This is a genomic window from Nostoc paludosum FACHB-159 (assembly GCF_014698835.1).
Lineage (GTDB): Bacteria > Cyanobacteriota > Cyanobacteriia > Cyanobacteriales > Nostocaceae > Nostoc > Nostoc paludosum.
In genome coordinates this window covers 1-57671 of record NZ_JACJTU010000018.1, presented here as the reverse complement: position 1 = coordinate 57671, position 57671 = coordinate 1, and the positions used below count along the sequence as shown (strand labels likewise).

Annotated in this window: 56 protein-coding genes, 1 rRNA gene and 1 pseudogene (1 of these 58 running past the window's edge); 37 read left to right on the top strand and 21 right to left on the bottom strand. The window is 41.9% G+C overall.

Translation table 11 applies throughout. The features are described from left to right. The 6 genes from H6H03_RS19275 to H6H03_RS19250 all read right to left on the bottom strand — a co-directional run. Positions 1–110: the 5' end (the start) of an amidohydrolase family protein gene (locus tag H6H03_RS19275; RefSeq protein WP_190956702.1), read on the bottom strand. It extends 1369 nt beyond the left edge of the window; 110 of the gene's 1479 nt are visible here — the first part of the coding sequence; it begins with the start codon at positions 108–110; its stop codon lies beyond the left edge, outside the window. A gap of 163 nt (positions 111–273) precedes the next feature. Further along, a complete protein-coding gene (locus H6H03_RS19270; RefSeq protein ID WP_190956701.1) occupies positions 274–1755 on the bottom strand; it encodes an amidohydrolase family protein in 1482 nt (493 codons plus the stop codon). A 144-nt stretch (positions 1756–1899) separates the two neighbouring features. Further along, a complete protein-coding gene (locus tag H6H03_RS19265) occupies positions 1900–3009 on the bottom strand; it encodes an ABC transporter substrate-binding protein (protein WP_190956700.1) in 1110 nt (369 codons plus the stop codon). A 19-nt stretch (positions 3010–3028) separates the two neighbouring features. After that, entirely contained in the window at positions 3029–3403 is a 375-nt protein-coding gene (locus tag H6H03_RS19260; protein ID WP_390842678.1) for a 4Fe-4S binding protein, read from the bottom strand. Next, on the bottom strand, positions 3355–5016 hold the full coding sequence (locus tag H6H03_RS19255) for an FAD-dependent oxidoreductase (RefSeq protein WP_190956699.1): 1662 nt from the start codon (positions 5014–5016) through the stop codon (positions 3355–3357). The genes H6H03_RS19260 and H6H03_RS19255 overlap by 49 nt, the downstream gene beginning before the upstream one ends. Positions 5017–5523: 507 nt before the next feature. After that, the gene (locus H6H03_RS19250; protein ID WP_190956698.1) at positions 5524–7440 is read right to left on the bottom strand and encodes an iron uptake porin; all 1917 of its coding nucleotides are present in this window, start codon (positions 7438–7440) and stop codon (positions 5524–5526) included. 778 nt (positions 7441–8218) lie between these two features. On the opposite strand from H6H03_RS19250, the gene ssuD reads away from it, so the two are divergent. The 6 genes and pseudogenes from ssuD (at position 8219) to H6H03_RS19220 (ending at position 14448) form a co-directional block, all read left to right on the top strand. Further along, positions 8219–9367 carry an FMNH2-dependent alkanesulfonate monooxygenase gene (ssuD, locus tag H6H03_RS19245; protein WP_190956697.1) on the top strand — a complete coding sequence of 383 codons (1149 nt, stop codon included), beginning with the start codon at positions 8219–8221 and terminating at the stop codon, positions 9365–9367. Positions 9368–9745: 378 nt separating this feature from the next. Beyond that, positions 9746–10570 carry an aliphatic sulfonate ABC transporter permease SsuC gene (gene ssuC / locus H6H03_RS19240; protein ID WP_190956696.1) on the top strand — a complete coding sequence of 275 codons (825 nt, stop codon included), beginning with the start codon at positions 9746–9748 and terminating at the stop codon, positions 10568–10570. A gap of 128 nt (positions 10571–10698) precedes the next feature. Beyond that, entirely contained in the window at positions 10699–11469 is a 771-nt protein-coding gene (locus H6H03_RS19235) for an ATP-binding cassette domain-containing protein (protein WP_190956695.1), read from the top strand. Positions 11470–11733: 264 nt separating this feature from the next. Then, positions 11734–12237 (top strand): annotated as a pseudogene (locus H6H03_RS19230) (N-acetyltransferase family protein). Between the two features lie 119 nt (positions 12238–12356). Further along, positions 12357–13304, top strand: coding sequence for a D-2-hydroxyacid dehydrogenase (locus H6H03_RS19225; protein WP_190956694.1), 948 nt, complete (start codon positions 12357–12359; stop codon positions 13302–13304). Positions 13305–13497: 193 nt separating this feature from the next. After that, positions 13498–14448, top strand: a complete 951-nt coding sequence (locus H6H03_RS19220; RefSeq protein WP_190956693.1) for a D-2-hydroxyacid dehydrogenase — start codon at positions 13498–13500, stop codon at positions 14446–14448. Between the two features lie 162 nt (positions 14449–14610). Here H6H03_RS19220 and H6H03_RS19215 read toward each other — a convergent pair whose 3' ends face one another. Both H6H03_RS19215 and H6H03_RS19210 read right to left on the bottom strand, forming a co-directional pair. Next, positions 14611–15810 (bottom strand): acyl-CoA dehydrogenase family protein, encoded by a 1200-nt coding sequence (locus H6H03_RS19215; protein ID WP_190956692.1) that lies wholly within the window; start codon positions 15808–15810, stop codon positions 14611–14613. A 637-nt stretch (positions 15811–16447) separates the two neighbouring features. Continuing rightward, positions 16448–16927: a cupin domain-containing protein gene (locus H6H03_RS19210; RefSeq protein ID WP_190956765.1), complete on the bottom strand. Its 480-nt coding sequence runs from the start codon at positions 16925–16927 to the stop codon at positions 16448–16450. 67 nt (positions 16928–16994) lie between these two features. On the opposite strand from H6H03_RS19210, the gene H6H03_RS19205 reads away from it, so the two are divergent. Beyond that, the gene (locus H6H03_RS19205; protein WP_190956691.1) at positions 16995–17189 is read left to right on the top strand and encodes a hypothetical protein; all 195 of its coding nucleotides are present in this window, start codon (positions 16995–16997) and stop codon (positions 17187–17189) included. A gap of 63 nt (positions 17190–17252) precedes the next feature. Here the strand turns inward: H6H03_RS19205 and H6H03_RS19200 are convergent, their stop codons facing one another. Beyond that, positions 17253–17531 (bottom strand): hypothetical protein, encoded by a 279-nt coding sequence (locus tag H6H03_RS19200; RefSeq protein WP_190956690.1) that lies wholly within the window; start codon positions 17529–17531, stop codon positions 17253–17255. Between the two features lie 21 nt (positions 17532–17552). On the opposite strand from H6H03_RS19200, the gene H6H03_RS19195 reads away from it, so the two are divergent. The 8 genes from H6H03_RS19195 to H6H03_RS19160 all read left to right on the top strand — a co-directional run bounded on the left by H6H03_RS19195 (position 17553) and on the right by H6H03_RS19160 (position 26153). Next, positions 17553–18518 (top strand): sulfonate ABC transporter substrate-binding protein, encoded by a 966-nt coding sequence (locus H6H03_RS19195; RefSeq protein ID WP_190956689.1) that lies wholly within the window; start codon positions 17553–17555, stop codon positions 18516–18518. A 121-nt stretch (positions 18519–18639) separates the two neighbouring features. Further along, complete coding sequence (locus H6H03_RS19190) at positions 18640–20352, top strand: fumarate reductase/succinate dehydrogenase flavoprotein subunit (RefSeq protein ID WP_190956688.1); 1713 nt, start codon at positions 18640–18642, stop codon at positions 20350–20352. Between the two features lie 17 nt (positions 20353–20369). Beyond that, positions 20370–20828, top strand: a complete 459-nt coding sequence (locus tag H6H03_RS19185; RefSeq protein WP_190956687.1) for a GNAT family N-acetyltransferase — start codon at positions 20370–20372, stop codon at positions 20826–20828. Positions 20829–21036: 208 nt separating this feature from the next. After that, positions 21037–21264 carry a 4Fe-4S dicluster domain-containing protein gene (locus tag H6H03_RS19180; RefSeq protein WP_190956686.1) on the top strand — a complete coding sequence of 76 codons (228 nt, stop codon included), beginning with the start codon at positions 21037–21039 and terminating at the stop codon, positions 21262–21264. 9 nt (positions 21265–21273) lie between these two features. Then, entirely contained in the window at positions 21274–22230 is a 957-nt protein-coding gene (locus H6H03_RS19175) for a HEAT repeat domain-containing protein (protein ID WP_190956685.1), read from the top strand. 3 nt (positions 22231–22233) lie between these two features. Further along, the gene (locus H6H03_RS19170) at positions 22234–23346 is read left to right on the top strand and encodes an Mrp/NBP35 family ATP-binding protein (protein WP_190956684.1); all 1113 of its coding nucleotides are present in this window, start codon (positions 22234–22236) and stop codon (positions 23344–23346) included. Positions 23347–23567: 221 nt separating this feature from the next. Then, positions 23568–24668, top strand: coding sequence for an LLM class flavin-dependent oxidoreductase (locus tag H6H03_RS19165; RefSeq protein ID WP_190956683.1), 1101 nt, complete (start codon positions 23568–23570; stop codon positions 24666–24668). 516 nt (positions 24669–25184) lie between these two features. Next, entirely contained in the window at positions 25185–26153 is a 969-nt protein-coding gene (locus tag H6H03_RS19160) for a VOC family protein (RefSeq protein ID WP_190956682.1), read from the top strand. 59 nt (positions 26154–26212) lie between these two features. Here H6H03_RS19160 and budA read toward each other — a convergent pair whose 3' ends face one another. After that, positions 26213–26992, bottom strand: a complete 780-nt coding sequence (budA, locus tag H6H03_RS19155) for an acetolactate decarboxylase (protein WP_190956681.1) — start codon at positions 26990–26992, stop codon at positions 26213–26215. 671 nt (positions 26993–27663) lie between these two features. On the opposite strand from budA, the gene H6H03_RS19150 reads away from it, so the two are divergent. After that, entirely contained in the window at positions 27664–28968 is a 1305-nt protein-coding gene (locus H6H03_RS19150; protein WP_190956680.1) for an MFS transporter, read from the top strand. Positions 28969–29150: 182 nt separating this feature from the next. Here H6H03_RS19150 and H6H03_RS19145 read toward each other — a convergent pair whose 3' ends face one another. Beyond that, positions 29151–29318, bottom strand: a complete 168-nt coding sequence (locus tag H6H03_RS19145) for a hypothetical protein (RefSeq protein ID WP_190956679.1) — start codon at positions 29316–29318, stop codon at positions 29151–29153. A 277-nt stretch (positions 29319–29595) separates the two neighbouring features. Here H6H03_RS19145 and H6H03_RS19140 point away from each other — a divergent pair, with 277 nt between their 5' ends. From H6H03_RS19140 to H6H03_RS19090, 12 genes are all read left to right on the top strand, one after another. Beyond that, positions 29596–31419 (top strand): vanadium-dependent haloperoxidase, encoded by a 1824-nt coding sequence (locus H6H03_RS19140; protein ID WP_190956678.1) that lies wholly within the window; start codon positions 29596–29598, stop codon positions 31417–31419. A gap of 284 nt (positions 31420–31703) precedes the next feature. After that, positions 31704–32651 (top strand): zinc-binding dehydrogenase, encoded by a 948-nt coding sequence (locus H6H03_RS19135; protein WP_190956677.1) that lies wholly within the window; start codon positions 31704–31706, stop codon positions 32649–32651. 95 nt (positions 32652–32746) lie between these two features. Continuing rightward, entirely contained in the window at positions 32747–33121 is a 375-nt protein-coding gene (locus H6H03_RS19130; RefSeq protein WP_190956676.1) for an inorganic pyrophosphatase, read from the top strand. A gap of 142 nt (positions 33122–33263) precedes the next feature. Further along, positions 33264–34064: an SDR family oxidoreductase gene (locus tag H6H03_RS19125; protein WP_190956675.1), complete on the top strand. Its 801-nt coding sequence runs from the start codon at positions 33264–33266 to the stop codon at positions 34062–34064. Positions 34065–34207: 143 nt separating this feature from the next. After that, on the top strand, positions 34208–35122 hold the full coding sequence (locus H6H03_RS19120) for a TauD/TfdA dioxygenase family protein (protein WP_190956674.1): 915 nt from the start codon (positions 34208–34210) through the stop codon (positions 35120–35122). A gap of 145 nt (positions 35123–35267) precedes the next feature. Next, positions 35268–36641 (top strand): LLM class flavin-dependent oxidoreductase, encoded by a 1374-nt coding sequence (locus H6H03_RS19115; RefSeq protein WP_190956673.1) that lies wholly within the window; start codon positions 35268–35270, stop codon positions 36639–36641. Between the two features lie 46 nt (positions 36642–36687). Further along, positions 36688–36876 (top strand): glutathione S-transferase N-terminal domain-containing protein, encoded by a 189-nt coding sequence (locus H6H03_RS19110; protein ID WP_242057917.1) that lies wholly within the window; start codon positions 36688–36690, stop codon positions 36874–36876. Positions 36877–36928: 52 nt separating this feature from the next. After that, entirely contained in the window at positions 36929–37525 is a 597-nt protein-coding gene (locus H6H03_RS19105) for a glutathione S-transferase family protein (protein ID WP_190956672.1), read from the top strand. A 74-nt stretch (positions 37526–37599) separates the two neighbouring features. Beyond that, complete coding sequence (locus H6H03_RS19100; RefSeq protein WP_190956671.1) at positions 37600–38571, top strand: DMT family transporter; 972 nt, start codon at positions 37600–37602, stop codon at positions 38569–38571. A gap of 104 nt (positions 38572–38675) precedes the next feature. Beyond that, positions 38676–39197: an HAD hydrolase-like protein gene (locus tag H6H03_RS19095; protein ID WP_242057916.1), complete on the top strand. Its 522-nt coding sequence runs from the start codon at positions 38676–38678 to the stop codon at positions 39195–39197. 12 nt (positions 39198–39209) lie between these two features. Then, the gene (locus tag H6H03_RS40405; RefSeq protein ID WP_242057915.1) at positions 39210–39353 is read left to right on the top strand and encodes a hypothetical protein; all 144 of its coding nucleotides are present in this window, start codon (positions 39210–39212) and stop codon (positions 39351–39353) included. Between the two features lie 16 nt (positions 39354–39369). Continuing rightward, a complete protein-coding gene (locus tag H6H03_RS19090; RefSeq protein WP_190956670.1) occupies positions 39370–40146 on the top strand; it encodes a sulfite exporter TauE/SafE family protein in 777 nt (258 codons plus the stop codon). Here H6H03_RS19090 and H6H03_RS19085 read toward each other — a convergent pair. Further along, positions 40143–40283: a hypothetical protein gene (locus tag H6H03_RS19085; protein ID WP_190956669.1), complete on the bottom strand. Its 141-nt coding sequence runs from the start codon at positions 40281–40283 to the stop codon at positions 40143–40145. The genes H6H03_RS19090 and H6H03_RS19085 overlap by 4 nt on opposite strands. 5 nt (positions 40284–40288) lie before the next feature. Here H6H03_RS19085 and H6H03_RS19080 point away from each other — a divergent pair, with 5 nt between their 5' ends. The 6 genes from H6H03_RS19080 (at position 40289) to H6H03_RS19055 (ending at position 45179) form a co-directional block, all read left to right on the top strand. Beyond that, positions 40289–41506 carry an MFS transporter gene (locus H6H03_RS19080; RefSeq protein WP_190956668.1) on the top strand — a complete coding sequence of 406 codons (1218 nt, stop codon included), beginning with the start codon at positions 40289–40291 and terminating at the stop codon, positions 41504–41506. 27 nt (positions 41507–41533) lie between these two features. Continuing rightward, complete coding sequence (gene hpxZ, locus H6H03_RS19075) at positions 41534–41920, top strand: oxalurate catabolism protein HpxZ (protein WP_190956667.1); 387 nt, start codon at positions 41534–41536, stop codon at positions 41918–41920. An 11-nt stretch (positions 41921–41931) separates the two neighbouring features. Further along, positions 41932–42657, top strand: a complete 726-nt coding sequence (locus tag H6H03_RS19070) for an MBL fold metallo-hydrolase (RefSeq protein WP_190956666.1) — start codon at positions 41932–41934, stop codon at positions 42655–42657. Then, on the top strand, positions 42657–43238 hold the full coding sequence (locus tag H6H03_RS19065; RefSeq protein ID WP_190956665.1) for an O-methyltransferase: 582 nt from the start codon (positions 42657–42659) through the stop codon (positions 43236–43238). The genes H6H03_RS19070 and H6H03_RS19065 overlap by 1 nt, the downstream gene beginning before the upstream one ends. Before the next feature lie 164 nt (positions 43239–43402). After that, positions 43403–44218, top strand: coding sequence for a class I SAM-dependent methyltransferase (locus H6H03_RS19060; protein ID WP_190956664.1), 816 nt, complete (start codon positions 43403–43405; stop codon positions 44216–44218). 760 nt (positions 44219–44978) lie between these two features. After that, positions 44979–45179 carry a hypothetical protein gene (locus H6H03_RS19055; protein ID WP_190956663.1) on the top strand — a complete coding sequence of 67 codons (201 nt, stop codon included), beginning with the start codon at positions 44979–44981 and terminating at the stop codon, positions 45177–45179. Positions 45180–46061: 882 nt separating this feature from the next. Here the strand turns inward: H6H03_RS19055 and H6H03_RS41365 are convergent. The 3 genes from H6H03_RS41365 to H6H03_RS19045 all read right to left on the bottom strand — a co-directional run bounded on the left by H6H03_RS41365 (position 46062) and on the right by H6H03_RS19045 (position 48324). Next, positions 46062–46184: a hypothetical protein gene (locus H6H03_RS41365; protein ID WP_277926168.1), complete on the bottom strand. Its 123-nt coding sequence runs from the start codon at positions 46182–46184 to the stop codon at positions 46062–46064. A 7-nt stretch (positions 46185–46191) separates the two neighbouring features. Then, positions 46192–47259 carry a histidinol-phosphate transaminase gene (gene hisC, locus H6H03_RS19050; RefSeq protein WP_190956662.1) on the bottom strand — a complete coding sequence of 356 codons (1068 nt, stop codon included), beginning with the start codon at positions 47257–47259 and terminating at the stop codon, positions 46192–46194. A gap of 99 nt (positions 47260–47358) precedes the next feature. Further along, on the bottom strand, positions 47359–48324 hold the full coding sequence (locus H6H03_RS19045) for a fatty acid desaturase (protein WP_190956661.1): 966 nt from the start codon (positions 48322–48324) through the stop codon (positions 47359–47361). 634 nt (positions 48325–48958) lie between these two features. Between H6H03_RS19045 and H6H03_RS19040 the strand changes: the two genes are divergently transcribed. Beyond that, positions 48959–49228: a hypothetical protein gene (locus tag H6H03_RS19040; protein WP_313931880.1), complete on the top strand. Its 270-nt coding sequence runs from the start codon at positions 48959–48961 to the stop codon at positions 49226–49228. 460 nt (positions 49229–49688) lie between these two features. Further along, positions 49689–50027, top strand: coding sequence for a thioredoxin (gene trxA / locus H6H03_RS19035; protein ID WP_190956659.1), 339 nt, complete (start codon positions 49689–49691; stop codon positions 50025–50027). Positions 50028–50137: 110 nt separating this feature from the next. Here trxA and H6H03_RS19030 read toward each other — a convergent pair whose 3' ends face one another. From H6H03_RS19030 to nadC, 6 genes are all read right to left on the bottom strand, one after another. Continuing rightward, positions 50138–50659, bottom strand: coding sequence for a dihydrofolate reductase family protein (locus H6H03_RS19030; protein WP_199338990.1), 522 nt, complete (start codon positions 50657–50659; stop codon positions 50138–50140). Positions 50660–50753: 94 nt separating this feature from the next. After that, positions 50754–52556: an ABC transporter ATP-binding protein gene (locus H6H03_RS19025; protein ID WP_190956658.1), complete on the bottom strand. Its 1803-nt coding sequence runs from the start codon at positions 52554–52556 to the stop codon at positions 50754–50756. Further along, entirely contained in the window at positions 52553–54295 is a 1743-nt protein-coding gene (locus H6H03_RS19020; protein WP_190956657.1) for an ABC transporter ATP-binding protein, read from the bottom strand. Before H6H03_RS19020 ends, H6H03_RS19025 begins: the two co-directional genes overlap by 4 nt. A gap of 172 nt (positions 54296–54467) precedes the next feature. Beyond that, on the bottom strand, positions 54468–55163 hold the full coding sequence (locus H6H03_RS19015) for a Uma2 family endonuclease (protein ID WP_190956656.1): 696 nt from the start codon (positions 55161–55163) through the stop codon (positions 54468–54470). A 123-nt stretch (positions 55164–55286) separates the two neighbouring features. After that, a complete protein-coding gene (locus H6H03_RS19010) occupies positions 55287–56201 on the bottom strand; it encodes a hypothetical protein (RefSeq protein ID WP_190956655.1) in 915 nt (304 codons plus the stop codon). Between the two features lie 109 nt (positions 56202–56310). Further along, positions 56311–57177, bottom strand: coding sequence for a carboxylating nicotinate-nucleotide diphosphorylase (gene nadC, locus H6H03_RS19005; protein WP_190956654.1), 867 nt, complete (start codon positions 57175–57177; stop codon positions 56311–56313). Positions 57178–57482: 305 nt separating this feature from the next. On the opposite strand from nadC, the gene H6H03_RS19000 reads away from it, so the two are divergent. After that, positions 57483–57671, top strand: a 16S ribosomal RNA gene (locus H6H03_RS19000); the annotation flags it as partial.

Sequence of the window (57671 nt, the reverse complement as noted above, 5' to 3'; positions counted from 1 at the left end):
GCTGGCTCAAATTCTTGGGTATGCACATCAGTATCGATGATGGGATAACCCAACTGTTCGCAGATCTGAGCAGACCTAGTTTTTTTCGGACGTTCAAGAGCGATCGTCATGATAGTTTACCTCATATTGTGGATTGGGTACTGGGGATTGGGGGTTGGGTACTGGGTACTGGGGATTGGGGATTGGGGATTGGGAATTGGGTAGTGGGGATTGGGTATTAGGAAACTTCTTGCAATTCCTAGTCCCCAGTCCCCAGTCCCCAGTCCCTAGTCCCTAGCCTCTAGAAGTCAAAAATTCATCTGCGGTTTTCTCAACAGCCGTACCTTTGAAGAAGTCACGATTCAGGCTGGTGTACAACTCTAAGGGATGGATTGAGAGGAAATATTGCAAATCTTCTTCGGTGATAATTTTGCGTTCTACCATCGAATAAGTGTTAGCAGCGATCGCTGTAATATCGGGTACATCCCAATGGCCAGAATCAGAACCCAAGAAGGCTTTAATGCGTTCCCCATAAGGATTAGCTTTGCGGTTAAATGCTTGGGCTACACGGGTATCATCTGATTCTGTGCCGAAGTAGAAATGATTCAAGAAGCGATCGCGGATATCTTCTGGCTTACTAACTCCTGCTAGGGCGAATTCATCTAAATCGCCTGGTTCTAACGGGGCTACTAAGTCGGCGTGGAAACCTAAGCCACTACCTAACTGATCCAAACGACCATGTACTAATTCACCACCGTAACGAGTGTAGTACTCTAGCAGTTCTTCCCGATTAATATTGCCAGGATTGTTATTTTCTACCAAATGGTCTTTATTGCGAGTATACCAATGCCAAATCAAGTCAGTGTATAAACTAGCGCCCCAAGCTGCGCCTCCTTCTAAAAAGGCGAACTTAAGTGTGGGGAAGCGGTGAGTTACACCACCAAAGAACAGAGATTTACACAGCGCTTCTCCAGCCGCAGCAAAGTGACCGATATGGTTGTATTGGTAGTTGCTAATGGAACGTCGGTTTATCCATCCCATACCAGAAGAGTGGGTGGTGGGTACAACTTTGAGTTCTACACACTTCGCCCAGAATGGATCGTAGTCATACTTGCTATCCAAGCCAAAGGTATCAATCCAAATAGCTTCGTTTGCTACTTCTTCGCCATACTTCTCGAAGGCGGGAATCGGACGGCGGATATGGCCGGGGATTTGAATTGCTTTGAGTCCCAGCACATTGACTGCATATTCCAATTCTGCGATCGCTTCTTCGGGCGTATTCATGGGAATAGCAGCAATTGGCGTTAAGCGATCGCTATAAGGACGGAAAATATCAGCATGGTAAGTATTAACTGCGCGGCAAACAGCCAGCCGCATTTCTTCATTACCGATATGTGGCGCCATAGTCGCCAAGTTGGGGTACACAACTGCAAAGTCTGTACCTGCTTCTTGCAAGCGCTCGTGTAGCAACTTCGGTAAACTAATGGTGGCTAAATTTAAAGCATCCTTAGTGGGACGAGTCCAAAAGGGAGGACGTGCAGTCCGATAAGCGCGGCGTTCTTCCCAAGTTTGCTTAAACCATTTAGAGCGAGATGCACCAGGTAAATGTTCTTGGAAACGTTGAGCGATCGCACTTCCACCAACTTGCTCTAAATAGTCCAAGAATGCCGGCGGAAATTCTTGGGTATGCACATCAGTATCAATGATTGGATAACCCAATTTTTCCCGAATCTGAGCAGACTTGGTTTTCTTTGGACGTTCTAACGCAATAGTCATGATAATTTACCCTATTGTGGCTACTGGTGATTGGGTACTGGTGATTGGGTACTGGAGATTAGGGATTGGGTATAGGGCATTTGTGATTAACTTTTCTCTTCATTTTCCTCATGTCCCCAATCCCCAGTCCCTAGTCCCTAGTCACTAGTCCCCAGTCCCAACCCAATCTTTTAATTGAAAGTTGGACTTTGCTAAACCTTGGGAAACTAAAAAGTTTTTAGTACCTTCTAAAAGTTTTACTCCTTCAGTTGGTAAAGGTTCTTCTGATACTTGTTTAAGTGGATAGGATATTTTGATAATATCGACGGGATATTTAGTAATTTGAGCGTGGTACTGATAGTATTCTTCGGAATTAGCTTTTAAATCTTTGGCTGCTTCTGTCAAAATTGTATTAAATTTTTCTGGAAAATCAGGCTGTTTTGCCAGAAATTTTTCGGTTGCTACTATTAATGAAGTGCCTGATAAACCTTTATGATTGGCTGAAGAATCAATAACTGGAAATCCTTGAGATTTTAGGTAAGGGCCCATATCACTCGCAGTTGCATAAGCGGCAATATCACCACGTTCTAATGCTGATTTTGCTTCAGTAGTCATTAAGTGAACCACTTTTACATCTTTGGCAATTTTAGTTTCAGCTAATAGACCCAGTAGGTATCGATGCATATAAGAACCTTTTTGGGTAGCTATTTTTTGCCCTTTAAGTTCAGCAAGCGATCGCGGCCCATTCTTTTTCGCTACTAACCAAGCGGTTGTATTAAATTGGCTAATCCGCAGCAGTCGAGTTTCTTCACCCCTAGCTCTCAAAACTATCGCTGGTGTATCCCCTAAAGAGCCAACATCTAATTGACCTGCAACCAGGGCTTCATTTAGATCCGGCCCATTAGGAAATCGTGCAAAACTAATGTTTTGAAATCCAGCTTTTTTGAGTTCGCGCTCTAATATTCCCTTTTTCTTTGCCCAACCAAGTGGCCCTGTAGGTTCTGCACTACCTACATAACCTATACGCAAGGTAGATATGTCGTTAGATGCAGCAATAGAATTAGTACTCTTGGCATTAATAGCCTCAATGGATTGAGCAGATTCAGTTTTTCCCTGGCTACATGCTGTAGTCAGCAGCAGTAATAAACAAGCGACTGAAGTTGATAATCTTGCACTAGATACCTTATGTCTAGGCTCAAAATGCCTAACTTTTATTTTTATAAGGCTACCTTCTGCCTTCTGCCTTCTGCCTTCTGCCTTTTTTAACGACAGCATGACTATTTTCTCCGCTGTACTATTTCATCTGCTTGAGAATTTGGAATGTTTGATCGCTTTTTGCTGTTGATGTGCGTTTATATCCCCAACCAACGTTTTCACGGTAACTACCCAGTAAGCCGACTTCTACCAATTCTGCTTCGTTGACTGAAGTCTGCATGTCACTTTGGGGTGCTACATAAAGAGCGTCAACTGGACAATACAATTCGCACATATAACAGGTTTGACAGTCACTTTGTCGGGCAATAGTTGGCGGTGCATCTGCTACGCGGTCAAACACGTTGGTCGGACAAACGTTTACGCAGATATTACATTGTATGCACCGCGATTCGCTGACCAACTCAATCACACTACGGCTCCTACTATTTTGGATTTTAGATTTTGGATTTTGGATTGGAGAATTTCTGCTTTGGCTGTAGTGTTTAGCGGCTGAGTCTTTACCCAGACTCGATCTAATCCACCACTAATTAAATAATGTTGCTGGTTAGGATCTTGTTCGGGATAGTCTAAATGTTTGTGCATACCACGAGTTTCTTTACGTTCAATGGCACTGCCATACATCCATCGTGCTGTAGCGACCATTGCAGCGGCTTCTCTAGCGCGAATAAGTTCTTGATTTGATGTTACCTGGCTACTGCGAATTTCTTGCCAGAGGTGATTTAGTCTCGCTAAAGACTCTGTTAAGCCTTTTTCTGTACGGAATAAGTTCTTTTCGTAGGGGAATACTTCACTTTGGACTGCCTGAATCACTTCATCAGTTGCAAATTTATCAAAGCGATCGCTCTGACTATTTAATGCTACCTCTCCAACGCCCTTAAGCTGAGGTTGTGCTTTCTGTTCTTTTAAACTATGGACATATTCAGCAGCCGATTGACCCGACCAATAGCCAGAAGATATTGCCCAAGCTGCATTGTGACTACCACCGCCAGTAAATCCGCCACAAATCAGTTCCCGTGTGGCTGCATCTCCAGCGGCGTAAAGTCCCCGCACGGAAGTAGCACAGCTATCATCGACAATCCGAATTCCTCCTGTACCGCGTACAGTTCCCTCTAGGCGCAAAGTAACAGGAAAACGTTGGGTAAATGGATCGATACCTGCACGGTCAAAGGGTAAGAAGAAGTTAGGCTGCGCCAGACGCATGGATGGGCGCATGGATTCGGCTGCTTTATCTAAAATGGCGTAAACTGGCTGTTCCAGCAATGTCTGGGCAATTACCGAACGTCCCCTTTGAGAACCAGCACCAGGAATCACTGTGCCATCTTCATAGGTGAAGGTTGCCCAATTGTAGAAGAGGGTTTTGGTAACTGAGGAAAAAGCTGGGGAGATGCCATAGGCGTTGGAAAACTCCATACCCGACATCTCGGCACCTGCTTCAGCAGCCATTAAATAACCATCCCCTGTCAGGACGTTGCATCCTAACGCTTTACTCAGAAACGCACAGCCACCAGTAGCAATGATTGTGGCACGCGATCGCACCACCCATCTGGCATCAGTCTGACGGTTTGCGCCTGTAGCACCGCCAACAGCACTATCTTCATCTACTAATAGTTCCAAGGCGGGGCTGTGGTCTAGAATCTTAACTCCTGCCCTTTGAATTTGCCGCCGCATCAGCCGCATATATTCAGGGCCTTGTAGCGATCGCCGATAGGGTTTGCCTTCATCGTCGGTAGGAAACGGATAACCCCACTCTGCTAACTGATTGACGTTGACATAAGTCTGATTCAATACCCGATCCATCCAATTGCGATCGGATAAAAATCCACCCAAAGATTCCCGACTCGCCTTGGCTGTTTCCCGTGCATCTGGATCGGGTGGCACATACCACACACCATTACCAGAGGCAGCAGCACATCCAGTTGTCCCACAATATCCCTTGTCTACGAGGATCACTCTGGCTCCACTTGATGCAGCACTCCAAGCCGCCCAAGTGCCAGCAGGCCCACCCCCAATTACTAGGACATCTGCTTGCAGGTCGAGTTCAAAATCGGTTGTTAACGTCTTCAGCATCTAAAATATTTCCCCCATCGAGCAAGTCTTGAGCATCAAATCTTCACCCCATCGATGCCGCACGCTATCAGAAATCTCTTTGCCTAACTAGTTGAGGGTTTCCTACTACCCTCGATTTATGGCTTCTTTACTGTAAGTTGCCAGCAGAGCAAACTTTATTAAACTACTTTAACTTTACGGATTAACCGTAGTTTATAACATAACAAAGCTTTTCACAATTTCTGACAAAAAGCAAGTATTTTCACAGAAAAATTTCAACATAAAGTTCTGTAAAATAAACTTTCTATATCTCAATAGATACTTGCTTTTTGTATAGTTTTGTGTATAAGAAAAATTGAACCACAGAGAACGCAGAGGGCACAGAGGAATAAGAGCAAGAAAGAGTTTTTGCGTAAGTCCTATATATATAAGTACAGACAAGGATTAATCCCGTCTGTACGCCCAATTCCTCACGCCTTGCAACGTAAACGTTTCCAGCCCTGCTCAACAGTCAACACTCTTGAGAGGTTAGAACCTATAGACTGTACGAACCCAACCAAATACACTATCGGGATTATTGTTATCAGAGTCTGGTGCAGTAATCCAGATTAAACCTGGCGTAATCTCAATATTATTTCCGATTTTATATTGGTAAAAGGCCTCAACGTGTAGGGAGGTATCTTTATCTGCTTGTCCGAAACCTGCTCCCAAATTTACACTATCACTCAGACGGGTGAGTTTTGGCTCCATACCAACTAAAATTCCCCCTAGAGCGCCTTCGCTAAAAAGATCCGGGAATGCTAGTCCTACTGCCCAATCCATAGCGTTACCATCTCCACGTCCTATATAGCGATGGGATGCATAACTTACCCATCCATTAATTGCAAACTTAGGACTAACTTGATAGAACGCCTGTAGCCCATAAAGATTGCCTATGGTTCCCGCTCCAGCCACGGTACTGTTTACCAGATTGCTGCCAACTGCTGGGCCGAAGTTTGTTCCACTAAAACCTTGGGTATTTGGTGGGCTATAGGTATTGACATAAGTTGCAGCCACGCGAAAATTGCGATCGGCAGAGTAATATATTACCTGTCCTAAAGCTAAATACCTACCTGTAAATAAGCCATTATTTAGTAGCGGATTATTACCGTTTGGAGCGCTAAACGCTACCCCGACTTGAACCTGTTTACCTAATCGTTGGAGTATGGCAATTCCAGGGCCGCTATCTCCATAGTTATAGACCAAAGACCGTCGTGAAAATCTTGAAATCCCATTAGCGCCAGTTGCAGAAGACGATTCAAAATATGGGTTAATCGGGCCCGAAAGCCCTATCTCACTAGCTCCATCAGATAGAGCATAAATATTGACTTGGGTATCTGGAGTAGGTAAAAACCGATAGCGAACACCACCAAGAGTAATCTGATTGCGTGCAAAAGTAATACTGGAGTTATCAGCAGTTCTTCCTTCATAAGTTCCTAATAACCCAGCTCTTGTTTGTCCCAACGATTCAATATTTCCACCCGACAACGATAAGCTCAGTGAGTCTTTACCGTTAAAACTGGTGTTCAAGCGTAAGGAAGCTGAACCTTGAAGTGTAGGATTGCGAGGTGCCGGTGTCTTAGTCACGACATTATTACCTGCTAGAAGTGAACCAAAGACAATCTGCGCTCTACCTATAAGTTTGGTTGTGGTAGTAAACTGAGTTGCCTCTAACTGTGCAGTCCGCGCTTCCAAGCTATCTACACGTCCGCGAAATTCAGCAAGTTCGGGAGAAAATTGTTCTTGTAGTTTTTTGATGGTATCTAAGTCTTCTCGTCTAACTAAATCTGTCGTTGATGTCGCTATGAGTTCATTGAGACGATCTAAAGCTGCATTTAAGCCAGCTGCAAATTCATAGCGCGTTAGGCCACGATTCCCTTTAAATGTGCCATCTGTATATCCAGCAATTACACCATAGCGTTCCACCAAAGACTGTAGTGCTTGGAATGCCCAATCTGTGGGTTTCACATCTGACAGTTGCGAGACGGATGTCACTTGTCCGGCAGAATTATTGATAGGTTTTTTCGCAGGTGGTGGCGCATTTCCAGACAATTCCGAGACAGGTGTCACCCGTTCTGGCTTTTTAACTTTTTTTCTAGTTAGCCCTGGAATTGAAGTTTCAACTGTCTGATTAACAACTGCTTCTGGAGGTTTGTTTGCTTCCACTTCCGAGATCGAAGTTTCAACTGTCTGATTAACAACTGCTTCTGGAGGTTTATTTGCTTCCACTTCCGAGATCGAAGTTTCAACTGTCTGATTAACAACTGTTTCTAGAGGTTTGTTTGCTTCTAGTTCTTGAGGTATTTCAGCCTGACTTTTAGCCGGATTAAAAATCAGGATAGCTAGAATATCTAGCAATGAAAGTAGAAACAGTATGGATCTATAATTCCAGCGAAACTTGGACATGACTCTTTAACTCCTCAACCTGAAAAACGAGTAAACTAGCTCTAAATTGCACAAAAAAGCAGCATAAGTTCCTGATGCAATTTTTGTGCTAAACCATTAGATACTGGATTTAGTAAAGGTTTCATTGATGAGAAAATTACAAATCTCGGATATTGAAACCATCACTAAGCAGTTATTCAATGTACAATCCAAAAGTTGCAGTAAATTGTTAATTTTGCCGCTTGAAAGGATAGTAAGACGATGGAAAGAAAATTGGTGACTGGTAATCAGCTATATTTTGACAGCATCAATTAATTAAGTAAATCCAAGTAAATCCGGTAAAACGATAGACTTACCGGGTTTTGTTTAGAAATATATTTGCATAGAGGTTGCTACAATGCAAGACCTAGTACTTATCCACCATCGGAAAATATTATGAAGAGTGCGATTTAGGGCATGGGGCATTGGGCATTGGGCATTGGGCATTTGTCATTGGTTATTCTCCGCGTCCCCATCTCCCTAGTCCTTACTCCCTGTGCTTATTAATAATTATGCTTTTATGAGTAGAAAGTTGTGTTTTAGAATACAGTCATCCTGACCACGAAAGTGGCAAAATAATAAATGCTACCAAAGTTATGTACTCACAACTGCTGACTATAAAGTCAGGCGGCAAACAAATATTTTTTACCAATGGTTAAATTAGGGTTGATTTTTACGTAATATCGGGTAGAATTTCACCTATAAACTACGGTATTTCGATCGGAAAAACGTAAATTGCGAACCTGATACCCTGATAAACATGCAAATTCTTTGGTTTATTCCTACTGGATCTCGTGACGGACGCTATTTAGGCACAGATGTTGGCTCTCGTGTTGCTACGCCTGATTATTTGCAGCAAATTGCCCAAGCTGTAGATAGTTTAGGTTACACAGGGGCATTGCTACCTACAGGGCGTTCTTGTGAAGATGCTTGGATTACTGCTGCGGCTTTCATATCTGTTACCAAGCAAATGAAATTTCTTGTGGCAATTCGTCCAGGAATTACTTCTCCTGGTGCTGCGGCACGTATGGCAGCAACATTTGACCGAATTTCTCAAGGGAGATTGTTGATTAATGTGGTAACAGGTGGAGATCCCGTACACCTTGCTGGGGATGGTTTGCATCTGAATCATGACGATCGCTACGATCTAACCGATGAATTCTTGCATGTTTGGCGGGGTATCGTCAGTGGGGAAACAGTTGATTTTAAAGGAAACTACCTAGACATCAAAGGTGGTAAGCTCCTATTCCCACCAGTTCAAAAACCCTATCCACCTTTGTGGTTTGGTGGTTCATCTGCTGCTGCCAAACGCGTTGCTGCTAAACATATAGATGTGTATCTGACATGGGGAGAACCTCCAGAGCAAGTTGCACAAAAAATTTCTGAAGTTCGGCGGCTGGCGGCAGAACAAGGCAGAACAGTGCGTTTTGGCATTCGTTTGCACGTAATTGTGCGAGAAACCGAGTCTGCGGCTTGGGATGCAGCTAATGAGTTGATTAAGTATGTGGATGAAGAAGCGATCGCCACAGCTCAAAAAGACTTTGCTAGTTCTGATTCTGAAGGACAACGGCGCATGAGTCAACTACACAATGGCTCTCGACAAGCCCTAGAAATCAGCCCCAACCTATGGACAGGAATTGGATTAGTGCGGGGTGGTGCTGGTACTGCTTTAGTCGGAGATCCCGACACCGTTCTCGCTAGGATGCTGGAATATCAAGAACTAGGAATAGAAACTTTCGTTTTTTCTGGATATCCGCATTTAGAAGAAGCGTATCGCACGGCGGAATTATTATTTCCGCGTCTACCTTTGCACAACCAACCTGCACCTTCAACAGCAGAAGTTTTGAGTCATTTTAGCGAAACATCTGCTAATGAAGAACTTGCTAAACAACTCACAGCCGCCTCATAAGTATGGGAATTTTAGATTTTAGATTTTGAATTAAAAACACCAAATTTAAAGTCTAAAATCGTCAGAATTCAAAAGTCAGGATTTAGAAACCATAATAATTCAACAATATATCAATGATACTACATGGTTACAATTTTTTGAATTTTGAGTGCTGAATTCTTCCCAAAAACTTAATAATTTCACCCTTCTAAGTTTCTCCTTATGGAGAATTTAAAATCCAAAATTACTTAGATTTTTCTCTTTGGAGAATCTAAAATCCGTCTTGAAAAGTGACGCTCCTCCGTCGCTAACAGTTCGCCGGAAGCCGCACAAGGCGTCTACCGACTTTTATCTCCGACACGCTACGCGAACGCAAAATCTAAAACCCAAAATACTACTATGACTATCACCTTTAAACACAGCAAAAGTAGTAATATATCCCTAAGTGGGCTGCTAAATAACCCGCAAGTCGATAAAATAGTTCCTTGGATTGTGCCTATTCTCGTACTAGTACTTTGGGAAGTTTCTTCGAGAACTGGTCTTCTTTCAAGCAGAATTTTACCAGCCCCTAGTGGTGTAATTGTCACAGCATTTAGATTAGCTTCAACTGGAGAATTGTTTCAACACATAGGAATTAGTGCTGGGCGTGCCATATCTGGTTTTATAGTTGGTGGCAGTATCGGGTTCAGTTTGGGTTTGCTCAATGGCTTTTCCCCTATAGCAGAAAAGTTATTAGATAGTTCTCTGCAAATGCTCCGCACAATTCCTAATTTAGCATTAATTCCCCTAGTAATTCTCTGGTTTGGTATTGGCGACCAAGCCAGATTATTTTTAGTATCTATGGGGGTATTTTTTCCACTTTATCTCAATACATTTCATGGTATTCGTAGTGTTGACCCCGGACTGATTGAGATGGGAAAAGTCTATGGATTGAAAACACCACAACTTTTGTGGCAAATCATTTTTCCTGGGGCTTTATCTTCGATTCTTGTTGGCGTTCGTTTTTCCTTAGGAATTATGTGGCTAACGCTAATTGTTGCAGAAACCATTGCAGCAGATTCTGGACTTGGATACATGGCGATGAATGCTCGTGAATTTATGCAAACTGATGTTGTGGTATTGAGTATTGTTATTTATGCCTTGTTAGGCAAATTAGCAGACGCCACTGCCAGAGCATTAGAAAGAAAGTTTTTGGCTTGGAATCCTAATTACCAACGTGCATAGTTTTCAGTTTGTGGCCCAACTGAAAATTATTTATTTGAGTTGGGAATAATGACAAAAGCTGCATATTCCATATGCATTTACTAGCAATAAAAATCATAGCTACTCTGTAAATAATGGAGGTTTTTCGAGTGAGTTCAAATGTACAAGGTACACAACTAAGTATTTTGGATCTGACAAAGGATTTTGGCAAAAAAAATGTTTTAAACTCATTGAATTTAGAAGTTGCACCTGGTGAGTTTGTTGCCATTGTAGGACGTAGTGGTTGCGGTAAGAGTACCTTATTACGTCTAGTTTCAGCATTGGATAAACCGAGTTCAGGTGGAATACTATTAGATGGGGAACCACTTCGTAAACTCAGCCGGTCTGTAACCGTGATGTTTCAAGATCCCCGTTTACTACCGTGGAAGCGGGTAATTGAGAATGTGGGGTTAGGCTTGCAAGGAAATTGGCGTGAAAGAGCTAAGTGGGCACTCCAGAAAGTGGGGCTGGAGGATAGAGCTGAGGAATGGCCTCACGTACTATCTGGTGGACAACGCCAACGGGTATCATTGGCAAGAGCATTAGTGAGTCAGCCCCGTTTGTTGTTATTAGATGAACCTTTGGGAGCTTTAGATGCTCTCACTCGCTTAGAAATGCAACACTTGATTGAAAATTTGTGGCTAGAGCGCAAGTTTACTGCATTTTTAGTTACTCATGATGTAGAAGAAGCAGTAGCATTAGCAGACAGAGTTATTCTGATTGAAGCAGGACGAATTACTTTAGATGTACCTGTGAGACTTTCACGTCCACGAGATAGAAGCCATGAACTGTTCATCAATATTAGGGAAACAGTTTTAGAACGAGTCATGAGCAATGAAAATACTCAGGTAAGCAACCAGTTATTACAACTGAGTAGTTGAGATTTAAGCTTTTTTAGTTGCTGAATATTAAACTTGAGGTAGCTGCGGTAAATAGGCTACTTCGAGATTAAAACTTTCTTTAAAAAAGCAGCTACAGCAATCCGTAATTGTTTTTGAACACTATAAATTTTCTCTATCAATTTTTTTCTGCGCCTTTGGGTGATTTTTTATATATTCATGACGTAGATAAGCTGAAACACAATAACTATTAATTTATATTGGTAAATTTAAAACAAATAATAAATATATATTGTATTTAATTTAATGCTAATTAGAAAATTAACAAAGTATGATGCAGAAGATTATAGAAAAATTAGATTAGAAGCTTTATATAAAAATCCAGAATCATTTGGCACAACTTATCATGAAGAAGCAATTAAGACGATAGAACAATTTCGGAATAGAATCCCAGTCGATAACAATAACTTTATTTTGGGCTGCTATGAGGATATAAAGTTAATTGGAATAGTCGTATTTCAACAGCAATCAAGAATAAAACTCAGGCATAAAGCATATATCAGTAGTATGTATGTTCAACAAGAATATCGAGGGAAAGCTATAGGTAAATTATTAGTAAATGAAGTAATTTAAAAAGCAAAAGCTCTTAACGACGTAGAAATATTATTACTGGATGTTGTTAAAAGTAATTTGTTTGCAAAACAACTTTATTTATCATTGGGTTTTCAAATATATGGAATAGAAAAAATGGCGTATAAATTTGATAATCAATATTTTGATTTAGAGTTAACGTATTTACAAATTAAATAAGAAAAACTGAGTTTTTCATAAAAGTCAGAATTTGTGCAAATAAAAAATTGCACTTAATTTTTTATCAAACAGAGGCAATTTCCAAAGTAGCCCTGTAAATAAAGAAGAGGTAATCTAAAATGAAGCTCATTTTGCCACTCGATTTAGTTACTGATATTGAGCCACATCTACCAACCGATGCCGAAATCGTCAGAGTAGATACTGATGGTAATTTAGATGGCGATGCTAGCGATGCTGAAGTTTATTTCAGTTGGTTTTTATCTAAAAGTAACGTACTTCATAAAATACTAGAGGCTGCACCTGCACTACGTTGGCATCATGCCCCGAATGCAGGGGTAAATCATATTTTGACACCAACTTATTTAAAAAGAGATATTATCCTCACAAATGGGGCGGGAGTACATGCAATTCCCATCGCCGAATTTGTGATTACTTATATACTTGCTCATGCTAAACATCTGCCAGAATTATATAGTTTACAAGCACAACGTTACTGGAAAAGAGGCTTTGCTATTAAAGAGTTAACAGATGCAACTTTGCTAATTATTGGTGCTGGTGGTATTGGTCAAGAAATAGCCGCCCGTGCTAAACCCTTCGGCTTAAAAATTATTGGTAGTCGTCGTCATCCGCAAGAACTACCAAACTTTGATAAAGTAGTAGGTGCTGATGAATGGCGATCGCTCCTCCCTACAGTAGACTATGTAGTAATTGCAACGCCACTAACACACGAAACCAAAGAATTTATTGATGAATCTGTATTGCGATCGCTCCCTCCCCATGCATACTTAATTAATATTGCTCGTGGCGGTGTCATCGATGAATCAGCATTAATCAAAGCACTTACAGAAGCTTGGATTGCAGGTGCAGCATTAGACACAGTTACCACCGAACCCTTACCGCCAGAAAGTCCTTTATGGTCACTTCCAAACATCTTTATCACACCCCATACTTCTGGTCATTCACCAAAAAGCAAACAGCGTTCAATAGCTTTATTTATTTATAATCTTAAACGCTATCAAGCTGGTGAACCTTTACGAAATGTAGTAGATAAAGAAGCAGGATATTAGGGATTGGGGACACTTCGTTGAGCTTCAGTGCATCGCTTGGGGAAATAGGAAGGCTGTTGAGGCAAGGGAAAATGTTAATGGTTCGACAAGCTTACCAACCGGGAAAAAGGAAAAGGAATAAATTTAATCTTTCCCCTTTTCCCCTTTCCCCATACCGAATGCCCAATCCCTTTAAAATCAGGGAGTAGGAAATATGGTGAAACTAATTTTACCCGATCATTTGATTGCTGAGATTCAGCCGCTATTACCATCTGATGTAGAGTTTGTGGTGGTGGATAGTGAAGGCAACATTGATGGCGATGCTAGCGATGCAGAAGTTTATGTCAACGGATTCTACCTCAAGGCCTCTACCCTTGACAAAGTACTGGCGGCAGCACCGAGGTTGCGTTGGCAACAGTCACCGAGTGCTGGAGTGAATCATATCCTCACGCCTAACTTTTTGCAAAGGGATATTATCCTGACAAATGGTGCAGGAGTTCACGCAATTCCAATTTCGGAATTTGTTTTGGCGTTCATGCTTTATCACGCCAAGAATCTGCGGAAATTACAAACTTTGCAGGATGAACACACTTGGGTTAGAGGAGTGTTTCTTGAAGAGTTGGCAGATGCTACTTTATTAATTATTGGCACAGGAAATATCGGTCAAGCGATCGCATCTCGCGCTAAAGCCTTTGGAGTCCAAGTTTGGGGTAGTCGCCGCCATCCTGAACCTTTACCCAATTTTGATAAAATTGTCGGTGCTGATGAATGGCGATCGCTCCTCCCCGCAGCCGACTATGTAGTTATTGCTACACCGCTAACGCCAGAAACTCAAGGCTTAATTGATGAAGCTGCATTGCGTTCTATGCGTCCATCTTCTTACCTGATAAATATCGCTCGTGGTGCAATAGTAGATGAAGCTGCATTAATCACTGCACTACGTGAGGGATGGATTGCTGGTGCTGGATTAGACACTGTTGCCACAGAACCTCTACCACAAGAAAGTCCCTTATGGTCGCTACCGAACGCGTTTATTACACCCCATTGTTCAGCCCTGTCACCACGGCTGAGAGAACGCATAGCAGCATTGTTTATCGACAATCTTAAACGCTACCAAACTGGCCAACCCTTACGAAATGTTGTAGACAAGAAAGCTGGATATTAAATTTGGGCATTGGGCATTGGGCATTGGAATTGGTGTTAGCGGTAGCGGGGCGTTTAGCCTGTGCTGAGTGAGAAGTAGAGACGCGATTAACCCTTGTTTGTACAAGAGTGAGAAGTTATTCTCCTTGTCTCCCATACCCCATGCCCAATGCCCCATGCCCAATCACTTAACTTTCAGTGCGGATTTTCCTAGAGATTGGCAAATAACGTCATTTTGCGGTGTATGGATACGGCTGCACAGAACGTCACGGTAATGTCGCTCTAAAGGATTCTTTTTTAACATACCAGGATTACCAGTTAGCTCCAAGGCAATCTCTACAGCACGAATTGAGTTATTTGTGGTTAAATATTTAACACTTTGTGCCTGTAATCCTACGTTACGTTCGTATTCACCACGATCGCTATCTTGAGCCAAACCATAAATCAGTCTACGGTTTGCAAATAGCAGTGCTTCCATCTCACCTACAGCGGTTTGAAAGCGTGGTAAAGTTGCTAATGGCTCTCCTAGATTAGATGGCGATCGCTCCCAAAGATACCCGATCAGCCAGTCTCGCGCAGCACTAGCAACACCGAGATACAAGGCACTGATTGTCAAACTGCCCCAAGTGGCAATCAATGGGTCAAGAGGAGGCACAGCAGAGATAGGGCGGATATCAACGGCGTATTCTGGAGGAATTAATACATTCTCTAAGATTAGGTCATGGCTGCCGGTGGCTCTCATGCCCAAGTGATCCCAGGTTTCGACAATTTGCAAGCCAGGTAAATCGCGGGGAACCAGAAAATTCCCAACTTGTGGTTCATCTTCTGTTGTCCGTGCCCAAACAACGAAGTAGCTGAGGATGGGACTACCTGTGGTGTATTGTTTGTGACCTGTTAAACGCCACCCCTCTGTCGTCCGTTCCGCAATGGTAGCAGGCAATCCGCCTCTGGCTGGCGTACCTAATTCTGGTTCCACACGAGCAGCATTCAGCAGCGCAATGCCTTCTATTGACTCACGACATACGCGTTTGTATACTTCTGAAGGCCAGCGACGACTACGAGCTGCATGGGCATGTTGGAGATAGTGCATTGTCAGTACTAGCGCGGTGGAAGCATCACCGTGGGCTATGCCTTCAATCACTCGGCAAATAGCCTCTAGTCCTAAATTCTGACCGCCCAGTTCCTGCGGGATGGTAAGGCTCAGCAATCCTGCCTTATGCAAAGCTGTAAAATTCTCAAAAGGAAACGAAGCTTCTTTGTCGTGTACCCCTGCACGGGTAGCAAAATCCTTAGCTAAAGCCTCAACTCGGTGGAAAATATTTGGGGTAGTTTCTAAGCTTTTGGCTATAAAGGTGTCTGGCGGCCCTTGTTGCAACTGTGACATAATATACTCCTTGTTGAGGGGAAACTTAAATCTTCTAAAGACGACCAGACATTCGTCCTGGGAAAAAAGTTGATATTCGTGCAAACTTGGGATGCTTTGATGGGAAATGAGGCGATCGCAATTATTTCTACCGTCAGTTCTGAACCTCGAACTCCTGATTTCTAGCAATTGTGATGAATAATACTAGAACTTGGTGGGAATATTGTATAACAAAGGACTAGGGACTAGGGACTAGGGACACTTCATTGAGCTTCAGTGCATCGCTGGGGACTGGGTAAAAAGTCCTTTTGTGTCTAAGTTTTATCATTTGTTGATATCCTAGCAGTTTTGTCTATTGCTGTAATTACTTGTATTTAATAAGTATGACATAAACAGCTTTAACACATCAAGCTGACTAGAGATAAGCTATTCGGCTTTTAAGTTCCACAGTCGCTCATGAAGTTTGTTCACAGGTGACGGTTAACTGCCAACATGAGAAAATGTGCAATTTAGATGTGTGAAAGTTTAGTGCATTATAGGACATCCAAGAATTAAATTACTCAATTCCTGCATCCAACGTCAGCATCCAATTTTTTCTCCCCCTGCTTTCCCTGCCTCTCAAAACGATTGATTATTTTTTTAGTAGGAAGCCCCTATTTCAATAGGGCGTACCGTCTTTGTGGGTGAACTGCCATTTACCTTCCACAAGCAAGGCTTGAAGATCGTCATCGGGATAGATTGCTTCGTCTCCTGGGGTGCGATCGCCGATTTCTAGGTACACAACCTCCTCTGAGGTCTCATTAATCAGGTTGTGTCCGTTCCCAGTCCCCGCCTTTAAGCCTGCACACATACCAGGGGAGAGTTGAGTTCGACCTTCGTCAGTTTGCAGCGTAGGTTTCCCCTTCAAGATGTAGACAAACTCGTCTTGTCTGGAATGAGCATGACGGAGGGCGGAAATTGCGTTTGGAGCTAATCTTGTTAAGTTTACACCAAAGTTTGTTAGACCAAACAGATCTCCAAGTGGGCGTTTCTCCCTGCCCGCTATACGAGACGCAAAAGGTTCTGGATAGTTTGTTGGCTTGGTACGCAGCGGTGCTTCAGCCGCGTCAATAGCGATTGGGTTTGTTGGTACTTGCATAGAAGCGCTAATTGAGATGCTAACATCTTCAGATACTAGCCCCATGAGAGCTTGCAGGATAGCTGTATTGGAACTAGAGTTGAGGCTGCCAGAGATTGCTAAGATTTTTACTACGCTTGAAATTATAAGGCTTACTATCCTGGTTTTCAATAATTGCCGTGAAACGTTAAAAATGCTCCGTGATAAAACTTACGCAGCGAGTTTATTGCGTATGCTTAAGGCAAAAGCTCTTGCAGGGAAGACAAAAGCTGAAGCTGAATAAATGCGATCGCATATTACTAAAATATGCTGCATTTACCGTAGTATGCTTTAATAAAAGAACTCTCTAGATTGCTTGTAACAGCAATACATTAATTATCTGGATTTTTAGGCGATCGCTTTGTAGGCTATCGTAGCCATACATTTTATTGCCACTTATTACCCAGTCCCCAATCCCCAATCCCCAATCCCCAATCCCCAATCCCCAGCCCCTCTTACCTGTTGAATATTTATCCCTAAAAGTAGAGTCAAGACGTTGATTAAGTTTTCTCCAACTAGATTGCTCAGCATTGTAATAGCTGCGGTAGGCAGAACCATCACTTTCTTTAAGAGATTCAAGCAGCAAAGGATTTACACCTTTTCTCTAATGTTTATAGTCGGATTTGGTTTAACATTAGCTGTCTTTGCTTGTTCTCCAACTACGAGCAACAGTGGAACGACCCAAATAACTCAAGCACCAAACAATACTGTAGTTCGTATTGGTTATCAGAAAGCATCAACTATTCTCTATGCACTCAAAGCACAAGGAAATTTAGAGAAAACCTTTGCAGCCTCCGGTGCTTCAGTAACTTGGTCAGAATTTCCTGCTGGGCCTCCGATGTTGGAAGCATTAAACGCAGGTAGTATTGACTTTGGCTATACCGGAGAATCACCACCAATATTCGCCCAAGCTGGGGGTATTCCTTTAGTTTACGTTGCTTACGATCCTTGGAGTCCTAAAGCTGAAGCTATTATAGTTCCCAAAGATTCACCGATTAAAAGTGTAGCTGAACTCAAAGGTAAAAGAGTTGCTTTTGCCAAAGGCTCTAATGCTAACTATTTATTAGTTAAAGCCTTAGAAAAAGCAGGACTACAATACAGCGATATTCAGCCCAAAACTTTGCCACCAGCCGATGCTCGTGCTGCTTTTGAAGGTAAGAACGTCGAAGCTTGGGCAATTTGGGACCCGTACTTAGCCGCAGCAGAAGCAGCAACAGGCGCACGTACTTTAACAGATGGAACGGGATTAGCTCCCAATCGTGGTTATTATCTGGCTGCTAAGTCTTTTGCTGACAGTAAACCGGATGCTTTAAAAACAATTTTAGACGAGGTTAAAAAAGCCAGTAATTGGGCGAAAAGCAATTCCAGTGATGTTGCTAAACTTCTTTCACCAGCGTTGGGTATAGATGCTCCTGTGTTGGAGATAGCTGAAAAGCGGCGCGAGTATGATGTACTTCCGCTCACTGATGAAGCGATCGCCAAACAACAAGAAATTGCAGATACGTTTTATAAAATCAAATTGATCCCCAAGGAAATTCAAGTTAAAGAAATAGTTTGGCAAGGAAATAAATAATTCGTAATTCGTAATTCGTAATTCGTAATTTATTACAAATTATCGATTTAATAATTTTGCGAAAATCGTCATTAGCTATTGGCTACAAAACAAATGACAAATGACAAAGGACTAATGACAAATGACTAACATAAATACACAGTGGATAAAAACGGATGTCCTAGTCATTGGAGGCGGTACGGCGGGGACAATGGCTGCAATTAAAGCTAAACAGGCCAATAGCGATCGCCAGGTGTTAATTTTGGAGAAAGCAAATATTCGTCGTAGTGGTGCGATCGCAATGGGAATGGATGGGGTAAACACAGCCGTCATCCCCGGACATTCCACCCCAGAACAGTACGTGCGTGAAGTCACAATTGCTAATGATGGTATTCTCCACCAAAAAGCTGTTTACCAAACAGGAAAACTAGGTTACGAAACTATTCAAGAATTGGAAAGTTGGGGCGTTAAGTTTCAAAAAGACCCCCAAGGTAATTATGACCTCAAACAAGTGCATCGGGTGGGTAAATATGTGTTGCCCATGCCAGAAGGTAAAGACCTCAAGCAAATTCTGACGCGACAAGTCAAGCGCCATAAAGTCAACGTGACTAATCGCGTAATGGCCACGAGAGTGCTAGTTAAAAATGGTAGAGCGATCGGTGCAGTTGGGTTTGACGTGCGCGGCGGCGATTTTGTCGTCATTCAAGCAAAAGCCGTCATCCTATGTACTGGAGCCTGCGGACGCTTAGGACTACCTGCATCCGGCTATCTCTACGGCACTTACGAAAACCCTACTAACGCTGGCGATGGTTACTCAATGGCGTATCATGCAGGGGCAGAATTGAGTAATATCGAATGTTTTCAAATCAACCCGCTAATTAAAGATTATAACGGCCCCGCCTGTGCTTATGTTGCCGGGCCATTTGGAGCATATACAGCCAACGCCGAAGGACACCGCTTCATTAATTGTGATTACTGGAGCGGTCAAATGATGTTAGAAATTTGGAAAGAATTAAACTCTGGTAAAGGCCCCATTCAAATGAAAATGACTCATTTGGATGAGGATACAATTTCGGAAATTGAGTCTATTTTATGGGCAAATGAACGCCCTAGTAGAGGACGTTTTCATGAGGGTAGAGGTGAAGACTACCGTACTCATGGGGTTGAAATGAACATTTCCGAAATTGGGTTATGTAGCGGACATAGTGCATCTGGTGTTTGGGTAAACGAGAAAGCAGAAACCACAGTACCAGGACTTTATGCCGCAGGAGATATGGCCAGCGTCCCCCATAATTACATGATTGGTGCATTTGTGTTTGGAAGGTTGGCGGGAGAGAATGCAATTGAATATATTCAAAATTTGGAACATTTAGAACCAGACGTTGATTTTTTAGAAGCAGAAAAATCCAGAATTTATACACCATTAAATCAGCCAAATGGTATTCCTCACACCCAAGTGGAATATAAATTGCGTCGGCTGGTGAATGATTATTTACAACCGCCAAAATCTGCTAACAAAATGGAAATTGGTTTGCTAAATTTTGTCCGCTATGAAGAAACATTAGCGCAAATGGGAGCGCGAGATCCTCACGAGTTAATGCGGTGTATGGAAGTGCATTTTATTCATGATTGTGCAGAAATGGCAGCACGCGCCTCTTTATATCGTCGAGAAAGCCGCTGGGGTTTATATCATTATCGTTTAGATTTTCCAGAAAGGAATAATGAAGAATGGTTTTGTCACGTCAATTTGAAAAGGAATGATACACATGAAATGGTACTTTTTAAGCGTCCAGTAGAACCTTATATTATTGATGTTGATTTACAAAAAGAATTTTATGATGTAGCAGTGCGATAAAATTTCTGCATAGGATTATGACTAATCAACTTACTATTGATGGACAAGTTAAAATTAGGCAATCTCAAATTCAGGATGCAGGACAAATAGCTATTCTTTCTGAGCAACTTAACTATCCGGCTACAAAAACACAAATAGAACAGCGTCTTCTGGAAATACAAAATAATAATTCTCACATTGTCTATGTTGCAACTGTAGCAAATGATTATGTAATTGGTTGGGTACACGCACATATATATGACTTAATAGTGATGCCCAAACAAGCCATGATTCTTGGTTTAGTTGTAGATCAAGACTATCGAAATTATGGAATTGGCAGGTTTTTAATGCAGCAGATTGAACAATGGGCTAGTTTACTTGGATGTCATGGAATAAGGCTTAATTCTAATATTAAACGGAAAGAAGCTCATTTGTTTTATGAAAAAATTGGGTATACAAATATCAAACAATCAATGACTTTTGCTAAAACATTGTAAAATCCATAGTTTAAAACAATTCAGTTAAGCCTTTCTTATCTTTGCGTCCTTTGCGTCCTTGGCGGTTCGTAAAAAAAATTGAGGTTGCTGATTGAAAACATGAATTTAGATCGCCCAGACGTGCAGAGGTGCAGAGAGTAAGAGTAAACATACTCTTAACTGAAGGGTATTTATCCACAGTCAAGAACTTAAACAATCAAGTAAAAACATGGCTTTAATCACACAAAGAATAGATGTCCCAGTAATCGTAGACGAATCTAAATGTTTAGAAAAATGCGTTGCTTGCATTGAAGTTTGTCCCTTGGATGTACTAGCAAAAAATCCAGAGACGGGGAAAGCTTATATGAAATATGACGAATGTTGGTTTTGTCTCCCTTGTGAAAAAGAATGTCCCACTAATGCAATTACTGTGCAAATTCCCTTTTTGTTGCGCTGAGGTTACTCAATGACTGTAGATACAAATTCGGAATTAAATCAATGGTTGGAAATGTTGCGATCGCCTGATGTTAGCGATCGCTTGGTTGCAGTAAAATCTTTACAATACTTAGGCGAAGATGCCGCAGTTGAGGCGTTAATTCTGGCCCTGGAAGATGAAAACACAGCAGTACAAAAAATAGCGGTATCTGCACTCTGGGAAATTGCCAATCCTGCTGCTGTTCCGGCTTTACTAAAATCTCTGGCTTCCCCCAATGCAGAAATTCGCAGCGAGGCATTATCAGCTTTAGGTGAATTAGTTACTACAGACCATTTGTTGCTGTTGCTAGATGCGTTACAGCAAGAAAATATCAACCTCAATCTTAACGTACTAATTTTGTTACGCAAGATTCATGATGTTCAGTCTCTACCTGCGGTATTGTCTTTTTTGGAATCAGAAAATAGCCAACTCCGGGAAGCTGCTGTGACAACTGTCCGCTATTTAAATCAGGTGGAAAGATGTCCGCCAGTTTTATCTTTGATGAACGATCGCGATGAGAATGTTCGTCGCGCAGCTACTTTAACTTTAGGTCATTTAGCAGATAAAGAAGCTGTAGAATTACTCACTCAAGCACTCACTTCTGATTCTGATTGGCAAGTGCGAAGAAATGCGGCGAAATCTCTAGCAATTCACAGCGATCGCCAAGCAATTCCGGCTTTAAAAATTGCCCTTAAAGATGAACATTGGCAAGTGCGAAAATTTGCTATTCAAGTATTACAAAAAACCCCAGATGAAACCTTGTTGACTGCATTGATTGAAGCGTTAACAGATGAGTATTCTGATGTGCGAAAAGAAGCAGCGATCGCTCTTGGTTATTTAGGTAATGCCAATGCTTTGAATGCCCTTAAACAAGCACTAGATGACCCCGATCGGGATGTGTCTATTTACGCCCAACGGGCAATTGACAAAATTCAACAACAGAAATGATTTATGGTGCATAACTCTACATCATCACATCAACAACTACAAGCTTCTCCTCACGATCCCCTAATAATTGCTCGTCAAGAAGAAGTCGTCCAACTTCTCAAGCAAATCATCGAACCCACCCTAAAAAATGACATCGTTAGCTTGGGAATGGTGCGAAATCTGCGTATTGTTGATGACTACGTTTACCTACGCCTTTATATCGGTTCTCGCCAGCAGCAATTAGAAGCAGAAATTAAAACAGTATTATCACTTTTATCTTGGTGCAAAAAAGCTTACATTCAAGTCTGTACCATTCCAGGGGTAAAAACCACCTTAGCAATTTCCAGCGGCAAGGGGGGAGTTGGTAAATCTACAACCGCAGTTAATTTAGCTACTGCTCTAAAAGTATCTGGTGCTAAAGTTGGTTTATTAGATGCTGATGTCTACGGCCCAAATGTTCCGCAAATGCTGGGACTGGGTAAATCTGAAGTTCAAGTTATTGATACTCCTAACGGTCAGAGATTTTTACCTTTGCAGGCTTACGGCATTAAAGTTATGTCTGTAGGACTTTTAGCAGAACCGGATCGTCCTTTAGCATGGCGTGGCCCAGTCTTACACAAAATTATTACTCAGTTTATCCACGAAGTTGAATGGGGAGAACTAGATTATTTATTAATAGATCTTCCTCCCGGTACTGGTGATGCTCAAATCACCATTGTTCAAGAAAGCCCAATTTGCGGAGTAATATTAGTCACAACTCCCCAACAAGTTGCTGTATCCGATGTGCGCCGCAATATTTACATGTTTCGCCAAGTGGGGGTTCCCGTTCTCGGCATTATTGAGAATATGAGCTATTTCATCAATAGTAGCGGCGAACAAACATCGATTTTCGGTACTGGTGGCGGTCAAAAATTGGCAGATGAACTCAAAGCACCTCTTTTAGGAGAAGTTCCCATCGATCCCCGCATTTGTAAGGGAGGGGATACAGGGGAACCCGTAATACTTGCTGACCCTCACTCAACAACAAGCCAGGTATTTGTCCAAATTGCCGCAGCCTTAGATGCAACTTTTTTCTCTATGTTGAATGCCCAAATGGCAACATCTTCAGGAAATAGTATCAAAATTGGCGATCGCTAATCTGTGCATTCATGGTAGTATGTAAAATACACCGGTAAAACCAGCAGCTTACAGGTATATGCAATCAAATTCAATCACATCGCTACAAACAGTAAAGTGTGGCGTTGTATAAATGCTGATGATTTTACGGTGGCGTTGCATAGTTGCGGGATAATTTAACAACTTCCAAAATTCTTTCCCTACCTCAAAATCCTCCCCACTTCCCATTCCCAGGAGAGACTATGCCAGTAGAGTTTATTGGATTAGTTCGGACAAAACCTGCTTCGGAATTAAATAGTACAACAAGCACTCTGGGCGATGACATTATCGATTCGGCTTATGTTCGTGAATTTGCCCAAGCCCACGAACAAGCGGACTTTGATAAAGTATTAATTGGCTATAGTTCTAATAGCCCTGATGGTTTTACTGTAGCGAGTTTTGCCGCGGCTGCAACCGAGCGATTGGGCTTTTTGATTGCCCACCGACCAGGCTTTGTTGCACCAACTCTAGCAGCGCGCAAGGCAGCTACCCTTGACCATTTCACCAACGGTCGCATAGCAATACATATCATTACTGGTGGTAGCGATGCCGATCAACAAAAAGATGGTGACTGGTTAGATCATGATAACCGCTACCGCCGCACTGATGAATATTTAGAAATTCTCCGTCGCACCTGGACAAGTGATACTCCCTTTGATTATGAAGGCGAATTTTACCGCGTCAAGGATGCTTTCTCTGCAATCAAGCCGCTACAAAAACCCCATATCCCGCTTTACTTTGGTGGCGCATCAAGTCCAGCAGTAAAAGTGGGAGCAAAACACAGTAACGTTTACGCCTTGTGGGGTGAACCAATTGCCGCAGTCAAAGAACGCATTGCTGAAGTTCGTGCCGCCTTACCCCCCGATCGCTCTATTCGCTTTAGCGTCTCCCTGCGACCGATCCTTGGGGCTACAGAACAAGAGGCTTGGGAAAAAGCCCATAGCATCTTGGCACGGATTCAGGAGTTGCGAGGAGGGGCGAAAATAGCTCCCACAGCTAGACCCCAAGCAGTAGGGTCACAACGCCTGCTGGATTTTGCAGCCAAAAAAGAAGTTTACGATAAGCGTCTATGGACACCCATCGCCGCAGCTACAGGTGCAGCCGGGAACACCACAGCATTAGTGGGTACACCAGAACAAGTTGCAGAAGCCTTAGTTGATTACTACGATGCAGGTGTAACTACCTTGTTGATCCGGGGCTTCGATCCTTTGGAAGATGCGATCGCTTATGGTCGTGATGTCATTCCTTTGGTACGAAAAGAAGTAGCACGACGAGACCAACAAGTAGTAGCAGCCAAAAGTTAACGCAATCAGTAATTACAGCAGTTATTTTTTACATGAGGTACAAAGTCACTGGTTTTGAGGCAGGAGGCAGGAGGCAGTGTTTCGACTACGCGGTAATCGAGCGAAGTCGAGATTCAACAACCAGGCAGAAGGCAGAAGAATAATTTGATTTGTGAATCCTTGGTTCTGCACCTCATTTAGTTGGAAACTGCTGTATGTATTTACAGCTAAAAATTATACTAAATTTTAATAAATAGTACTGTTTGGAATTCTATTTAACAAACTTGTAATTAAGACTTTTAATCCAAAATTGGTGAAATTACAGACGCCTTGAACTAGCAACTTGAGTTACAACGTCATTTCAATCTTAAATATCCCTAACTATATACTCGCTAAACTGCTAAAACATTCTTAGTATTTGGTGAGTTTCTTTGTTTTCAGAACAGGATTTACAAACCAAAGTCGAAACTATATTCTTCTCTTACCAGAATCAAAACTAAATAATCTAAATTTTGTGTAGTTAACAGGTAAATCACAATGATTAGTGGGATTTTTGAAAATTGTGTTGGCTCAAAGGATATTGAAGCTACCCTAAAATATTGGAATGAATTCGGCTATGCGGAGGTTAAAAGAGGAGAATTTTCCGCAGAACAGGCAAAATTACTCTACGGTCATGCCTCAGATTTAACATCACTGCGACTGCAAAATGGCAACTCATCAGATCATGGATTGGTGCGGGTAATGTGGTGGAAACAACCGCGCAATGAAGGTTTAGGCGATACCTTACCAGTGGTGGAGGGTAGCCGCTGGTTTGCTTCTTTGACTCAAGATATTTATGCGATCGCCGATGCTTTTGCTGACGACAAAGCCAACGGGGGAGACTGGATTTATACTGAACCAGTACGCGGCATTGAATTTGTTGGGAATGTGGGGACGGGATTATATAACCGTTTTGTTGGTGTCAGGGAAATGTTTGTAATTGGCAAGGAGACACGACAGGCATTTTTCCAGCGATATAACTATGACCGCCCTGGTTACGGTACTATTAATCGTGATTCTGGGCTATTAGTCAGTGAAGGAACTCACTCAAGTTTTATTACTTCTGACCACAGCCTCACCTCATTTTACACAGAAGTTTTCGGACTTGTGCCATCAGAAAATAACCCCAAGTTATCTGGTTATAAAAATCCCTCAACTCGCCAGATTTTGATGCTTGATGAAGGGCAAGAATTTTATCTTTCGGTTTTCGCTTCACCAAAGACCAATGTAGGAGTTTTTCAAGTTTATAGCCCACTTTATCCTACCAGCGATCGCCGCGAATACGCTCAACCAGGTTCTTTGGGCATAAGCCTTTTCACTTATCAAGTTGAGGATATTGGGGCTTTTCATCAACGTGCGATCGCCAGTAACGCTACTAACGTTACACCCATCGTCCCTAACGAATTTGGCGAACCTTCTTTTGGATTAATTGCACCCGATGGTATGTACTGGGTAATCATTGGCTAGTCTAGGGACTGGGGGCTGAGAATTGGGGAGGTAGCGACATAAATTCGATCTAAAAATATTTATTTAACGTTGAGTCTGCCATCTCCCAAATCAGCCTGCTCAAATTCAGCAGTTTTAGGCAAATTAATCTCAACATTTGATAGAGTATCAATCTCTACTTTAGCATTTTGAAACTGCCCATCTAAAATATGTCCTCCAGTTTTCCGATTTGCAGTTAAAAAATGAAAATGATACCCCTTAACATTCACTCCTTCCATATATTTAGGTGTACGAAATCCTACTAAAGTACCATTTACATTCCTTAACTCGAAAACTGATTGTCCTTTAAGGGCATCCGCCAAAGGACGGTAGGGCGGGGTTTGTTTAGGAACGCTTCTAAATTTTAGATAAGGAAAATTACCTTGAATACGAATTGCATAAGGATAATTTTTAGTGGTTAAGTTCACATCCAAAAATTCCTGCAATTGCTGATAATTCATCTGTCTTTCTAGGTTAATTAATTTTTCTGGTTTAAAAAAGGTCACCGTCGCAAAAGGACTTACAATTGCATCAGGAATGATAGAGGCAACACCGTCAGCTTTAACCTGGTAAAACTTACCATCTAATCCAATCATTTCTCCGTCAAGATAATTGACAGTACCCAAACCAAAATTGCCGTATTTTTTTAACTGCTGGAAATTAGTATTACCCTCATAAATCCCTACTGATAGAGCGCTAATTGTAGATGTTTGAAATAGCGTATTTGATGATGTATACGCCTGAGTTTTTAGTGGTATCATCACGCCTAGTAAGGCAATGATGCTCAAAATAGCTATCCAGAAATAACGCTTGAGTTTCATAAGATAAAACAGAAAACAGATAAAGGGCAAAGGGCAAGGGGGAAAGGGCAAAGGGCAAGGGGGAAAAGAAATATTCTTCCTTTTACCTTTTCCCTTTTCCCTTTCCCCTTGGCGAAGCCATCTCCCTCATCCCCTGGTCTTGGGATAATTGTCGTTCCTCAACAGACATGATATGATGCTTACTCACTGTGTATTAATTAGACTTCTTGCATAAGTCGGGTAAAGGGTAAGGGTTAAAGGGAAAAGGGATAGAATTTTCCTTTCCCCTTTAACCTTTTCCCCTTTCCCGACCTCTTGCAAAAGGCACTTTTGCAAGAGGTCTATTGTACAAGTGGCTTTTTTTTGAACAGATACTAAGGATGCAAACTTTCTGTTAATCTAACATTAAGCAAAATTAACTATTGCTTGGGGTTTGTGGAGCACAAGCCTAGCAGAGCTTTATCAAAAACATTCTGAGGACTTTGTATAAGTCTTCCGAATTCCTCATGTTGCTGATAACAAGAGGATAAAATTGCTGTCTTTTTTATTGGGAAGACTATAAAGGCGTTGAGTAATTAGCGAATTCAGTAAAGAATTAAACGCTTAATCATGGATTGATAATGTGCCCATATCAATCCCGTATTAATTCTGTCAACACATGGTTACAAACATTTTCAAACAGGGAAAAGCTGATGTTACCAAGTAATAGAAAAAATTTTCCAAAAGACAAATTTAAATTTCTGTCTTTTGAACTTCCACCTGCGCTTAAATCTCCGAATGTTGCTTGTTTTGTTATTGGGGAGAGCTTATCGTTTTTTGGCTCTTGGATGACACAAATTGCTTTAGTATGGTTAGTTTATCAATTAACTAATTCAGCTATTTTAGTAGGTATAGCTGGATTCACAAATCAAGCTATGGGCTTGGTTATTACACCTATAGTAGGAGTACTATTAGATCGGTGGAACTTACGATATGTTTTACTAACTACGCAGCTAACATCTATTGTTTTATCTTCTACACTAACGTTTTTAACTCTTAGCGATCGCATCAATGTCACCTGGATTATTATTATTGGTACGCTTCAAGGAACAGTCAAAGCTTTTGACTTACCAGCACGTCAGGTAATTATTCCCAGACTGGTAGATAAAAAAGCAGATATTTACAGCGCTATGGCCTTCCATTCCTTCTTAATTAACACTGCTAAGTTTGTTAGTCCGATGATTGGGGGTTTACTGATTGCAAGTTCTGGAGCCGCTTCCTGCTTTTTGGTAGATAGTATTAGCTATTTGCCGTTCTTATCTGCTATCTTAACCATTCAAGTTAACCCTGTTCTCAGAAATTTATCAGAACGAAAAACTAAAATTTGGCAAAATCTCAAAGAAGGATTTGTTTTTTCATATGAGTTTTTGCCTATAAAATCTGTATTAGCTTTACAAATTGTCATTTGTTTTATGGCAATGACACACGTAAATTTAATGCCTATTTTTGCTAAAGAAATTTTGAATGGTGATGCTAAAACTATGGGATTTCTAATGACAGCTTCAGCACTTGGTTCTATAGTTTCAGGAATTTATCTTGTTTCCCGGAAACAAGCCATTGGGCTGGAAGATATTGTGGCGCGATCGTCCACCATTTTAGGTTTATCTTTAATCCTATTTTCCCGCATCAATAATTTGGAAATATGTCTAGTATTTATGTTTATTATAGGTATGAATACTACTTTGACTCTAGCTTCGATTAGTAATTTTTTACAACTAATTATTGTTGATGAAAATAAAAGAGGTAGAGTAACAAGTATATTTACAACAGGTTTTTTAGGAGTTCTACCTTTCGGCAATTTATTCTTTGGAGGATTGGCCGATCGCATCGGTGTAACCAATGCTTTATTATTTGGTGGTGCTTGTTGCATTGTTGGAGCATATTTCTTTAGTAGAAAACTAAGCACTATTAAAAGAATAGTACATCCAATTTATGTAGATATGGGCATAGTTACTTAATCAAAAGGAAAGGGCAAAAGACAACAGGCAATAGGTAATAGGCGATGTTAATTGCCCATTATCTGTTGCCTTTTGCCTTCACAAACAGCTTTGCTTTCAAATAAAATTCAGACTACTGCCTAAATTGTTGTCAAAACTACTTGATTTTCACAAGTGTTTGTGAGAAAGTCTGATTTAACAACTCAAAGCAACGGTAAGCCGATAGATTTACAGTACATTAGTTGTTGAACTGAAAAAAGATCGTGGTTTGAGCTGTGCGATCGCAGCAATGCTTCAACCACAGCGTATGCTATTGATTTGATGAAAACTGTAGAAGTGTAAGAGTTATGCGATCGAGCCTTGAATAGCATAACTAAATCCCCAGATTAACAGCTAAGAGTGCAAATTACTTTCCAGTAAAGTGGCTCCAAGTTTGCTCATAAATCCCTTAAAATTACTCTCTCCTTTAAGTGGTGAGTATTTCAAATACAGCAGATTTAAACTTAGTAAAACCCAGGCATAAAGTATCTTTTACTCCTAGATTCTGAATTCTGAATTCTGAGTTCTGTTGTACGTGATTTTAAGCTACTCAATAATTCACTCACGGCTGAATTTTTGTATTGTTTTCGCCAGTGGAGATATCTTCAGATGCAAATAGATCCCAATTCTGACCAAAATTTCGGTCAAGATGCTCAAACTCAAACCGAAATAGCGCAGCCTAAGCAAACCAAAGTAAGAGGCAGACGCTTCTTTTTTAGTCGTGGTAGTAGACGTTCATTTCTGGGGCGCATCGGTTTATTTACAATCGCCAGCACCGTTGGAGGAGTTTTAGGTTCAACTGTGTCTTCCAAAAAGGGAGGAAATATTGCCCAAGCCACTAATCCTTCTGGGTCTTATGGAAAATCAGGCTTCAACTATAAGAAGTTTGTTAATAAAGCTTATCAAGTGCGCGTTGAAGCAGCAAGACTCGAAAATAATATTCCCATTCCGCCGCATCCGACCAATGGTGATGAGGAGCGATATGCCAACAAAATCGGCTCCGACAGTAGGGGACTACCCCACGATGCACGGGGCGAAGTTAAATTGGAAGCTTACAACTCTTTAACTAAAGCACTGACAACGCAAAACCCAGATGATTTTGAAAAAATTATCTTGGGTGACACCAGAAAACTAGTCAATCCTCAAGGTCCTCTAGCAATCAGCTTAGAAGGCATCAATGCAGCCCAGATAGCAGTACCACCACCACCGGCACTATTTAGCGCACAAAGGGCTGCTGAAGCTGTTGAACTCTACTGGCAAGCCTTACTACGTGATGTACCTTATTCCAAGTTTCAAAACAATACAGACGACCCAAAAGTTTTGGCAGCTGTCGCAGACCTGAACAAACTCTCGGCGTTCCGAGGCCCAAAACAAAACGGCCTTGTGACTCCTCAAACTTTATTTCGTGGTAGCGTCAACTATGTCAAACCCAATGATAGCTCTGGTGAGAATGTAAAATATGTAACTCCCCCAGGAGTACTAGACGGCCCTTACATCTCACAATTTCTCCTGCGGACTATTGTTTGGGGAACCCAGTCTGTTTCGCCACTAATTCGTACTGCTCTTCCTGGTAACGACTTCCTCATCGATTTCAATGAATGGCTGACTGTCCAAAATGGAGGGAGTTCAGGCAAGTCAATTAACTACGATCCCATCAATCGTTACATAGTCACGGTTCGCGATTTAGGTGAGTATGCTCATATTGGTGGGCCTACCTACTTGGGAGCCTCCTTAATTCTTGGTAGTATCGGCGCACCATTGAATCCAAACAATCCCTACGTTAATTCCAAAACCCAAGTTGGTTCTGCTGCTACCTTTGCCGTCGGACAGTTACAAGCCTTGCTCAACTTGGGTACTTCGCGTGCCATTAGAGCATCATACTGGCAGAAATATTATGTACACCGCATTCTGCGTCCAGAAGCATATGGTGGACTAGTTTACAACAATATTGTAAATAAAACTCAGTATCCGATTCATCCTGAAGTCTTAAATTCGGAAGCTTTAGCTTCGACCTTCAAAACCTTCGGTACTTATCTGTTACCTCAAGCATATCCAGAAGCTGCACCACTCCATTCTTCCTATACGGGTGGTGCTGCGGCTACTGCTGGTGTCAATGTCACACTCTTAAAAGCATTCTTTGACGAAAACTATGTTATACCCAACCCAGTCATACCTGACCCCAACGACCCCACAAAAGTAATTCCCTACAGCGGCCCGCCTCTGACTGTAGGTGGTGAGTTAAATAAACTAGCAACTAACTATGCTATTGGTCGCGGTAATGGCGGTATTCATTGGCGTTCGGATGGTTCAGCTGCCTTAGCTTTGGGAGAAGAGGTTGCTATTAGCCTCCTTAGGGATGAAAGACTAGGTTACAACGAACGATTTAGCGGATTCACCTTTACTAAATTTGACGGTACGAAAGTCACAGTGTAAGAAATTAACACAGACTAAACTTACAGCACAGTAATACATATAGGTATTGGGGATACAAATATTTTCCCCAACTGCTTGATTGTTCTACTTTTCTGTGATAATTTTCCTTTTACGTACTAAAAAACTACGGTAAATGGATAGATTTATCGTAGTTTTAGATATCATTGACCTAGTTGCAGAAATTGAAAGTTAAGAAAGAACAAGTAACCTATCAAGTCGATCTATTACAAACGCTAAATTGGAACCAACGATCTAGAAATTAACCTCTAAGCCAGGGCAACCTTATGAGCAAAATACGTGCTGTGATTGTTGACCCCAATGTGCCAGGGCGTTTGGCACTCAGTGAAGTGACTGCACCACAGCCGGCTTCAGATGAAGCTTTAGTGCGGGTAGCAGCGATTTCGTTGAATCGGGGGGAGGTGAAACGTTCAACCACTGCTGAAGCTGGTTGGCAACCTGGTTGGGACTTGGCTGGTGTCATCGAAACTCCTGCCATTGATGGGTCGGGGCCTCCCCAAGGAGCGCGTGTAGTTGGCTTACGCCGCAGCGGTGCTTGGGCAGAACTTGTGTCTGTTCCCACCAATGCCCTAGCAGAAGTACCGCCATCAGTATCCTTTGCGGAAGCTGCCACCTTGCCTGTAGCAGGTTTAACTGCCTATCATGCTGTGCTAAAAGGCGGGTCACTCTTAGGTAGGCCTGTTTTGGTTACAGGTGCATCAGGAGGTGTTGGTTACTTTGCTATCCAACTGGCACGACTATCAGGGGCGCAAGTCGTGGCACACATTCGTCAAGCGGGGTATGAGACTTTAGTCACAAAAGCAGGGGCACAGTCGGTGGTAATTGGTGAAGACCTATCACCAGCAAGGGAATATGGCCCCTATCATCTGATTATAGAGTCAGTGGGCGGTAAGACTTTGGGTATAGCCCTTGGCTTATTGGCTCAGGATGGAAAAACTGTGCTGTATGGAGTCTCTGGGGGAGCAGAAGTGACCTTCAACGCTGCTCAGTTTTTTGGAACTGGTGGCGTGAGTTTGTATGGTTTACGTCTGTTCGATGAACTGAGATTTGAATCAGCAGCAGTGGGTCTAAAAAGGCTTTTGAGTTTAGTAGAAGCAGGTCAGTTGCGTCCTCACATTGATTTAGAAGTTTCTTGGACAGAAATAGCTGATGTAGCCCAAAAATTACTCGATAGGAGTTTTCCTGGTAAGGCTGTATTGCACATTTCCAATTGAGTATTACTGAATAATTCGTAATTCGTAATTAATACCCTTATTAAACAAATAAATTTATTGTTTAAATTGCATGATTTAAAGTGTTGGATGAAATTATGAATTACGAATTAATAAGTACGAATTTTACTCAATTTTGGTTAAAGATAGACCAGCTTGTAACTGACAGTAACCTCAAAATAGATCGTCCAAAAGGCACATCGCATCCACGCTATCCATCTTTGATTTATCCCTTGGATTATGGATATTTGGAAGATACTCAGTCTGGAGATAAAGCTGAGATAGATGTCTGGCTAGGAAGCTTGCCTAGCAAAGCAGTCACAGCATTGATTTGTAGTGTTGACTTAGAAAAGCGAGATACAGAAATCAAGATACTTATAGGTTGTACATCTGAGGAAAGTCGAGAAATTTTAAACATACAGAATATAGGTTCTCAATCAGCAATATTATTGTTTCGGAATGAGGTCGTTTAAGTTGGAGAGATAATTGATTCATGAAAAAATACTCTTTCCGAGCAAAATTTAAATTTTAAAAATGATTGTGATAGATGGATTTACCAAACCCAAATTTAGTAACGCCATCTTCAATCCAAAATCTAAAATGGTATGACTTTGTATGAGCTTAGAACTAAAACTATCAGGTAAAACAGCGATTGTTACAGGAGGAAGTGCGGGAATTGGCTTAGCGATCGCCAAAGCTTTGTATAGTGAAGGTGTGAATGTAGCGATCGCCGCTCGTAACCCAGAACGACTAGAAAATGCGGTCAGTGCCATCCAGTCTTTACCCACTCCTGGGGCGAAAGTCATCTCCATCAGTGCCGACTTGACTCAGGCCGAAGATGTTGAGAAAGTTGTGTCAACAACTCTGACACAGTTTGGTCAGATTGATATTTTGATCAATAATGCTGGTTCAGCTCGTGCCGGCTCGTTCCTCGAACTTACTGACGATGTTTTGTTGGATGCTTGGAACTTAAAACTATTGGGCTATATTCGCTTAGTCAGAGCCGTTGTACCCCATCAAAAAAATCGAGGTGATGGACGCATAGTCAACATCATCGGTGGTGCAGGACGGACACCTCGTCCTGGCTTTGTTCCTGGTGGTACAACCAACGCCGCGCTACTCAACTTTACTAGAGGAATTTCTAAAGAGTTAGCCCAATACAATATCCGAATCAATGCCATTTCGCCTGGTGCTACCGCCACAGAACGAGCCGAGAGTTTGGCACAACAAAATGCCCAAGCCCGTGGCATCACCGTAGAACAAGCCAAGGCAGAAACCATTCAAAACATTCCTCTAAAAAGAATTGCTCAGCCAGAAGAAATAGCATCCTTGGCGCTATTTTTAGTTTCTGACCTTGCCGCATCGATTACAGGAGCCGAAATTCTCGTTGATGGCGGTTCTACGCCTGGTGTTTAGGAAGCAGACGAGACAACTGAATAAATTCCCAATGCCCAATGCCCCATACTTCTCTACGAGAGGCTGCGCCAACGGCTACGCTCAGGACAAGCTCAGTACAAGTGCCCAATGCCCTTTAATAACTTTTCAGGAGAAACAAAAACATGACTTCCCAACACTTTGACATCAAACCAGTTGCTGGACGTATCGGTGCCGAAATCATTGGCCTGAATCTGAGTAATAACCTCAGCGACGAAGTTATCAGCGATATTCGCAAGACTTTAGTTGAATACAAAGTAATTTTCTTTCGCGGTCAACATCAACTCGATGCTAATGGACAGGTAGCTTTTGCTCGACGCTTCGGTGAAGTCACTACAGCTCATCCTACTGTTCCCTCACTTCCAGAACACCCAGAAGTCCTCGATTTGAATTACAGCAAAACTACTTCTCGTGCTAACAGTTGGCACACTGATGTAACATTTGTAGACCGTCCTCCCCTTGGCTCTATCTTGCGGGCACTAGTTATTCCTCCAGTTGGAGGCGATACTATTTGGGCAAACTCTGTGACTGCGTACCAAGATTTACCAAACCATCTGCGTAGTCTTGCGGATGAACTTTGGGCAGTACATAGCAACGCCTATGACTATGCAACTGGATTTGACCTTCCTGAAGATGTGAAGGCTCAACGGGCTATTTTCACCTCGACGGTATATGAGACGCTTCACCCAGTAGTACGGGTTCATCCTGAATCTGGGGAACGTGGGTTATTTATTGGTGGCTTTGTTCGCCAGTTTCGCGGTCTATCAACAACCGAATCGGACGATATTTTAAGACTGTTCCAAGCTTACGTAACCCGTCCCGAAAATACAGTGCGTTGGCGTTGGCAAGTTGGCGATGTGGCATTCTGGGACAACCGCGCTACTCAACACTATGCAGTTGCTGATTACGGTAACCAAGCCCGCCACGTTCAGCGAGTAACAATCGTTGGTGATACTCCAGTTGGTATTGATGGTAAACAAAGTCAAGCCATTAAGGGTGACTCTTCTGCATATAACCGGCGCGAGGCAGTCGCGGTTTAAGGGGGAGAGGAGGAGATGGGGAGATGGGGAGATGGGGAGATGGAGAGACGCGGGGACGCGGAGAATAACTAATGCCCCATGCCCCATGCCCAATGCCCCATGCCCAACTTGAAAAAGTATAAGTAAATTTTCGTAGAAATAAAAAATGAGTCAGAAAAAACAACTTAAACTAGGTGCATTTCTACCAGGTTCAGGTCATCACGTAGCGGCTTGGCGACACCCCAACTCTCAAGCTGACGGAGGCTTGAATTTTCAGCATTACAAGCGGCTGGCACAGACAGCTGAACGCGGTAAATTTGATATGCTCTTTCTTGCAGACGGTTTAGCTGTTTGGGATCAAGGAAAAGGAAGAGAAGCTTTTAGTCGTTCGGGACAATTTAGCGTCCACTTTGAACCGCTAACTTTATTATCGGCACTATCTGTAGTTACAGAGCATATCGGGTTGGTGGCAACGGCATCAACCACTTATGACGAACCCTTCCACCTCGCTCGCAAGTTTGCTTCACTAGATTACTTGAGTGGTGGGCGTGCTGGATGGAATGTTGTCACTTCGTCTGCTGAAGCCGCAGCGAAAAACTTCAGCCGAGAAGAACATTTAGAACACGCACTGCGTTATGAACGGGCGAGGGAATTTTTAGAAGTTACTTCCAAGCTTTGGGACAGTTGGGAAGATGACGCCTTTTTACGCGACAAAGAATCAGGTATTTACTTCGACCCTGACAAGCTACACATTCCCAATCATAAAGGTAAACATTTCTCAGTGCGCGGCCCGTTGAATGTAGCCCGCCCCATTCAAGGGCATCCAGTGATTGTACAAGCTGGTTCTTCCGAGGCTGGGCAAGACTTAGCGGCACAAACAGCAGAGGCAATTTTTACTGCCCAGCAAACTCTTGCTGAAGCCCAGAATTTTTATTCTAGTGTCAAAGGTAGACTGAGCAAATACGGGCGATCGCCTGACCATCTGAAGATTATGCCTGGTGTATTTCCGGTAATTGGTAGAACTGAGGAGGAAGCCAAAGAGAAGTACCAGCAACTTCAAGAGTTGATTCATCCGTCAGTTGGATTAGGACTACTTTCAGGACTTATAGGCGGACACGATTTATCGAAATACCCCTTGGACGGGCCACTGCCAGATTTGCCAGATACCAACGGTGGCAAAAGTCGCTTGCAATTGATAACTGACCTCGCCCGCAGAGAGAATTTAACAATTAGGCAACTGTATTTGTGGATTGCTGGGGCACGGGGACATCGCACAATTTTGGGAACACCAGAGCAAATTGCTGACCAGCTTGAAGACTGGTTTGTTAACGATGGTGCTGATGGATTCAACATTATGCCGCCTTGGCTACCTGGTGGTTTGGATGAATTTGTCGATTTGGTCATTCCAGAATTGCAACGTCGGGGTTTATTCCGCACTGAATATGAAGGGCGTACCCTGCGCGAGAATCTTGGTTTACCTCGTCCTGTGAATCAGTTCAGTAAAGTTGCATCTCCTGAACTCGCTGCTGCTTCGAGATAATTTCACTCAGATAGCTTTACTTTAAAAATGGCGATCGCACTTTTTCATGAAACTCTTTTATACACCTAACTCTCCCTACGCACGCATAGCACGGGTAACTGCGCTAGAACTGAATCTGGGCGATCGCATTGAAATGCAGAAAGTCACTGTCCGAGATCCAAACAGCGACTTACTGCATTACAACCCTACAGGTAAAGTGCCAACTCTAGCGACTGATGACGGATTTATTTTGTAGACTTTTAACTTTTTTACTTTTGCTTTTTATCTGTGAGGTCTAGTACTTTGTTATGAAACTTTTTTACACACAAAGATCCCAATACGCTCGTATAGTTAGGGTTGCAATCATTGAGCTAAATTTAACTGACCGAGTGGAACTGCAAGAAGTTACCGTGCGCGATCCCAATAGCGAATTACTTAATTACAATCCCACAGGTAAAGTGCCAACTCTAGCGACTGATGACGGATTCATCTTGAGTGAAACGCGAATCATCGTCAGTTATTTGAATCGCTTAAATCCGGAAATCAAAATAGTTGCTGATGATTCTGATGGATTTTCACAGCAGCTTGAAGGAATCGCAACTGCATTTATCGATGGTATTAGTATTTGGGCACGGGAGCGGCTATTCCGTGCTGAAAGCGAGCAATCACCAAAGATAATTGAGTTAGAGCGATCGCGTGCTTTGCGAATTCTAGACTACTTCGAGAAGATTTCCGAAAAACTCGACCAAACTCCTAAGCTGGCTCATATTACCCTCGCCTCTGCACTTGGATTGGAAATTCGTCTGCCCGAATTGCAATGGCGACAGAAGTATCCCAAACTTGCTCAATGGTATGATGAATTTTCTGGGCGGCCGTCCCTACAATTGACGAGACCAGAGTCCTAAAAACTCAAATCTCGTCTGGTCTGTCAGTCCAGTGGTTTGGGCAATACAATCGGGTTTCAAAAAACCTTTTTTGCGTGTTAGGCATCCTGACAGTTCTTTTATCGTCCTTTGTTTTGGCGTTTCACAACATTACCGTGCGAGTTTTGTTTTCAGAACATCTCGTACTCAATTTATATTTACTTGGTGGATACGTTAAACCGGATTTGCAGAATTCATTCTTGTTGATGTTCATGCGAATGCTACTCGTAGTTCCACTCATGGCATCTCTGTCATTCAAGCTGTATCCATCTGCTTTTATAGAATTACGAGAGTTGTTCACTCGCCAAAATCGGAATGTCCTGATTCAAGCCTTTAGCTGTGGAGTGCTGATGTTTGTCTACATTGCCTTAATCTACATTGCTATTGGCTTAATTCCCACTGGAATTGCTACAACCCTTTTCTTCACCTATCCCGTATTTACGGCGTTGCTATCTTGGAAGTTTTTTGGTCAACGCCCTACATTCTTGCGTTGGTTGGTGATGGGGATCATTTTGATAGGTTGCGTTCTTGTTATTCCACAATCTTCTGGAACTCACAGCAATCATATCATCATGGTTGGCATTTTGGCCAGTGTTAGTTCTGGCGTTGTTTATGCCTTCTATAACGTCATCGCCCAAAAATGTTTAGAAAAATTTCATCCAGTTCCCTTCACTTGGATCAGCTTTGCTTCCACCCTGGTACTCTCTGGTGTTAGCTTACTGTTCTGGCCAGTTCCTACTGCTCAACTTGACTGGACACCTCTATGGATTGGTAGTATTTTTTCGGGTTTAGTTAGCTTTATCGGACACATTTTGAACAATTTAGGAATTCGGATGATTGGTGCAACTACCGCATCAATAATCGGCTCTAGCAGTCCAGCTTTAACGGCGATAGTAGCCTGGGGAACTATTAGCGAAACTTTAAACTTGACTCAAATTATGGGGATTGGGGTTGTCACGTTTGGGATTGCTTTACTTAGTGGAGAAAGCTTTTTTCAATCGCTCAAAATTAGGAGGAATGAGAACTAGGATTGGGGATTATAAAAAGTTAATTGAGGTAAACAAACTTTTGTTTTTAAACGCAGAGGGCGCAGAGTCAAACGCAGAGTTACGCAGAGGTTTGCCCAGCAAATATGATTTTTAATACTATTCTTTTCGATTTAGATGGAACATTGACAGATCCTAAGCCTGGTATTAATCGCTGTATTCAGTATGCTTTATCTGAACTCGGCTATATACCACCTGATGCTGAGCAATTACATTGGTGTATTGGGCCTCCAATCAAACATAGTTTTTCGCAACTACTTAAAACTTCAGATAATGCATTAGTTGAGAGGGCAGTTTCACTTTATCGGAGTCGCTTTTCCACAATTGGATTATTTGAAAATTCACTTTATCCACTGATTACAGAAACTTTAAAGTCGATTCGTGTTGCTGGCTATAAAACTTTTGTTGCCACTTCCAAACCACATATTTACGCCAGACGGATTATTGAATATTTTTCTTTATCCTTGCTTTTTGATGGCATTTATGGTAGCGAATTGGATGGCACTCGGAGTGCAAAAGCTGATTTGATTTCTCACATTTTACTCACAGAAAACCTTTCGCCTTCTAGTGTTGTAATGGTTGGCGATAACTTCGTTAAGCTTCGCTAACGCCAACACGACATGATTGGAGCCAAGCGCAATCATATTGCTGCAATTGGTGTCACCTACGGCTATGGAACTGAGGAAGAATTAAAAACTCATGGTGCTGATTTTATAGCTCATTGCCCAGAAAATATTCCAAGACTTGTAATTCCTAATTTCTAATTTACCACTCAAAATAATGCCGCCATCTTTAACGTTTCTCCATAGCTTACTTTTGTTCAGCACCGCTTTTATTGCAGGCGGACTGAATGCTGTAGCAGGTGGTGGAAGCTTTATTACTTTTCCAGCACTGATATTTACAGGTGTGCCACCCATCGCGGCTAATGCTACAAATAATACTGCTATTTGGGTAGCATCTTTAGCCAGTGCCGGAGCCTACCGGAAAGATTTAGGCATCAAACGAGAAGTTTTCTTGCTTTTATGTGGTGTTAGTTTTATTGGTGGAATCATTGGCTCTGTGGCTTTATTATATACATCGTCAGATGTGTTTAAAAAGCTGATTCCCTATTTACTACTGCTGGCAACATTAGTATTTACCTTTGGCGATTATCTAAGAGGTTGGTTGCAACTTCAAAGTCAAAAATCATCACCGGACTCTGTACCTTTATTTAATTTAGTGCTAGCTCAATTAGCGATCGCAATTTATGGCGGTTTCTTCGGAGCAGGTCTAGGAATATTAATGCTGGCAACTTTATCATTTTTAGGCATCAAAAGTATTCATACGATGAATGCCTTTAAAACATTTTTAGGCAGTTGTATCAATGGAATAGCAATTATTCCCTTTATTTTTGCTGGTGTAATTGCTTGGCATCAAGCGATTTTAATGGCAGTAGGTGGTTCTTTAGGCGGTTATTTAAGCGCTCACTATGCCCGTAAACTTGAACCCCAACTAATTCGGAAATTTGTTTTGGTTGTTGCCTTCAGCATGACCATCTACTTTTTTATTCGTGGCTAGGGAGTGGGGGAGATGGGGAGATAGGGAAGTGTGGGGAGTGTGGGGAGTGTGGGGGGAAAGATTTCTTCCCCATCCTCCCACACCTCCCACCCCTCCCACACTTCCTGCTTGCCCAATGCCCCATGCCTAATCCCCAATCTTTATGCTTATTGCTTTTGATTCGAGAAATTTTCGCCTGTTCTACATAGGTCAGGCAATTTCTCTGATTGGTACGTCGATGACACAAGTGGCTACTAGTTGGCTGGTATATCGCCTGACGGATTCCGCTTGGTTGCTTGGTTTGGTAGGCTTTGCCAGCCAAATTCCCACACTTATTTTAATTCCTCTAGGTGGTATTGTCGCCGATCGCTGGAACCGTCAGCAAATTCTCCTAGTTGCCCAAATTTTAGGAATGCTTCGGTCTTTGGCTTTAGGGTGGCTGGCTTTGAGCGGTAGTATTAACGTTTGGCAAATTACATTTCTGGGTGTGCTGCTAGGGACAATCAATGCCTTTGATATTCCGACTCGCCAAGCTTTTGTACCAGAAACGGTGGGTAAGGAAAATCTCGGTAATGCCTTCGCTCTCTACTCATCCCTTGTTAGTGTTACTACTATGATTGGGCCGGCGATCGCAGGTATATTGATTGGAGTGCTGGGAGCAGGACTTTGTTTTGTCATCGATAGCATTAGTTACATTGCTGTAATTATTGCTCTGTTGGCGATTCGGCTTGCTCCTAAAAAAGCGATGGTTTCCAAACGCAAACCTTTAGAAGAATTAAAAGCTAGTTTCAAGTATGCGATCGGATTTTTGCCAATCCGAACGGTGTTGATTGGTTCATTTTTAGTTTGCTTTGTTTGGGGATTTTACTTGGCGTTGGGGCCTATTTTTGCTCAGGAAACTTTACAAGGCGGATCTAATACCTTCGGCTTTTTAATGACAGCTTCTAGTTTGGGAACCTTGGTCGGTGGTATCTACTTAAGTAAGCAAAAAAATGTATCTGAATTGGGGAAAGTCTTGGCATTCGGAATAGGCTTTATGGGGTTGAGCCTGATTATTTTTGCCTTATCTCGTGTGTTATGGCTTTCGTTGCTTTCACTGTTGGCGGCTGGTTTCGGATTTATTTTGCAGATAATTACCGGACGCACTTTGCTGCAATTGTTAGTAACTGATGAAAATCGCGGGCAAATCACAGGACTTTACGTCATGACATCAACAGGCGCAGTACCCATAGGCAATCTCATTGGCGGCGCACTGGCAAGTTACATCGGTGCTGCCAATAGTGTCATTCTGGCTGCTAGTGTTTGTGTTGTCGGTTCATTTTTGTTTATGCAACAAGTCTCCAGCTTCCGTGATTTGGTTCGCCAAAAAGTTCATAATTAGTGATATAACCAAAAACTGGTAACAACAATGACCACAGTAAACGATCCTGGCATTGTAGATGAAGTGACTGATTTATATCTTCAATATGAGGAAGCACTTTCTAATAACAATTTAGAAGTAATGGATAAATTGTTTTGGGATACTCCCGAAGTAGTGCGGTTTGGGGTAACAGAAAATCTCTATGGTAGCGACGAAATTCGTAACTTTCGCGCCTCTCGACCAAATCCAAAAATAGAGCGAGAAATTTCAAATCTTAAAGTTGTCACATTTGGAAAAGATACAGCAACCGTCACTTTAGAGTTTCGCCGCCTTATCAATGGTGTAGAGCGTTTCGGGCGACAAAGCCAGACTTGGTATAGATTTACGAACGGATGGAAAATAGTTTCAGCACACGTTTCTTTGTTACCTGTGTAAATTTTAATATTATGACAACTATTACTGAAATCGCCTCCGATATCTATCGCATCTCAACCTATGATTCAAACGCAGACCTACAATTTATCCAGTTCTTAGTCAAGGACGAAGAACCATTATTATTTCATACGGGACTCAAGGCGATGTTTCCACTAGTACGTGATGCAGTGGAAAAGATTCTTGAGCCATCAAAAATTCGCTGGATTAGTTTTAGTCATTTTGAAGCAGATGAATGTGGTTCTCTCAATGAGTGGCTGGCGATTGCGCCAAATGCTCAGACAGTTTGTAGTCCTTTAGCAACGTTTGTGAACATAGATGATTTTGCAATTCGTCCATCTAAAAGTATGCAAAACGCTGAAGTTTTAAACACTGGTAAATATAGCTTTCAGTTTTACCACACACCACAAGTTCCTCACGGTTGGGATGCAGGATTATTCTTTGAAACTACCAATAAAACACTATTTTGTTCAGATCTGTTTCACCAATTTGGAGATTTAGAGCCAATAACTGAGTCTGATGTGATTGAGCGATCGCGTCAAACAATAGCTAATTATGAAGCAAGTCCCTTTCCTAATTACATACCATACACAACACATACGGATCGCATTCTCAAAGAGTTAGCTGCACTCCAACCGCGTACCCTAGCAACAATGCACGGAACGACATTTGTTGGAGATGGCGAAAGTGCATTGCAGGATTTAGCTGTGATGCTACGCGAAGTTTTGGTGAAGGAGTAATGATGAGTTATAGTGCGATCGCTTCTATTCCACCATTAGTACAGCAGACTCAAGTGCTGGCTGCACAACTCGGATTTTCTGAATCCTCGCTTCCAGAAGTTGGCCGTTTGTTGCAAGTCCTCACCAACCACATCACACAGGGTCAAATTGCTGAAATTGGTACTGGCTGTGGATTTGGCGCTGCTTGGATTGTGAGTGCATTACACCCAGATAGTACATTTATTACCATAGAGAGCGATGGCGATCGTGCCACACTTGTGCAACAGTTATTTGCACATAAGCCTAATGTACGGGTACTTCAAGGCGATTGGCACGATTTACTTTCCTATGCTCCTTTTGATTTATTATTTGCTGATGGCGGAAACGCGAAAGTTGTTGAACCTCAGATATTAATAAATGCCTTAAAGCTTGGAGGCCTAATTATACTGGATGACCTGACACCAGAAGAATACTGGCCACCAGAGTGGCAAGAACGCACAGATCGAGTACGGGAATTTTGGTTAAAAGATCCTCATATTATTGCTACGGAAATTCGAGTTACCGCTAGACATGCAGTGATTCTAGCAACCCGCATTTCTTGAATTACAAACAAAAATTACCTTTGGTAAAAACTGGTTGAGCAGTAACAAAGTCTAACTATTAACTAACATTGATTAATTATTTTTGGCGCTCAAAAAAATTGGTAACATACAACTTATTTAGTGAATTTACTTTCTAAATAACCTTGAAGAATGGATAAAATATTATGAATACCACAGTTTCATTTGACCGAGTTTCTGATATTTACGATGCAACACGAGGACTACCAACTGGAGTTTCTGAACAAGTTACTGACACTATTTTGAATATAGTTTCAGCCACAGAAGAAACTAAGTTTTTTGAAACTGGAATTGGTACAGGTAGAATTGCTATTCCAATAGCCAAAAGAGGTTATTCTTACAGCGGTGTAGATATCTCAGAAAAGATGCTGGCTGAGTTGCACCAAAAACTAGAAGGAGTATCTCATAAATTAACAGCAATCAAGGGTGATGCAACTTCTCTACCATTTGCTGACAACTCTTTTGATGTGGCGTTGACAGTTCACGTATTTCACTTGGTTTCTGCTTGGAAGCAAGCACTAGCAGAAATTCGCCGCGTCCTTAAACCGGGAGGAATTTATCTTTACACTCACGGTAATATGAATTACAGCAAAGTTAGTGAGGATGTGAATCAGGGTAGGTTTGATTTTCAGCAACGTTGGCAAGATATCATTGCTGGCTATGGTTACCCTTTACCCCGCTATGGTGCAACAGAAGAAGAGGTTTTAGCACAGTTGCGCGAACAAGGAGCAAATTTAGAAACAGTTGTTGCAGCCAAATGGCAATCTGAACTAACTGTGGGCAAATTGATTGATGCTCATAAAAACAAAATTTATCGCCATACTTGGCACATCCCTGATGATATTTTTGCCCGCGCAATTCAAGATTTGCAAGAGTGGTCTTTGCAACACTACGGCTCTTTAGACTACGATTTGTCTGGTGAAAGTAAGTTCAAAATTGTTGTAGTAACTAACTGGGCATAGGGGATGGGAAGTGTTGAGTGTTGAGCCTTCGGCTTACCTCGATTTCGCTCAGCACAAGTCAGTACAAGTCGCTTAGGGTCTAGGCTCTTGACTGTTGATTCAAGTGTCTCCATCTTCCTCATCCTCCCGCAACTCCTCATATTATGTCTGCCTACTCATCGATCAAAAAACTCTCCGCGTCTTCCTTAGGAGAAGTTCTGATGCGGCGGGCAGCGCCCCTGGCTTAAGCAAGCTACAGACTTCTCTTTGCGTCACTCCCAACTATGGGTCTTTAACCGGATACGATATGAGACTGCGATCATTCGTGAATTCCACAGACTTCACCCACCCAGCCTCCCTAAGAGGAGCTACAGTTTACACACATCTCTCTCAAAAACCAAAATCGTTCTAGATCCTTCATTATCCTCCTTAAAAAGGAGGACTTTGAGAGTTTTTTGCCCCTCTTTTTAAGGGGGGTTGGGGGGATCAAAAGCCTGTGGCGCAACTCTAGAAGACTTGTGTGTACACCGTAGCTTTCAAGGAGACGGGCTGGGGGTGAGGTCAAAATCCTATACATCGAATTCACATTGTATTAAACTAATTACTCAATATTTGTCTTGTAAATCACTATTTTTTGTTAAAACTTTTTTGTTGAAAATATCAAAAGGTATAACAAAGATAGAATCTAGTTCCACCTTTTGACTTATGAACTGAAGACAAAAGTTCCTTATATTCAAGTGAAGGTGATCATCACCTTATCAAGTAAGTGAGGTAATTAATTATGTCAAACCAAATCAGTACATTGGATTTACTTGTGGAGTTAACCACAGAAGAACAGCAGCTTTTATCTGGGGGACAACAAGATCCTAGTCAACCTCCTATAAAGGATGGAAATGGTGACGGAAATGATGGAACAGGGCAAAACAATCGGATAAATCGAATAAATAGACTATCTATTCCATTCCAATTTTCCAAATCGTAAGTAAGTAAACCAAATTAAACTAAAGACTCCTCCCGTTGTAGGTAAGGAAAATTTTTCTATTCCTTTATAGAGAAGGGAGTTAGTCTGTTTTATGTTTTTTGAGGTTGGCTTACTTCTACTGCTAATAGTAGACGGTAGAAGTACGTTTTCAGTTTGGAAATACTTGTCATCAAGTTTTGGTTCTAGGTAATAGTAGTAGATCATCTTAGCCTTCTTCTGTCAGATCGGGAGAACCAAATTTCTGAAAGCCTTTTGAAGCTTTGTGTTTCACCATTTGGCTGAAAATTTTAATTCATATTAGAAAATAAAGCCTCAAACTTTGGTTCCATCAAAGCTCCAGAGTCTGTATTCGTTTGTTGTTTTCCGAAAGTGATAGAAGCGTTCCAGAAAAGCGATGTCTGACGACAAACTTATGCGGCGTCTACGCATTTCTAATGAATGTAAAGAAACAGAAATGTTTCTTGCAAGAGGGTTAGACTCAAAAAACTCACAAAACCTAGAGCAGCTACAAAAAGATAAGAAGATTTACTTAGCTCATTCAAAAGCAACCAAGTTTTGAAAAATTTGAGTTAATCTCTTCTGTCTTTTGGGAAATTTAATACATTCCTACCAAAGGAGCGCTCAAAATGATTACGAACTTTTGTTATGTTGAGGAACTTTCTCCTAGTCAAACTGAAACTATTTCGGGAGGCTTCCCAGCAAAAATTGGAAATGCAAACTACGATTTTAACCTTACTGACACAGTGTCACCGGAAGATGATTGGACTGTTACCTTTGTAAGAGGAAAAAATAGAGGAAGAGGTCGCGATGTCTTTACCTATTCAGCGCGATATGTATAACTATTCAGCCACAATTTAACAATTCCCCATCGCCAGCAATCCCCTATTGTCTGCGGCGATGAACACATGCATCAAAACCACAGGCTTCTTCAAAGAAGTTAGTGCAGAGATCAGTTGTTAAAGGAAAAGGCGATCGCAATTGCGATCGCCTTTTTGTTTGAGTCAAGGGATGTCTATAATCGGCTTCCAATCTCTAACAAATAAATCAGCGCCTCGACTAAAGCCTGATTTTGTTCATCAGTCCCAACAGTGATGCGTAATTTATCCTCTAATCCTGGCTGCTTAAAGTAGCGGATTAAAATTCCTTGTTCCTTGAGTTTTTGATAAAGATATTCGGCGTTTTCTGCTGGAGGTTGTGTCAGTAAAAAGTTAGTTTGGGATTCCCAAATCCGAAAGCCTAATTTTTTCAAGTCTATTGCTAGCTTAGTCCGCGATGCTTTAATTTTTGCCACACAGGCATTTTTATAAGCTTGGTCAGTAATTGCAGCAGTGCCAATTGCACAGGCGATCGCATCAATGTTATAGCTATCTTTGACTTTAAACAATCCATGCAACAGCTTCGGATTGGCTACCCCAAATCCTAATCGTAATCCAGCTAACGAGTAGCCTTTAGAAAGTGTCCGAATTACGATGACATTTTCATATTCTTTTACCAAAGCCAACGCATTCTCTTCAGTAAAATCTACATAAGCTTCATCAATTACTAAAACTCCAGATAACTGGCTGGCTAGTTTTCGCAAGTCATCCATTGCCACCACATGCCCCGATGGACTATTCGGCGAGGCAATGAATGTTACAGACCCATTGACAGCAATCAATTCTTCTAGCGGTAAACTGTAATCTTCACCGTAGGATATCTCAGTAATATCTGCATCTTGTATTTGACATAATGTGCGATATAGCACATAAGTTGGCATTGGATAGACTACCTTGCGTCCGGGTTCTGCACAGGCTCGAATTACTACGCTTAACAATTCGTCGCTGCCATTTCCCACAATTATCCAATCACTAGGAACTCCTAATACTTTACTAGCAGCTTGGCGAAATTCCTCTCCAAAAGGTTCTGGATACCGTCGCAACCATTCTGCATCAATGTTGTGCAGTACAGCTAATGCCGCAGGGGAGGGAGGATAGGGGTTCTCATTACTGTTGAGTTTAATAATCTGCGTCCCACGTTGAGGCTGCTCACCAGGAACATAGCTAGCCATTGCATCAACATTGGAACGAAAATACTTGGTCATGCTAATTCATAATTTTGAATTCATAATTCATAATTTACAATTTCTACTGGGTTCCAAGTTGATTAATTCACACTTCCTATCTCAAACTTTTTGCAAAATCTAAAATCTAAAATTCAAAATTGCTTGGCTGACAATATCCCGGTTAACTTTTATATAGCCTGGTTCAATGTGGGTAAAGTGGGAACTCAATTGTTGATGAGCTGTAGGTAAAGCGTGAAACGGAATTGATGGGTATAAATGATGTTCTGCATGAAATGGCATATTCCACATCAAAAATCGTACAGGAAACAGCGTCAACGTTGTACGAGTATTCGTCAACAGATTGGCATCAAGAGTACAACCTGTGTGTTCTGCCAGCAGAATAAAACGTAGAATTGGTTGACCCACAAGCAACGGTAGTAGCCAATAGAGGAAAAACCAAGGCTGATCTGCTGCAATAGAGATAGCGATCGCCCCTGCATAAACAGCTAATTGCCAGCGAGTGGAACGAATAACTTCAGCTCGTGCTGTTTGTGGCACAAATGGGCAATCGTCAAGTTGACCAAAAGCAGCCCGAAAATGTCCACGGATCTTGCCTAACCACCAAGGTAAACCAGTAATTATCAATAAGTATTTACCTAAGTTGCTTGGTTTGGGATCGGTTAGTTCTGGATCTTTGTCAGGAACGCGAGTATAGCGGTGATGCCAGTTGTGGTAATACAGAAAAAATGTGCTGTTGTAAAATGAAAGCAAACCTGCACACCAAGCAACAATATCATTCAATCGATTGTTAGCAAAAGCTGTTCTGTGAACGCATTCATGCATGGGTGCGAACATAGAAGCTATACAAAAGCCGTAGATTACCAGTGCTGGTATTCCTAACAACCAATTGCCAAAATTCATTGCCCACACATAACCACTAACTCCCATAACGGCTAAATGTCCAGCCAATTGAACCAGCCCCTTCCAGTTGTAGCGGGGATTCAAAACACTTAATTCTTGCATACCAAGAATTTGGCGGGGCTTGTGTTGCTGATCAACTTGATTTTCTAATAATTCAGTTTCAATAATTGCATCGCTCGACATGATTAAAACTCCACATAGTAAAGGTGTAAATATTAAACACAAAATACAGTTAATTCTTCTCAACCCTAACTGAGCAACGAGCGCTGAGTCAATACATAGCAGAATCGGCAATTTACAATTGTTGGGTTACCCTGTGGGAACCAAGCTACATTTCTCAACCCAACCTATATTTCAGTCTAATTTTTGATTTCCAAATAGCCCTTAGTCCCAACGCACCAAAAATCTCGAATGCTGCTCTACCCTAAAAAAAGTAAGCTAGATTCACCCCAGCACAACTAAACAAACCAACACAATTATTGTATTACTATGCAGGAAGTCACCCTTTGATCAAGCTAACAAACATCAATTTTACATATTGAATTTGGAGTAAATCCTTATCGAGTGGGCATCTTGACCGCCAATGTCATGTAAATTGAATATCAAATAGCTGATGTACGCTCCTTAATCTAACATCCATTTCTCGATCGAACTCATGCAAATAAATTAACCCATTTGTAGGAGGTAATGGTTAGGCGATCGCTGTATTTTAGGTAGTATCAGAACCAAACAAGATGGTTTGATAATACGTAAAATTCACACTATAAATGTTTGAATTATGTTCAGTCTCAAATTCATCCGTTGTATACAATTAAAAGTGCTAGTTTTTTCAGCAACCTTTTTGCTGGCTGCTGAAACTTCTGCCAAAGCTCAACAAACTATTCCTACTCTGACTCCAAGGCAAACTCAAAATTTATCTCGTGACTTAGTTCAATCTAGCTCTCAAGACTTTTTTAGACAAGGAAATAATGCTTTAGAAAGAGAAATTCAACTTCTCAGAGACAGACAAGTGTCTTCAAATAAACCTATTCTGAAGATTGATTGGACACAGATCCAAAAAAGACTATCTACTCAGGAAAAACCCTGAAATTGTAATATAAAGCATTTAATTACACAAGTAGATAGGGTGCATTAACGAAGCTCAACTCAGGCATTGCTGCTTTTACTAACAACATATCTACGCAGTAACTATGAAAAAAAGAGCGATCGGCGGAAGCTGATTTATCAGTATTTATGTAAAATTATATACAGCAAAGATGAAGTAAAGTTAAAGAAGCAATAGTACTCATAAACCATTACTTCTTGCCTCCTTGCCTTATTTTTTTCAGTACATCCTGACTATTCAAATTTTAAACAAATCCATTAGAAAATATAGCTACTTGGCATTTAGGATTTTCCGTTACCTTCCCCAAGAGCAACAGTACGAATAATGCTCCTGTGGAGATTTCCCAATCTAAGAATTTTATAAATCTAATAGACATAACAAAGTATAGTTTGTATAGTCAGACTTGTAATGAAATTTTAGTTTTAGATTGGAGACTTAAAACATGTCTACTGATACTCACACTGTTGTTTACGTTGAAGAAAGCGAGTTTGATGTTGTTTTAAATGGAAGTGAAGAGCAAGTTGTTGTTGTTGACTTTACTGCTACTTGGTGTGGCCCCTGTCGGCTGATTAGTCCATTAATGGATCAACTTGCCGAGGAATACAAAGGTCGTGTTAAGGTCGTTAAAGTAGACATTGACAGTAACAAACCACTCTTCAAAAAATTTGGTCTTCGCAGTATTCCAGCGGTTTTAATTTTTAAAGATGGTGTTTTAGCAGAGACTATCGTGGGAGTTTCTCCTTACGAACAGTTTACCAATGCTGTTGACAAGCTTCTTTAACTAATTCGTAATTCGTAATTCGTAATTCGTAATTCCAAAGGATTTGATGGCTCTGATAGTCATCAATTTACTATAAATTATGAATTATGAATTATAAAGATTTAAATGTTTTATTTGCGTCTATAATTTATTTGAATTAATCCACTTGGATATTGTTTTGAGTTAATAAAATCTAATTTTTCTTCAGGGGTAGGTGGTGGTAAAAGGCGTATACCTTCACCTAAAATAATTGGAATAATCGAAATAATATATTCGTCAATTAAGCTGTGCTTAAGAAAAGAATTTATTAAGGCTCCACCACCAACTAACCAGATATTTTTAAAGCCTTCTGTCTCTATATTTTCTAATGCGCGATTCACTGGGTCAGAGACAAATACAACATCCTGGCGATCGCATTTGAGATTCCTTTGGGTGAAAACAAAAGATTTCTTATCTGGATAGGGCCATTGGTCAAAACTCAGCCCTAACTCATATGTCTTGCTACCCAAAACAATAGCATCAATCGATTCGTAGAAAGCAGCGTAACCATAGTCTTCTTCTTGAGTCTCAACTATTGATAACCAATCAATTCCTCCATTGCTACGAGCAATATAGCCATCCAAACTAGTTGCAATATAGAGTGTAACTTTCATAATTAGTCATTGGGTATGGGGCATTGGGCATGGGAAAAGAGGAGGCAGGAGGCAGAAATTCTTTAATTTTGAATTTTGAATTAATTTGTCTCCCTCATCTCCCCCCACTCACTTTTACGCTGTCTGCTGCACCCAATTGCAGGGCATAAAGGTTCGCATAGACACCTTGCTGATTGATGAGTTCTATGTGAGTACCCTGCTCTACAATTTGCCCTTGTTGAATCACTAACACTTTATCTGCCTGAGTAACTGTACTGAGGCGGTGGGCAATAACGAAACTTGTACGACCTTGGAGCAAGCGGGCGATCGCACTTTGCACTAACGCTTCTGTACGGGTATCGATGCTGCTGGTCGCTTCATCGAGGATGAGAATTCGGGGATTAATTAATACCGCACGAGCAATACTAATCAGTTGTCGTTGTCCCTGACTCAGGGGAGCGCCTTTTTCACCCAATTGAGTTGTATAGCCCTGTGGTAGTGAGGTAATAAATTCATGAACATTCGCTGCTTGTGCAGCTCCTTCGATGTCAGCTTGGGTAGCATAGGGACAGCCAAAGGCAATATTTTCAGCAACAGTACCGCTGAACAAAATATTATCTTGTAGGACGATACCAATCTGACGCCGTAGACTCGCTTGGGTAACACTACGTACATCAATATCATCAATTTTGACTGCACCTCCAGACACATCGTAGAAGCGCAAAATCAAGTTAATAATTGTACTTTTTCCCGAACCTGTCGCCCCTACTAACGCAATCATCTGCCCTGGGTAAGCGTGCAAATTTACCCCTTTGAGAACGAGTTGGTCTGGATTATAGCCAAACTTAACATTCTCAAATCTTACCTCGCCCTGAATTGGTGGCATTTCCTGAGCATCAGGCGCATCTTTGAGTTGTGAGGGTTCATCCAATAACAGAAAGATTCGTTCTAATCCAGCGAATGCAGATTGAGCTTGGGTGTAAAACTGGCTGAGAATTTGGATGGGGCGGAAGAACTGCTGCACATAAAGTAAAAACGATGTTACTACACCCACAGTTGCACCTCCCGTTACCGCCAGATAACCACCATAAGCCAGCACACCTGCGGTTGCTAATGTGTTGAGAAAATCGATGGACGGTAAAAAGGCCGAAGTAATTGCCACAGCCTGGACGTTAGCATCTCGGTTGGCGGCATTGAGAACCTCGAATTCTGCAATGTTGAGGTGTACGCGATTAAATGCCTGTGCTTCTCGCACACTACCAATATCTTCTTCCAACTTAGCGGAAAGTTCGCCAATGGTTTGGCGCGTCACACGAAATCTAGCTCTTGCCCAACGTGCAAACAAGCCTGTAGTAAAAATCATCAATGGTACTACTAGGTTGCTCAACAAGCCCAGTTGCAGGTTAATTGAGAGCATGGCGATCACAATGCCGATTAAACTGAAAGTATTACCCAGCATTTGGGCAATGGTTAGTCCAAATGCCTGATTCACGGTGTTGACATCATTCAGCAAGCGACTCATTAAATCGCCTGCTTCGCTGCGGTCAAAAAAGCTCAGGGGTAAACTTTGGATTTTAATGAAAATGTCTTGCCTGAGTTGAGCCAACAATCGCTGCATAATCCAGCCGACTCGAATAATTTGGCCCCGGATTGCTAAGATACCAACTCCGTAATTCAGCGCTAGTAGCCCCAATAACAGCAATAGTCCCTGCAAATTTCCTTTAGCAATGAGGTTATCAATCGACCATCCGAGAAAAAATGGCCCAATTGCCTGGGTAACTGCACCAATGAAAACCAATCCGATCGCAATGGGAATTTCTTTACGATAGGGTTTTAGGTATTGCAAAAAACGCCTTAAGGTGGAGGTTTGTTTACTAGCTTGTTCCTCGGATACAACAACGGCAGCTGTAGTTCTCATTTGTTCTCCTTTTGCTGTACCTGAGATTCCAAAATTACACCATAAAGCGGGCTAGTTTGCATCAATTCTTCGTGAGTACCTTGTGCGACTAATCGCCCTTTGTCCATAACAAAAATGCGATCGGCATTCTTGACAGTGCTGATGCGTTGAGCCACTACAAAGGTTGTACAAGCTTTTTGACGCATGAAACCATCTAACTCAGCTTGAATTTGGGCAGCAGTTCTGGCATCTACAGCAGAGGTACTATCGTCCAAAATCAAAATACTGTAATCAGTGAGTAAGGTACGGGCGATCGCAATTCGTTGTTTTTGCCCGCCAGACAACCCCACACCACGTTCCCCAACAATCGTTTCGTAGCCATCGGGCAAACTGATGATGAAATCGTGTATTTGTGCGCTTTTTGCCACCTCAATCACTTCTTCTAGGGTTGCATTGGGTTTTGCATAGGAAATATTTTCGCGGATTGTGCCAGAGAAAAGTGTGGTTTCCTGGAAGACAATACCGATACGAGATCTGAGGCTTTTGAGGTTGAAACTTCTAACATCCCGTCCGTCAATGCGAATCGCTCCCTTTGTGACATCATAAAACCGGGCAATCAAGTTCATAATTGTGCTTTTTCCGGAACCAGTCATTCCTAGAACAGCGATTAGTTCATTGGGCTTGGTTTCAAAGGAAACTTCTTTGAGAGTTTCGGCACTTGCTCCCGGATAGCGAAAGGAAACATTTTCAAAAGTGATTCTACCACCGCAGGTGTCAAAGGGGATAGCATCAGGGCGATCGCGAATTTCTATCTCTGCGTCTACCACTTCGTAAACTCGTTCTGCTGAAGCAGCTGATTGAGCGATCGCTGGTGCAGCAAATCCAATTACCAAAATTGGTTGTAAAATCAAGGCTAGGTAGGAGTTAAAGGCGACTAGTTCACCAATGGAAAATCTATTTTCAACTACCTCCGCTCCGCCATAGGCGAAAACTGCCAGCGTTACCAAATTACTTAACAAAAAGATAAACGGAAAGGTATTACGAATAGCACTAATAGTCTTGATGTTTGCCTTAACTAGGTTATCATTCAAGGTCGTGTAACGCGACCTTTCAGTGGACTCCCGCACAAAGGCTTTTACTACTCTTATTCCGATTAAATTCTCTTGTAATACAGCGTTCAGGTCGCTTAGTTGCTCTTGTACTTGGCGAAAAAGCCTGTTATTGCCAGTCACAAATCGTGCCATTAACCATCCGGTTAAAGGTACTACTGTTAGAGTAATCAGTGCCAATTTCCAGTTCATGACCAGCAAAATCACTGCAATACTCACCAATGTTACAAGTCCACCAATGACCTGAATCAAGCTAGTACCAACAAATGTACGAATTTGCTCAATGTCACTGGTAACGCGGGTTAACAGTTGCGAAGTCTGCGCTTGATCGTGATAGCTAAAACTGAGATTTTGAATTTTGCTGAAAATTTTGTTTCGTAGATCGTAAGCTACACCCTGAGATGCCGCTTCTGCTAAATAGCTTTGTCCAAAGTTAAATAAACCACGAGCGATCGCCGCGACTACCATCCAGCCTGCGCTAATTAGCACAACTTCTAAGTTTTTTTCGGTAATGCCGCGATCGATTCCCCAGCGAAATAGTTGCGGAGTAACGGCGTTAGCGATCGTTAGCAGCAATAGGCTTACCAAGGCTCCCAACGAAGTCCATCGGTAAGTACTCAAACTAACCAGCACACGCTGGATTGATTGCATTGACGAAGTTTCCCGGAGTTCTGGTTGTTGAACCAATGGAATTCACCCTGTGTTTTGGGAAAATTATCTCCTACTTTGATTCTAAAAAACCACTTACTCAAGTTGAGGATGAGGAATATTACAATACGTTTGTAACCTTAGCTATTCTTTGAGACTTGTAAATAAAATTCCGTCATAATTGCTCTGGATTAATTCCCCGCTCTTTTAGTAGAGTATGTAGAGCTTCTAACTGGGCTTCGGCTTGTTCGGCTCGCTGGCGTTGTTGTTCGGCTCGTTCTCTTTCTTGCTGTAGTTGTCGATCTAGTTCCAAATGGGTAAGAAAGCGATCGCCATCAGGACGATAAATTTGTAGTTCTTCCTCGCCCAACTCAAAACGCACCCCCAATCTAGGACTCACCCAACCAGCCATTTGGTCAATAACTTCTAATCGTGAGTTACGACGCTGCCAACCTGTCAAGTCAACCACATCAGGTTCGTACAAATAATATTCTTCCACACCGTAGCGCTCATAAAACTCGAATTTCTTCGCCATTTGAGAAATTCGATTTCCAGGCGACCAAATTTCAAATACTACCTGCGGGGCAATGTTGTCTTCAAGCCACTGTTTATAAGAACCTCGGTATCCTTTTGGTCTGCCAAATACTACCATTACATCCGGAGCTTGGCGAAGCTTATTATCATCTTCCACTGAATACCACAACAAATCCCCAGCGACAAACACATTTGGATCATTGGCGAACAGCAGTTCTAAATTATTTTTAATCCAGACAATTAATTCAAACTGCTTGGTGTTGTCTGCCATTGGCTGTCCATCGCTATCAGGGTAGATAATGCTTTTTGGGGTGGAAGATGGTAGCTGTGTAACCATTGCGATGATTTTCAGGTGATTGTTAGAGGTGGGGGAAAGGCGATCGCTTTTCCCCCACTGTTCTTATTTCACATCGTAGTTTAATTAAAATCGACTATTTGGTAAGTGTACTCTGGTTAGGTATTATTCACAGACACCTGTGTACGTCAAAAATTTACTTGGTGCTACATCAAGACGACCCCAGAGTGTTTCTTGGGGTCGAGAACGTCTATGTGAATCAAATGCTTCTCCACTTGGAAAACCACAAAAACTTCCATTCCCTGCGGAGAAGTAAACAGTACCTCCATTCTCAAAATATCCAGTTGGCATTACACAAGCACCAGTGTAGGCACCAAAATTGTTTGGATCTTGCCGTCCTAAATTTGGCACTGAAATTACTTTTTGATAGAAACTTAAATGTGTCTCACTGACAAAACCGCAGTGTGTATTTCCGTCTGAGTAGAAAACTGTCGCCCCATTATCAAAATAACCAACAGGAGAGTTTTTGGAAGAATTTAGAATTGAGTTGACCCAAGCCATGTAACGGTGCTGCATATTTTGAGCAGCTCTAAACGCTGTCCATCCGCCATCACTCCATACAGCACCGAAAGTAGAAGTTGCCCATGTGTAGCAAGTTGCAACCGAAATACCACCACTAAAAAAAGTAGTCACAGGAGATTCTCCAGCAGCTTTTTCACAAGCGGCTCTAGTAGCAGCATAAAAGTTTCGACTACACTCATCAAAACTACTGCCTATTGTATAGAAACATTTATCATGTTCATAGCAGGCTGGCCGGAAATTAGCTTCATAAGAACCAAATTGAAATTTATCATGAAGTCCAGGTTCTTCCCAAGGCAAAGAACACCCATCAGGTCGCTGTGCATAAGGATAGTAAGCTTTTGGAAAATCGCTATTGTAGGGTAGCTTGTAGGAATTGTAGCTACCATAGTCATCATCTGCATAGCCATCCCAATGAGCATCGGCAACAAGGCTTACTAATAAGAGGATTGATAAAACAGAAGCTATAAACAAGGATAAAAACTTGAATATTCTTTTCATGTTCTTTTGTAAGTGCTGAATTTGTTATGCAATAAATATATTATTTTTAATGAACTCAAGCGAGAAAATCCAGCATCTTTACGATAAAACAATTTTGCGAGAGGTTTATTTAAAGCACAATCCTCATACTCAAATCCAACCACTTCGACTGAGTAATCGGCGCACTCGTAGAAATATAATCGATACCCGTCTCTGCAACACCACGAATCGTCTCTAAAGTCACATTTCCCGAAGCTTCAATTTTCACCCGCTTATCCTGCTGACGAATCAATTGCACCGCCTCACGCATCATATCCAAACGCATATTGTCCAACATAATAATGTCGGCTTGATGCTGCAAAGCTTCTTTCACCTGTTCTAAACTTTCCGTCTCTACTTCTATTGTCAATGGATAAGGAATTTGAGAACGAACCCGGCTAATAGCTTCCCCAATTCCCCCAGCCGCCGCAATGTGATTATCCTTAATCATTACCGCATCATCCAACCCCATACGGTGATTAATCGCCCCACCCACAGCAGTCGCATACTTTTCCAACAGTCTCAGCCCTGGTGTAGTTTTGCGCGTATCCACCAACCGAGCAGGTAAATCAACAATTTTCTCTACATATATATTAGTCAGCGTGGCAATTCCACTCAACCGCATAGCCAAATTCAGCGCTACCCGTTCCCCCATCAGCAACGCATCCAGCGAACCATGAATTTCAGCTACTAACTGTCCTGGCTCACATCTTGCGCCTTCAGCCGTCACAGCCGTAAAACTCACATTTTCATTCAAAATTTGAAACACTCTAGCTGCAACTGGTAACCCAGCAATTATTCCGGGAGCTTTCGCTATCCACTTGGCTGTTCCTCGTGTGGCATCTTCTATAAGAAGGGTGTTTGTAGTGCGATCGCCCCGTCCAATATCCTCCAGCAACCAACCGCGCAACAGCGGATCTAAAACTAGCAAGGGCGGCAAAACACCAAAATTTCTCACAACTTTATTCCTTCTTTAGAGCCTTCAGGAATACTATACCCTAAAACCCTTACCATCTAAGGCTTACAGCGGCGTCAAAAAAAAAGGGCAAAAAAAGTTGTAAAAGTGGTTGACACTCTTAGAGAGGTTCGTTATATTGAATAAGTGCCTGACAGAGCGAAGCGAAGCGACGCCGACAGGACACCGAACCATGAAAATATTATAGTTTGAAAGCCATTATACAACAAGTGGCCTGCGTCAAGTAAATAAAATAACCAAGCTGAGGTTAAAAAAGAGCAGCTAAAAGAGCTACAAACGATTCATTCAAAACGGAGAGTTTGATCCTGGCTCAGGATGAACGCTGGCGGTATGCTTAACACATGCAAGTCGAACGGTGTCTTCGGACACAGTGGCGGACGGGTGAGTAACGCGTGAGAATCTAGCTTCAGGTCAGGGACAACCACTGGAAACGGTGGCTAATACCGGATGTGCCGAAAGGTGAAAGGCTTGCTGCC

Excerpts from the sequence above, each read along its gene's own strand:
- H6H03_RS19270 (WP_190956701.1), bottom strand. The coding sequence starts at position 1,755 with ATGACTATTGCGTTAGAACGTCCAAAGAAAACCAAGTCTGCTCAGATT.
- H6H03_RS19265 (WP_190956700.1), bottom strand. The coding sequence starts at position 3,009 with ATGCTGTCGTTAAAAAAGGCAGAAGGCAGAAGGCAGAAGGCAGAAGGT.
- H6H03_RS19255 (WP_190956699.1), bottom strand. The coding sequence starts at position 5,016 with ATGCTGAAGACGTTAACAACCGATTTTGAACTCGACCTGCAAGCAGAT.
- H6H03_RS19250 (WP_190956698.1), bottom strand. The coding sequence starts at position 7,440 with ATGTCCAAGTTTCGCTGGAATTATAGATCCATACTGTTTCTACTTTCA.
- ssuD (WP_190956697.1), top strand. The coding sequence starts at position 8,219 with ATGCAAATTCTTTGGTTTATTCCTACTGGATCTCGTGACGGACGCTAT.
- ssuC (WP_190956696.1), top strand. The coding sequence starts at position 9,746 with ATGACTATCACCTTTAAACACAGCAAAAGTAGTAATATATCCCTAAGT.
- H6H03_RS19225 (WP_190956694.1), top strand. The coding sequence starts at position 12,357 with ATGAAGCTCATTTTGCCACTCGATTTAGTTACTGATATTGAGCCACAT.
- H6H03_RS19220 (WP_190956693.1), top strand. The coding sequence starts at position 13,498 with ATGGTGAAACTAATTTTACCCGATCATTTGATTGCTGAGATTCAGCCG.
- H6H03_RS19215 (WP_190956692.1), bottom strand. The coding sequence starts at position 15,810 with ATGTCACAGTTGCAACAAGGGCCGCCAGACACCTTTATAGCCAAAAGC.
- H6H03_RS19210 (WP_190956765.1), bottom strand. The coding sequence starts at position 16,927 with ATGCAAGTACCAACAAACCCAATCGCTATTGACGCGGCTGAAGCACCG.
- H6H03_RS19195 (WP_190956689.1), top strand. The coding sequence starts at position 17,553 with ATGTTTATAGTCGGATTTGGTTTAACATTAGCTGTCTTTGCTTGTTCT.
- H6H03_RS19190 (WP_190956688.1), top strand. The coding sequence starts at position 18,640 with ATGACTAACATAAATACACAGTGGATAAAAACGGATGTCCTAGTCATT.
- H6H03_RS19185 (WP_190956687.1), top strand. The coding sequence starts at position 20,370 with ATGACTAATCAACTTACTATTGATGGACAAGTTAAAATTAGGCAATCT.
- H6H03_RS19180 (WP_190956686.1), top strand. The coding sequence starts at position 21,037 with ATGGCTTTAATCACACAAAGAATAGATGTCCCAGTAATCGTAGACGAA.
- H6H03_RS19175 (WP_190956685.1), top strand. The coding sequence starts at position 21,274 with ATGACTGTAGATACAAATTCGGAATTAAATCAATGGTTGGAAATGTTG.
- H6H03_RS19170 (WP_190956684.1), top strand. The coding sequence starts at position 22,234 with ATGGTGCATAACTCTACATCATCACATCAACAACTACAAGCTTCTCCT.
- H6H03_RS19165 (WP_190956683.1), top strand. The coding sequence starts at position 23,568 with ATGCCAGTAGAGTTTATTGGATTAGTTCGGACAAAACCTGCTTCGGAA.
- H6H03_RS19160 (WP_190956682.1), top strand. The coding sequence starts at position 25,185 with ATGATTAGTGGGATTTTTGAAAATTGTGTTGGCTCAAAGGATATTGAA.
- budA (WP_190956681.1), bottom strand. The coding sequence starts at position 26,992 with ATGAAACTCAAGCGTTATTTCTGGATAGCTATTTTGAGCATCATTGCC.
- H6H03_RS19150 (WP_190956680.1), top strand. The coding sequence starts at position 27,664 with ATGTTACCAAGTAATAGAAAAAATTTTCCAAAAGACAAATTTAAATTT.
- H6H03_RS19145 (WP_190956679.1), bottom strand. The coding sequence starts at position 29,318 with ATGCTATTCAAGGCTCGATCGCATAACTCTTACACTTCTACAGTTTTC.
- H6H03_RS19140 (WP_190956678.1), top strand. The coding sequence starts at position 29,596 with ATGCAAATAGATCCCAATTCTGACCAAAATTTCGGTCAAGATGCTCAA.
- H6H03_RS19135 (WP_190956677.1), top strand. The coding sequence starts at position 31,704 with ATGAGCAAAATACGTGCTGTGATTGTTGACCCCAATGTGCCAGGGCGT.
- H6H03_RS19130 (WP_190956676.1), top strand. The coding sequence starts at position 32,747 with ATGAATTACGAATTAATAAGTACGAATTTTACTCAATTTTGGTTAAAG.
- H6H03_RS19125 (WP_190956675.1), top strand. The coding sequence starts at position 33,264 with ATGAGCTTAGAACTAAAACTATCAGGTAAAACAGCGATTGTTACAGGA.
- H6H03_RS19120 (WP_190956674.1), top strand. The coding sequence starts at position 34,208 with ATGACTTCCCAACACTTTGACATCAAACCAGTTGCTGGACGTATCGGT.
- H6H03_RS19115 (WP_190956673.1), top strand. The coding sequence starts at position 35,268 with ATGAGTCAGAAAAAACAACTTAAACTAGGTGCATTTCTACCAGGTTCA.
- H6H03_RS19110 (WP_242057917.1), top strand. The coding sequence starts at position 36,688 with ATGAAACTCTTTTATACACCTAACTCTCCCTACGCACGCATAGCACGG.
- H6H03_RS19105 (WP_190956672.1), top strand. The coding sequence starts at position 36,929 with ATGAAACTTTTTTACACACAAAGATCCCAATACGCTCGTATAGTTAGG.
- H6H03_RS19095 (WP_242057916.1), top strand. The coding sequence starts at position 38,676 with ATGATTTTTAATACTATTCTTTTCGATTTAGATGGAACATTGACAGAT.
- H6H03_RS40405 (WP_242057915.1), top strand. The coding sequence starts at position 39,210 with ATGATTGGAGCCAAGCGCAATCATATTGCTGCAATTGGTGTCACCTAC.
- H6H03_RS19090 (WP_190956670.1), top strand. The coding sequence starts at position 39,370 with ATGCCGCCATCTTTAACGTTTCTCCATAGCTTACTTTTGTTCAGCACC.
- H6H03_RS19080 (WP_190956668.1), top strand. The coding sequence starts at position 40,289 with ATGCTTATTGCTTTTGATTCGAGAAATTTTCGCCTGTTCTACATAGGT.
- hpxZ (WP_190956667.1), top strand. The coding sequence starts at position 41,534 with ATGACCACAGTAAACGATCCTGGCATTGTAGATGAAGTGACTGATTTA.
- H6H03_RS19070 (WP_190956666.1), top strand. The coding sequence starts at position 41,932 with ATGACAACTATTACTGAAATCGCCTCCGATATCTATCGCATCTCAACC.
- H6H03_RS19065 (WP_190956665.1), top strand. The coding sequence starts at position 42,657 with ATGATGAGTTATAGTGCGATCGCTTCTATTCCACCATTAGTACAGCAG.
- H6H03_RS19060 (WP_190956664.1), top strand. The coding sequence starts at position 43,403 with ATGAATACCACAGTTTCATTTGACCGAGTTTCTGATATTTACGATGCA.
- H6H03_RS19055 (WP_190956663.1), top strand. The coding sequence starts at position 44,979 with ATGTCAAACCAAATCAGTACATTGGATTTACTTGTGGAGTTAACCACA.
- hisC (WP_190956662.1), bottom strand. The coding sequence starts at position 47,259 with ATGACCAAGTATTTTCGTTCCAATGTTGATGCAATGGCTAGCTATGTT.
- H6H03_RS19045 (WP_190956661.1), bottom strand. The coding sequence starts at position 48,324 with ATGTCGAGCGATGCAATTATTGAAACTGAATTATTAGAAAATCAAGTT.
- trxA (WP_190956659.1), top strand. The coding sequence starts at position 49,689 with ATGTCTACTGATACTCACACTGTTGTTTACGTTGAAGAAAGCGAGTTT.
- H6H03_RS19030 (WP_199338990.1), bottom strand. The coding sequence starts at position 50,659 with ATGAAAGTTACACTCTATATTGCAACTAGTTTGGATGGCTATATTGCT.
- H6H03_RS19025 (WP_190956658.1), bottom strand. The coding sequence starts at position 52,556 with ATGAGAACTACAGCTGCCGTTGTTGTATCCGAGGAACAAGCTAGTAAA.
- H6H03_RS19020 (WP_190956657.1), bottom strand. The coding sequence starts at position 54,295 with ATGCAATCAATCCAGCGTGTGCTGGTTAGTTTGAGTACTTACCGATGG.
- H6H03_RS19015 (WP_190956656.1), bottom strand. The coding sequence starts at position 55,163 with ATGGTTACACAGCTACCATCTTCCACCCCAAAAAGCATTATCTACCCT.
- H6H03_RS19010 (WP_190956655.1), bottom strand. The coding sequence starts at position 56,201 with ATGAAAAGAATATTCAAGTTTTTATCCTTGTTTATAGCTTCTGTTTTA.